The sequence below is a fragment of the Saccharopolyspora sp. NPDC047091 genome, assembly GCF_040643635.1.
GTDB lineage: Bacteria > Actinomycetota > Actinomycetes > Mycobacteriales > Pseudonocardiaceae > Saccharopolyspora_C.
Window position 1 is genome coordinate 1 of record NZ_JBEYUS010000047.1, and the last position, 50,814, is coordinate 50,814.

General features: G+C 70.0%; 48 protein-coding genes, 2 tRNA genes and 2 pseudogenes. 41 read left to right on the forward strand and 11 right to left on the reverse strand.

Features of this window, described 5'->3' with window-relative positions:
• Positions 1 to 328 precede the first annotated feature (328 nt).
• The 17 genes and pseudogenes from hemW (at position 329) to ABZ805_RS19645 (ending at position 15,913) form a co-directional block, all read left to right on the forward strand.
• Positions 329 to 1,555 carry a radical SAM family heme chaperone HemW gene (gene hemW, locus ABZ805_RS19565; protein WP_358442053.1) on the forward strand — a complete coding sequence of 409 codons (1,227 nt, stop codon included), beginning with the start codon at positions 329 to 331 and terminating at the stop codon, positions 1,553 to 1,555.
• Between the two features lie 139 nt (positions 1,556 to 1,694).
• Complete coding sequence (gene hrcA / locus ABZ805_RS19570; RefSeq protein WP_358442055.1) at positions 1,695 to 2,717, forward strand: heat-inducible transcriptional repressor HrcA; 1,023 nt, start codon at positions 1,695 to 1,697, stop codon at positions 2,715 to 2,717.
• 63 nt (positions 2,718 to 2,780) lie between these two features.
• The gene (gene dnaJ, locus ABZ805_RS19575; RefSeq protein WP_358442058.1) at positions 2,781 to 3,956 is read left to right on the forward strand and encodes a molecular chaperone DnaJ; all 1,176 of its coding nucleotides are present in this window, start codon (positions 2,781 to 2,783) and stop codon (positions 3,954 to 3,956) included.
• Between the two features lie 422 nt (positions 3,957 to 4,378).
• Positions 4,379 to 4,750, forward strand: a complete 372-nt coding sequence (locus ABZ805_RS19580) for a histidine triad nucleotide-binding protein (RefSeq protein ID WP_358442061.1) — start codon at positions 4,379 to 4,381, stop codon at positions 4,748 to 4,750.
• A 302-nt stretch (positions 4,751 to 5,052) separates the two neighbouring features.
• The gene (locus tag ABZ805_RS19585; protein WP_358442170.1) at positions 5,053 to 6,093 is read left to right on the forward strand and encodes a PhoH family protein; all 1,041 of its coding nucleotides are present in this window, start codon (positions 5,053 to 5,055) and stop codon (positions 6,091 to 6,093) included.
• The gene (ybeY, locus tag ABZ805_RS19590; protein ID WP_358442063.1) at positions 6,090 to 6,647 is read left to right on the forward strand and encodes an rRNA maturation RNase YbeY; all 558 of its coding nucleotides are present in this window, start codon (positions 6,090 to 6,092) and stop codon (positions 6,645 to 6,647) included. The genes ABZ805_RS19585 and ybeY overlap by 4 nt, the downstream gene beginning before the upstream one ends.
• Before the next feature lie 14 nt (positions 6,648 to 6,661).
• The gene (locus ABZ805_RS19595; protein ID WP_358442066.1) at positions 6,662 to 7,987 is read left to right on the forward strand and encodes a hemolysin family protein; all 1,326 of its coding nucleotides are present in this window, start codon (positions 6,662 to 6,664) and stop codon (positions 7,985 to 7,987) included.
• Entirely contained in the window at positions 7,980 to 8,333 is a 354-nt protein-coding gene (locus ABZ805_RS19600; protein ID WP_358442068.1) for a cytidine deaminase, read from the forward strand. The genes ABZ805_RS19595 and ABZ805_RS19600 overlap by 8 nt, the downstream gene beginning before the upstream one ends.
• 88 nt (positions 8,334 to 8,421) lie before the next feature.
• Positions 8,422 to 9,339, forward strand: a complete 918-nt coding sequence (era, locus tag ABZ805_RS19605; protein ID WP_358442070.1) for a GTPase Era — start codon at positions 8,422 to 8,424, stop codon at positions 9,337 to 9,339.
• A gap of 145 nt (positions 9,340 to 9,484) precedes the next feature.
• Complete coding sequence (locus ABZ805_RS19610) at positions 9,485 to 10,315, forward strand: RDD family protein (RefSeq protein ID WP_358442073.1); 831 nt, start codon at positions 9,485 to 9,487, stop codon at positions 10,313 to 10,315.
• Positions 10,316 to 10,322: 7 nt separating this feature from the next.
• A complete protein-coding gene (locus ABZ805_RS19615) occupies positions 10,323 to 10,742 on the forward strand; it encodes a DUF2752 domain-containing protein (RefSeq protein WP_358442076.1) in 420 nt (139 codons plus the stop codon).
• A 76-nt stretch (positions 10,743 to 10,818) separates the two neighbouring features.
• Positions 10,819 to 11,592 (forward strand): annotated as a pseudogene (gene recO / locus ABZ805_RS19620) (DNA repair protein RecO); the annotation flags it as partial.
• 251 nt (positions 11,593 to 11,843) lie between these two features.
• Entirely contained in the window at positions 11,844 to 12,443 is a 600-nt protein-coding gene (locus ABZ805_RS19625) for a GNAT family N-acetyltransferase (RefSeq protein WP_358442079.1), read from the forward strand.
• A 54-nt stretch (positions 12,444 to 12,497) separates the two neighbouring features.
• Positions 12,498 to 13,346 (forward strand): isoprenyl transferase, encoded by an 849-nt coding sequence (locus ABZ805_RS19630; RefSeq protein WP_358442081.1) that lies wholly within the window; start codon positions 12,498 to 12,500, stop codon positions 13,344 to 13,346.
• Positions 13,343 to 13,780: a hypothetical protein gene (locus tag ABZ805_RS19635; protein ID WP_224959436.1), complete on the forward strand. Its 438-nt coding sequence runs from the start codon at positions 13,343 to 13,345 to the stop codon at positions 13,778 to 13,780. The genes ABZ805_RS19630 and ABZ805_RS19635 overlap by 4 nt, the downstream gene beginning before the upstream one ends.
• Positions 13,781 to 14,186: 406 nt before the next feature.
• A complete protein-coding gene (locus ABZ805_RS19640) occupies positions 14,187 to 15,143 on the forward strand; it encodes a permease (RefSeq protein ID WP_358442173.1) in 957 nt (318 codons plus the stop codon).
• On the forward strand, positions 15,143 to 15,913 hold the full coding sequence (locus ABZ805_RS19645) for a TIGR03943 family protein (RefSeq protein WP_358442084.1): 771 nt from the start codon (positions 15,143 to 15,145) through the stop codon (positions 15,911 to 15,913). The genes ABZ805_RS19640 and ABZ805_RS19645 overlap by 1 nt, the downstream gene beginning before the upstream one ends.
• 7 nt (positions 15,914 to 15,920) lie before the next feature.
• On the opposite strand, the gene ABZ805_RS19650 is transcribed toward ABZ805_RS19645, so the two are convergent.
• Both ABZ805_RS19650 and ABZ805_RS19655 read right to left on the reverse strand, forming a co-directional pair.
• On the reverse strand, positions 15,921 to 16,343 hold the full coding sequence (locus ABZ805_RS19650; RefSeq protein WP_358442087.1) for a Fur family transcriptional regulator: 423 nt from the start codon (positions 16,341 to 16,343) through the stop codon (positions 15,921 to 15,923).
• The gene (locus ABZ805_RS19655; protein WP_358442090.1) at positions 16,340 to 16,843 is read right to left on the reverse strand and encodes a metalloregulator ArsR/SmtB family transcription factor; all 504 of its coding nucleotides are present in this window, start codon (positions 16,841 to 16,843) and stop codon (positions 16,340 to 16,342) included. Before ABZ805_RS19655 ends, ABZ805_RS19650 begins: the two co-directional genes overlap by 4 nt.
• 532 nt (positions 16,844 to 17,375) lie before the next feature.
• Between ABZ805_RS19655 and ABZ805_RS19660 the strand changes: the two genes are divergently transcribed.
• The 6 genes from ABZ805_RS19660 (at position 17,376) to ABZ805_RS19685 (ending at position 23,012) form a co-directional block, all read left to right on the forward strand.
• The gene (locus tag ABZ805_RS19660; RefSeq protein WP_358442093.1) at positions 17,376 to 18,761 is read left to right on the forward strand and encodes a glycine--tRNA ligase; all 1,386 of its coding nucleotides are present in this window, start codon (positions 17,376 to 17,378) and stop codon (positions 18,759 to 18,761) included.
• A gap of 23 nt (positions 18,762 to 18,784) precedes the next feature.
• Positions 18,785 to 19,441, forward strand: a complete 657-nt coding sequence (locus tag ABZ805_RS19665; RefSeq protein WP_358442096.1) for a YdcF family protein — start codon at positions 18,785 to 18,787, stop codon at positions 19,439 to 19,441.
• Between the two features lie 78 nt (positions 19,442 to 19,519).
• The gene (locus ABZ805_RS19670) at positions 19,520 to 20,788 is read left to right on the forward strand and encodes a deoxyguanosinetriphosphate triphosphohydrolase (RefSeq protein WP_358442175.1); all 1,269 of its coding nucleotides are present in this window, start codon (positions 19,520 to 19,522) and stop codon (positions 20,786 to 20,788) included.
• A gap of 150 nt (positions 20,789 to 20,938) precedes the next feature.
• Entirely contained in the window at positions 20,939 to 21,124 is a 186-nt protein-coding gene (locus ABZ805_RS19675) for a hypothetical protein (protein ID WP_224959429.1), read from the forward strand.
• Positions 21,125 to 21,222: 98 nt separating this feature from the next.
• Positions 21,223 to 22,320 (forward strand): serpin family protein, encoded by a 1,098-nt coding sequence (locus ABZ805_RS19680; protein ID WP_358442099.1) that lies wholly within the window; start codon positions 21,223 to 21,225, stop codon positions 22,318 to 22,320.
• A gap of 125 nt (positions 22,321 to 22,445) precedes the next feature.
• Complete coding sequence (locus tag ABZ805_RS19685) at positions 22,446 to 23,012, forward strand: carboxymuconolactone decarboxylase family protein (RefSeq protein ID WP_358442102.1); 567 nt, start codon at positions 22,446 to 22,448, stop codon at positions 23,010 to 23,012.
• A gap of 78 nt (positions 23,013 to 23,090) precedes the next feature.
• Here the strand turns inward: ABZ805_RS19685 and sigJ are convergent, their stop codons facing one another.
• The gene (sigJ, locus tag ABZ805_RS19690) at positions 23,091 to 24,008 is read right to left on the reverse strand and encodes an RNA polymerase sigma factor SigJ (RefSeq protein WP_358442105.1); all 918 of its coding nucleotides are present in this window, start codon (positions 24,006 to 24,008) and stop codon (positions 23,091 to 23,093) included.
• A gap of 65 nt (positions 24,009 to 24,073) precedes the next feature.
• Between sigJ and dnaG the strand changes: the two genes are divergently transcribed.
• From dnaG to ABZ805_RS19715, 5 genes are all read left to right on the forward strand, one after another.
• On the forward strand, positions 24,074 to 25,966 hold the full coding sequence (dnaG, locus tag ABZ805_RS19695) for a DNA primase (protein ID WP_358442108.1): 1,893 nt from the start codon (positions 24,074 to 24,076) through the stop codon (positions 25,964 to 25,966).
• The gene (locus ABZ805_RS19700; protein ID WP_358442110.1) at positions 25,966 to 26,490 is read left to right on the forward strand and encodes a hypothetical protein; all 525 of its coding nucleotides are present in this window, start codon (positions 25,966 to 25,968) and stop codon (positions 26,488 to 26,490) included. Before dnaG ends, ABZ805_RS19700 begins: the two co-directional genes overlap by 1 nt.
• A gap of 64 nt (positions 26,491 to 26,554) precedes the next feature.
• Positions 26,555 to 27,307 (forward strand): trans-aconitate 2-methyltransferase, encoded by a 753-nt coding sequence (locus tag ABZ805_RS19705; RefSeq protein WP_358442113.1) that lies wholly within the window; start codon positions 26,555 to 26,557, stop codon positions 27,305 to 27,307.
• Between the two features lie 108 nt (positions 27,308 to 27,415).
• Positions 27,416 to 27,488: transfer RNA gene (locus ABZ805_RS19710), tRNA-Asn, on the forward strand.
• Between the two features lie 509 nt (positions 27,489 to 27,997).
• Positions 27,998 to 28,756 carry a serine protease gene (locus ABZ805_RS19715; RefSeq protein ID WP_358442116.1) on the forward strand — a complete coding sequence of 253 codons (759 nt, stop codon included), beginning with the start codon at positions 27,998 to 28,000 and terminating at the stop codon, positions 28,754 to 28,756.
• A 37-nt stretch (positions 28,757 to 28,793) separates the two neighbouring features.
• Here the strand turns inward: ABZ805_RS19715 and ABZ805_RS19720 are convergent, their stop codons facing one another.
• Positions 28,794 to 29,624, reverse strand: a complete 831-nt coding sequence (locus ABZ805_RS19720; protein WP_358442119.1) for an EamA family transporter — start codon at positions 29,622 to 29,624, stop codon at positions 28,794 to 28,796.
• A 106-nt stretch (positions 29,625 to 29,730) separates the two neighbouring features.
• On the opposite strand from ABZ805_RS19720, the gene ABZ805_RS19725 reads away from it, so the two are divergent.
• The gene (locus ABZ805_RS19725; protein WP_358442122.1) at positions 29,731 to 30,294 is read left to right on the forward strand and encodes an XRE family transcriptional regulator; all 564 of its coding nucleotides are present in this window, start codon (positions 29,731 to 29,733) and stop codon (positions 30,292 to 30,294) included.
• A 3-nt stretch (positions 30,295 to 30,297) separates the two neighbouring features.
• Here the strand turns inward: ABZ805_RS19725 and ABZ805_RS19730 are convergent, their stop codons facing one another.
• Entirely contained in the window at positions 30,298 to 31,251 is a 954-nt protein-coding gene (locus ABZ805_RS19730; RefSeq protein ID WP_358442125.1) for a DJ-1/PfpI family protein, read from the reverse strand.
• 98 nt (positions 31,252 to 31,349) lie between these two features.
• On the opposite strand from ABZ805_RS19730, the gene ABZ805_RS19735 reads away from it, so the two are divergent.
• Entirely contained in the window at positions 31,350 to 31,988 is a 639-nt protein-coding gene (locus ABZ805_RS19735) for an HD domain-containing protein (RefSeq protein ID WP_358442128.1), read from the forward strand.
• A gap of 85 nt (positions 31,989 to 32,073) precedes the next feature.
• Here the strand turns inward: ABZ805_RS19735 and argG are convergent, their stop codons facing one another.
• Positions 32,074 to 33,501, reverse strand: a complete 1,428-nt coding sequence (gene argG / locus ABZ805_RS19740) for an argininosuccinate synthase (protein WP_358442130.1) — start codon at positions 33,499 to 33,501, stop codon at positions 32,074 to 32,076.
• Positions 33,502 to 33,736: 235 nt separating this feature from the next.
• Here argG and ABZ805_RS19745 point away from each other — a divergent pair, with 235 nt between their 5' ends.
• On the forward strand, positions 33,737 to 34,096 hold the full coding sequence (locus ABZ805_RS19745) for an EthD domain-containing protein (protein ID WP_358442132.1): 360 nt from the start codon (positions 33,737 to 33,739) through the stop codon (positions 34,094 to 34,096).
• 92 nt (positions 34,097 to 34,188) lie between these two features.
• Here ABZ805_RS19745 and ABZ805_RS19750 read toward each other — a convergent pair whose 3' ends face one another.
• The 3 genes from ABZ805_RS19750 to ABZ805_RS19760 form a co-directional block, all read right to left on the reverse strand.
• The gene (locus ABZ805_RS19750) at positions 34,189 to 34,788 is read right to left on the reverse strand and encodes a helix-turn-helix domain-containing protein (RefSeq protein ID WP_358442135.1); all 600 of its coding nucleotides are present in this window, start codon (positions 34,786 to 34,788) and stop codon (positions 34,189 to 34,191) included.
• Between the two features lie 25 nt (positions 34,789 to 34,813).
• Positions 34,814 to 35,824, reverse strand: a complete 1,011-nt coding sequence (locus tag ABZ805_RS19755) for a PHB depolymerase family esterase (protein WP_358442138.1) — start codon at positions 35,822 to 35,824, stop codon at positions 34,814 to 34,816.
• 129 nt (positions 35,825 to 35,953) lie between these two features.
• A complete protein-coding gene (locus ABZ805_RS19760; protein ID WP_358442141.1) occupies positions 35,954 to 36,508 on the reverse strand; it encodes a TetR family transcriptional regulator in 555 nt (184 codons plus the stop codon).
• Positions 36,509 to 36,593: 85 nt separating this feature from the next.
• On the opposite strand from ABZ805_RS19760, the gene ABZ805_RS19765 reads away from it, so the two are divergent.
• From ABZ805_RS19765 to ABZ805_RS19810, 10 genes are all read left to right on the forward strand, one after another.
• Entirely contained in the window at positions 36,594 to 37,487 is an 894-nt protein-coding gene (locus ABZ805_RS19765; protein WP_358442178.1) for an SDR family oxidoreductase, read from the forward strand.
• A 577-nt stretch (positions 37,488 to 38,064) separates the two neighbouring features.
• Positions 38,065 to 38,268, forward strand: coding sequence for a hypothetical protein (locus tag ABZ805_RS19770; RefSeq protein ID WP_358442144.1), 204 nt, complete (start codon positions 38,065 to 38,067; stop codon positions 38,266 to 38,268).
• A gap of 170 nt (positions 38,269 to 38,438) precedes the next feature.
• Positions 38,439 to 38,512: transfer RNA gene (locus ABZ805_RS19775), tRNA-Ile, on the forward strand.
• A gap of 304 nt (positions 38,513 to 38,816) precedes the next feature.
• Positions 38,817 to 39,233 carry a hypothetical protein gene (locus ABZ805_RS19780; protein ID WP_358442147.1) on the forward strand — a complete coding sequence of 139 codons (417 nt, stop codon included), beginning with the start codon at positions 38,817 to 38,819 and terminating at the stop codon, positions 39,231 to 39,233.
• Between the two features lie 524 nt (positions 39,234 to 39,757).
• Positions 39,758 to 42,208: a type I restriction-modification system subunit M gene (locus ABZ805_RS19785; RefSeq protein WP_358442150.1), complete on the forward strand. Its 2,451-nt coding sequence runs from the start codon at positions 39,758 to 39,760 to the stop codon at positions 42,206 to 42,208.
• Complete coding sequence (locus ABZ805_RS19790) at positions 42,205 to 43,416, forward strand: restriction endonuclease subunit S (RefSeq protein WP_358442153.1); 1,212 nt, start codon at positions 42,205 to 42,207, stop codon at positions 43,414 to 43,416. Before ABZ805_RS19785 ends, ABZ805_RS19790 begins: the two co-directional genes overlap by 4 nt.
• Complete coding sequence (locus ABZ805_RS19795) at positions 43,413 to 44,147, forward strand: TIGR02391 family protein (protein WP_358442156.1); 735 nt, start codon at positions 43,413 to 43,415, stop codon at positions 44,145 to 44,147. The genes ABZ805_RS19790 and ABZ805_RS19795 overlap by 4 nt, the downstream gene beginning before the upstream one ends.
• Positions 44,144 to 47,254 (forward strand): HsdR family type I site-specific deoxyribonuclease, encoded by a 3,111-nt coding sequence (locus tag ABZ805_RS19800; RefSeq protein WP_358442159.1) that lies wholly within the window; start codon positions 44,144 to 44,146, stop codon positions 47,252 to 47,254. The genes ABZ805_RS19795 and ABZ805_RS19800 overlap by 4 nt, the downstream gene beginning before the upstream one ends.
• The gene (locus ABZ805_RS19805) at positions 47,241 to 47,981 is read left to right on the forward strand and encodes a SprT family zinc-dependent metalloprotease (protein WP_358442161.1); all 741 of its coding nucleotides are present in this window, start codon (positions 47,241 to 47,243) and stop codon (positions 47,979 to 47,981) included. The genes ABZ805_RS19800 and ABZ805_RS19805 overlap by 14 nt, the downstream gene beginning before the upstream one ends.
• 793 nt (positions 47,982 to 48,774) lie before the next feature.
• Positions 48,775 to 49,620: a hypothetical protein gene (locus ABZ805_RS19810; protein WP_358442164.1), complete on the forward strand. Its 846-nt coding sequence runs from the start codon at positions 48,775 to 48,777 to the stop codon at positions 49,618 to 49,620.
• A gap of 127 nt (positions 49,621 to 49,747) precedes the next feature.
• Here the strand turns inward: ABZ805_RS19810 and ABZ805_RS19815 are convergent, their stop codons facing one another.
• Both ABZ805_RS19815 and ABZ805_RS19820 read right to left on the reverse strand, forming a co-directional pair.
• Complete coding sequence (locus ABZ805_RS19815; protein ID WP_358442167.1) at positions 49,748 to 50,347, reverse strand: FMN reductase; 600 nt, start codon at positions 50,345 to 50,347, stop codon at positions 49,748 to 49,750.
• Positions 50,344 to 50,814: pseudogene (locus ABZ805_RS19820) on the reverse strand (5,10-methylene tetrahydromethanopterin reductase); the annotation flags it as partial. The gene ABZ805_RS19815 and the pseudogene ABZ805_RS19820, both read right to left, overlap by 4 nt.

The following is a 50,814-nucleotide window of genomic DNA, read 5'->3' on the forward strand; positions in this document are numbered from 1 at the left end:
CGGGTGGCGGAACCTCAGCGGCGTCCTCGCTGCGGGATCGATTTCACCGGTGGCTCCGCCACAGGAGAAATCGCTGTCCTCGCGAGGAGGCCGCTGAGGACCCGCGGGTGGTCCTGTTGCTCGGGTGGTCGGCGGCTCATCGGCTTCGCCGCTGACGAGAAACGGATACGACCACAGCTGAGGACCCGCAGGTGGTCGCGCTGCGTGGGTGGCCGGTTGCTCAGCGGCTTCGCCGCTGACGAGAAGAAAAGGCGGTCGGGGCTCGGCTGGGGTCGGGGTGGGGTGCGGGCGCGGTTCGGGAGACTGCGCTGTTTGGGAGACTGGGGGAGTGCCTTCGCAGCTTCCGCCGGGTGAGCCGGCTCCGTCGGACGGGTCACTGCCCGCCAGCGCCCTGAGCGGGCTCGGTGAGCGGCCGTTCGGCGTGTACGTGCACGTTCCGTTCTGCGCCACCCGCTGCGGCTACTGCGACTTCAACACCTACACCGCCGACGAGCTCGGGCCCGCCGGTGGCTTCGGGGACTGGCTGGACGCGCTGCGCGCCGAACTCGACCTCGGCGCCCGGGCGCTCGCCGCGGGCGGCGGGACGGTGCCCGCCGCGCAGACCGTGTTCGTCGGTGGCGGCACCCCCTCGCTGCTCGGCGCCGAACGGCTCGCGGCCGTGCTGACCGCCATCCGGAACTCCTTCGGCCTCACCGCCGACGCGGAGGTCACCACCGAGTCCAACCCCGAGTCGACCTCGCCCGAGTTCTTCGCCGACCTCCGCGCCGGCGGCTACGACCGGGTGTCGCTGGGCATGCAGTCCGCCGCCGCGCACGTGCTGCGCGTCCTGGAGCGCAACCACACGCCCGGCCGCGCGGCCGCCGCCGCGCAGGAGGCGCGGGCCGCCGGGTTCGAGCACGTCAACCTCGACCTCATCTACGGCACGCCCGGCGAGAGCGACGACGACCTGCGCGCCTCGCTGGCCGCCGTCCTCGACGCCGGGGTCGACCACGTCTCCGCCTACTCGCTCATCGTCGAGGACGGCACCGCGATGGCCCGCAAGGTCCGCCGCGGCGAACTGCCGATGCCCGACGAGGACGTGCTCGCGGACCGCTACGAGATCATCGACTCCACCCTGTCCGGCGCCGGGCTCGGCTGGTACGAGGTGTCCAACTGGGCCACCGGCGAGTCCGCGCGCTGCGCGCACAACCTCGGCTACTGGCGGGGCGGCGACTGGTGGGGCGCCGGGCCCGGCGCGCACAGCCACGTCGGCGGCGTGCGCTGGTGGAACGTCAAGCACCCCGGCCGCTACTCGGCGCTGCTCGCCGACGGCCGCTCGCCCGCGCACGCCCGCGAGCTGCTCGACGACGAGGACCGGCGCATCGAACGGATCATGCTGGAACTGCGCGTCGCCGAAGGCGTCCCCACCGCCGCGCTCACCTCCGACGGCGTGCTCGCCGCGAAGGAGGCCGTCGCCGACGGGCTGCTGCGGGCCGACGCGCTCGACGCCGGGCGCTGCGCGCTCACCGACCGCGGCAGGCTGCTCGCCGACGCCGTCGTCCAGCGCCTGCTGTGACCGTTCTCCCACCCCCGCTGCCCGGCGGATGCGGCCGCACCCGGCTCGCGGCGTCGGAACATCGGTTCGAGGACCGTAAACTCGACGGTGACGAGCACCGCGAGCGGTGCGCGGCAAGGCCCGATGCGGAGGTGACGAGGTGAACGCCGATCAACGGCGGTTCGAGGTCCTGCGGGCGATCGTGGCCGACTACGTGTCGACCAACGAACCGGTCGGGTCCAAGGCGCTGGTCGACCGGCACAACCTGGGCGTTTCCAGCGCCACCGTGCGCAACGACATGGCCGCCCTCGAGGAGGAGGGCCTCATCGTCCAGCCGCACACCAGCGCCGGACGGGTGCCCACCGACGCCGGGTACCGGCTGTTCGTGGACCGGCTGCACGAGATCAAACCGCTCACCGCGGCCGAGCGGCGGGCCATCGGGGGCTTCCTCGAAGGCGCCCTCGACCTCGACGACGTGATGCGCCGCAGCGTGCGGCTGCTCGCGCAGCTCACCCAGCAGGTCGCCGTCGTGCAGTACCCGACGCTGACCCGCTCCACGGTGCGCCACGTCGAGGTCGTCACCATCACCCCCGCCCGGCTGATGCTGGTGCTCATCACCGACACCGGCCGGGTGGACCAGCGGATGGTCGACCTCGGCGACGTGATCAGCGACGACGACGTGGCGCGGATGCGCAACGTGCTGAACTCGGCGATGACCGAGAAGCGGCTCGCGGACGCCTCGGCGGCCGTGGCCGAACTGCCGGACCAGTCACCGCCCGAACTGCGCGACGCCATGACCCGCGTCGCCAGCGTGCTCATCGAATCGCTCGTGGAGCACCCCGAGGAACGCATGGTGCTCGGCGGCACCCCCAACCTGACCCGCAACGTCACCGACTTCCCCAACTCGCTGCGCCAAGTGCTCGAAGCGCTCGAGGAGCAGGTCGTGGTGCTGAAGCTGCTCGCGGCGGCCCGCGACTCGCGGACCGTCACGGTGCGCATCGGGATGGAGAACGAAGCCGCCGAAATGCAGACCACCTCGGTGGTGTCCACCGGCTACGGGACGCATGGGATGGTGCTGGGTGGCATGGGTGTCGTCGGCCCCACCCGGATGGACTATCCGGGAACCATGGCGGCGGTGCGTGCCGTTGCCGCTTACGTGGGTGAGATCCTGGCAGGCCGTTGACGCCTGACCGGGTGATGGATCACCCGTCGAACTCGCAGACCGAGCAGAGGAAGATCGCACAAGGTGGCCAGGGACTATTACGGGACCCTCGGGGTGGCCAAGGACGCTACGCCGGAGCAGATCAAGCGCGCGTACCGCAAGCTCGCCAGGGAATTGCACCCCGACGTGAACCAGGAAGCCGGTGCCCAGGAGCGGTTCCGCGAGGTGACGACCGCCTACGAGGTGCTGTCCGACCCGAAGAAGCGCCAGGTCGTGGACCTCGGCGGCGACCCGCTCTCGCAGGGCGGCGGCGACGGCGGCATGGGCGGCGACCCGTTCGCCGGCTTCGGCGGTCTCGGCGACATCATGGACGCCTTCTTCGGCGGCTCCGGTGGCGGTGGTGGCGGCGGGCGCGGCCCGCGCAGCCGGGTCCAGCCCGGCTCCGACGCGCTGCTGCGGCTCGAGCTGACCCTCGAGGAGTGCGCCAGCGGCGTGAACCGGGACATCACCGTGGACACCGCGGTGCTGTGCGACTCCTGCGACGGTGGCGGCTCCCGCGCGGGCAGCGCCCCCTCGACCTGCGACACCTGTGGTGGCCGCGGCGAGGTGCAGTCCGTGCAGCGGTCGTTCCTCGGCCAGGTCATGACCTCCCGCCCCTGCCCGGTGTGCCGCGGCTTCGGCGAGGTCATCACCGACCCGTGCCAGCAGTGCGGCGGCGACGGCCGGGTGCGGGAACGCCGCACCATCACCGTCAAGATCCCCGCCGGCGTCGGCGACGGGATGCGGGTGCGGCTCGCCGGTGAAGGCGAGGTCGGACCCGGCGGCGGCCCGGCGGGCGACCTGTTCGTCGAAGTCGAAGAGCTGCCGCACGAGCGGTTCATCCGCGACGGCGCCGACCTGCACTGCAACGTCGAAGTGCCGATGACCGCGGCCGCGCTGGGCACCGTGCTCACCCTCGAGACCCTCGACGGCACCGAGGAGCTCACCGTCGAACCCGGCACCCAGCCCGGCACCGAGCACGTGCTCACCGGCCGCGGGCTGCCGAAGCTGCGCTCCAACGGGCGGGTCAGCGGGCACGGCGACCTGCACGTGCACCTCGACGTCCAGGTACCGACGCGGCTCGACGAGGAGCAGGTCGAGCTGCTCCGCCAGCTCGCGACGCTGCGCGGCGAGGAGCAGCCGGAGCCGACGGTGACCGCGAACGGGAACGGGCAGCGCCAGGGCCTGTTCTCCCGCTTCAAGTCCTTCGGCCACAAGTGACGCCGCCGCGGGCCGCCGAGTCCGGATCGTGATGTCCCGCGGGCGGTCCGCCGCCCGCGGAACATCGGTGCTGGTCACGGCGGTTCGTGGGGCATTCACCGACTGCGCCTCCCCGACGAAATGTGTCACCGGATCGGAGTAGGAGCCACGTGTTCGCGCGTTTTCTAGCGCGGGCGGATGACGCGGGGTTACGGTGACGTTCACGCCTGAGGGTCACGGGTCGACCGCCTCAGGTAGCTCGCGGAGCGAGCCCAACCGGGCGCTCGCCGGACAACCCCCCCTCGGTCCGGCGAGGCCGCGCCGTAGCCGGGCTACCCCCAGCCCCACTACGGCGCGGCATCCGGTCGGGGGGCTCCCCGTGTGCGGCACCGGGGCAGGGGCGTTCGCCCGGGCCGCCGCGCGCGGCGGATAACCTTCCCGGCATGACCGACAGCGACCTGGATTCCCTGTTCCTGCGCATCATCGCCGGTGAGATCCCCGCGGACGTCGTGCACGACTCCGAGCGGGTCATCGCGATCCGCGACATCAACCCGCAGGCCCCCACGCACGTGCTCGTGGTGCCGAAGACCCGCTACCGCAACGCCGCCGAGCTGGCCACCGCCGAGCCGGACCTGCTGGCCGAGCTGGTGCGGGTCGCGGGCGAGATCGCGGAGCGCGAGGGCATCGCCGAATCCGGGTACCGGCTGCTGTTCAACACCAACGAGGACGCGGGGCAGACCATCTTCCACGTGCACCTGCACCTGCTGGGCGGCGAACCCCTCGGCGGCCTCACCGGTGGACCGCTCAAGGGCTGAGACACCGCCGGGCGGCAGCCGGATCAGCGGCGCGACCGCGTCGCCGATTGCTCTACCATCGATGGTGGGAAAGAAGACCGACTTCGCGCGCCGAGCGCAGAAAGCAGGCCCGAACACACGTGGCCGGAATCGCAGCGGGTGGATCCGCCCAGTCCGGACGGCAGCAGTCCACGGACGACCGGCAGGCCCGCGAACCGCAGGACGGGACCGAGCAGGACACGACCGGCCGGAACGGTAGGTCGCCGAACGGCACCGGGCCGGACGGCGCGGAACCCGAGCAGCCGAACCTCTCCGCCCAGCACCTGTCCGCGCAGCACGCGCGCGACCGGTCGGCGCAATCGAAGGTGACCGTCCCGGACAGCGCGGTGCTCGCGCTGGTCGGCACCCGCGACGCGAACCTGCGGGTCGTCGAGGAACTGCTCACCGCCGACGTGCACGTGCGCGGCAACGAGATCACCCTCACCGGCGACCCGGCGGACGTGGCCTTCGGCGAGCGGGTGTTCTCCGAGCTCATCACCGTCGTCGACAAGGGCGGCCAGCTCGGGCCGGACGCCGTGCGCCGGGTAGTGGGCATGCTCTCGGCCGACAGCGGTGAATCGCCCGCCGCGGTGCTCAGCCTGGACATCCTGTCCCGGCGGGGTCGCACCATCCGCCCGAAGACGCTGAACCAGAAGCACTACGTGGACGCGATCGACCAGAACACCGTGGTGTTCGGCATCGGTCCCGCGGGCACCGGCAAGACTTACCTGGCCATGGCCAAGGCCGTGCAGGCGCTGCAGGCCAAGCAGGTCAACCGGATCATCCTGACCAGGCCCGCGGTCGAAGCGGGCGAGCGGCTCGGCTACCTGCCGGGCACGCTCTACGAGAAGATCGACCCGTACCTGCGGCCGCTGTACGACGCGCTGCACGACATGATCGACCCCGAGTCGGTGCCGCGGCTCACCCAGGCGGGCACCATCGAGGTCGCGCCGCTGGCGTACATGCGCGGGCGCACCCTCAACGACGCCTTCATCATCCTCGACGAAGCGCAGAACACCACGCCGGAGCAGATGAAGATGTTCCTGACCCGGCTCGGTTTCGGCTCCCGCGTCGTGGTCACCGGCGACGTCACCCAGGTCGACCTGCCCGGTGGGCAGCGCAGCGGCCTGAAGGTCGTCCGGGAGATCCTCGACGGGGTCGACGACGTGCACTTCGCCGTGCTCGACAGCGGGGACGTGGTCCGTCACCGCTTGGTCACCGACATTGTCAACGCCTACGACCGCTGGCAGGCCGAGCAGGACGCGGACTCCGAGCAGTTCCCGCGCCGTTCCGGCCGCGGCGGTCAGTTCCGGGAACACGCATGAGCATCGAAATCGCCAACGAATCCGGGGCCGAGGTCGACGAGGGCACCATCGTGTCCGTCGCCCGCTACGCGCTGGACCGGATGAGCGTCAGCCAGCTCGCCGAGCTGTCCATCGTGCTGGTCGAGCTGAACGTCATGTCCGACCTGCACGAGCGCTGGATGGACCTGCCCGGCCCCACCGACGTGATGGCCTTCCCGATGGACGAGTACGACTCGTCCCGCCGCCCGGACGCGGCCGGTTCCGGGCCCGCACTGCTCGGCGACATCGTGCTGTGCCCCGCGTTCGCGAAGGACCAGGCCCGCAAGGCCGGGCACGCCCTGATCGACGAGCTGCACCTGCTCACGGTGCACGGTGTGCTGCACCTGCTCGGCTACGACCACGCGGAGCCGGAGGAGGAGCGCGAGATGTTCGGGCTGCAGAACCGGATCCTCGCCGACTACCGGACCGCTCGGGACGAGGCCGAGCGGGCCGCCGCGCAGCACGACGCGGACTCCCGCGTGCTGGGGACCGTGGGACTGGACCCGGGCACCGCGCCCGAGGTCCCCCGCGACTGAGGGGGAACGCGCAGATGAGTTCGGCCGCACTGCTGGTGTGGGCTGTGCTGCTCGTCCTGGGGGCCGGGGTGTTCGCCGCCGCCGACGCGGCGGTCGGCACCGCGTCCCGCGCCAGGGTCGAGGAGCTGCTGCGGGAGAACCGCAGCGGGGCCCGGCAGCTGGCGCTGGTGCTGGAGGACCGCCCGCGGCACGTGAACCTGCTGATCCTGCTGCGGCTGGCCTGCGAGCTGGGCGCGACCGTGCTGGTGGCGGTCGTGGTGCTGCGCGTGGTGGAGTCGGACGCGCTGGCGGCGCTGCTCGCCATCCTGATCATGCTGGTCGTGTCGTACGTGCTGGTCGGCGTCGGCCCGCGCACCATCGGCAGGCAGCACCCGTACGGGGTGGGCCTGCTGGTCGCGGCGCCGGTGCGGGTGCTGGTGCGGGTGCTGAACCCGCTGACCCGGCTGCTGATCCTGATCGGCAACGGCCTCACCCCGGGGCGCGGGTTCCGCGAGGGCCCGTTCTCCTCGGAGGTGGAGCTGCGCGAACTGGTCGACCTGGCCGGGGAACGCGGCGTGGTCGCGGCCGGCGAGCGCGAGATGATCCACTCGGTGTTCGAGTTCGGCGACACCATCGCCCGCGAGGTGATGGTGCCGCGCACCGAGATCGTGTGGATCGAGCGCGCCAAGTCCGCCCGGCAGGCCCTTGCGCTGTGCCTGCGCTCCGGGTTCTCCCGGGTGCCGGTGATCGGCGACAGCGTCGACGACGTGGTGGGCGTGGTGACGTTGCGCGACCTCACCCAGGCCCTCGCCGACGGCGGCGACCTGAACCAGCCGGGGCCGGAGCTGGGCGAGCTGATGCGCCCGGCGAGCTTCGTGCCGGACACCAAGCGGCTCGACGAGCTGCTCAAGGAGATGCAGCTGTCCCGCAGCCACCTGGCCATCGCCGTCGACGAGTACGGCGGCACCGCGGGCCTGCTCACCATCGAGGACGTCATCGAGGAGATCGTCGGCGAGATCACCGACGAGTCCGACCTCGAGGAGCACCGCCCGATCGAGCACTTGGAGGACGGCACCATCCGGGTCTCCTCCCGGCTGCCGGTGGAGGACCTGGGCGCGCTGTGCGGCGTGGAACTGGACGGATCCGAGGTGGAGACCGTCGGCGGCCTGCTCGCGCAACGCCTCGGCCGGGTCCCGCTGCCCGGTGCCGAAGCCGAGATCGAAGGACTCCGGCTGCGCGCCGAAGGCGGCAAGGACCACCGCGGCCGCATCCGCATCAACGCGCTGCTCGTGCGCCGCGCGAACGGCGAGCCCGCATCGCACCGCGGTGCCGACCAGGAAGGAAGCAGCACCCGTGGCTGAGCAAGCGCCCCCGCAGGAACTGGACGCCGAAGACGCCAAGATCGTGACGCTGGCCCGGTCGGCCCGCGCGCGCACCGGCGCCGCCGAAGGCGCCGCGGTCCGCGACACCGACGGCCGCACCTACGCCGCCTGCACCGTCGAGCTGCCCTCGCTGCGGCTGACCGCGCTGCAGGTGGCGGTGGCCACCGCGGCCGCCAGCGGCGCCGAGGGCCTGGAGGCGGCCGCGGTCGTCACCGACGCCGCCGAGGTTTCCGCCGAGTCCGCCGCCGCCGTCCACGACCTCACCGCCGGTGCCCCGGTGCTGCGCGCCGACGCCGCGGGCGAGGTGCGGGGCGTGCTGCGCTGAGCCCGGCCCGCACCTGGTGAACGGCCCACCTGCGCGCTCCGCCGGGGCGGGTGGGCCGCTCACCTCGGCGTTCGGCGACAATGGGCGGGTGAGCAGCACTCCAGATGCCCCCGCCGAACACCGCTCCGGGTTCGCGTGCTTCGTCGGCCGCCCCAACGCCGGCAAGTCCACGCTGACCAACGCGCTGGTCGGTTCGAAGGTGGCGATCACCTCCAGCAAGCCCCAGACCACCCGGCACGCGATCCGCGGCATCGTGCACCGGCCCGACGCCCAGCTGATCATCGTGGACACGCCCGGCCTGCACCGGCCGCGCACCCTGCTCGGCCAGCGGCTCAACGACCTCGTCTACGAGACCTGGTCCGAAGTGGACGTCGTCGGGTTCTGCGTGCCCGCCGACCAGAAGGTCGGGCCCGGTGACAAGTTCATCGCCGAGCAGCTCAAGAAGGTCGCCCGCCGCACCCCGGTGCTCGGCATCATCACCAAGACCGACCTGGCCACCAAGCAGCAGGTCGCCGAGCAGCTGCTCGCCCTGCAGCAGGTGATGGACTTCGCCGACCTGGTGCCGGTGTCCGCGGTGGACTCCTACCAGATGGACACCCTCGGCGACCTGCTGGTGAGCCACCTGCCGGAGGGGCCGCAGCTGTACCCCGACGGCGAGCTCACCGACGAGCCGGAGGAGACGCTGATCGCGGAGATGATCCGCGAAGCCGCGCTGGAGGGCGTGCGCGACGAGCTCCCGCACTCGCTGGCCGTCCGCATCGAGGAGATGAACCAGCGCGAGGACCGCGACGACCTGGTCGACGTGCACGCGATCGTCTACGTGGAGCGGCAGAGCCAGAAGTCGATCGTGATCGGCCGCAAGGGCGAGCGGTTGCGCGAGGTCGGTTCGCAGGCGCGCCAGCACATCCAGAAGTTGCTGGGCAGCAAGATCTACCTGGACCTGCACGTCAAGGTCGCCAAGGACTGGCAGCGCGACCCGAAGCAGCTGCGCAGGCTGGGGTTCTGATCCCGCCACCGCGCGCGGCGCTTGACTTCGCAACGGACTGCGCAAGATTTCCCGGATCGGCCACGACGGCGAGTTGCGCTCGGGTAATTTCCAGTCCGGCCTCCTCAGAGCGCTGTCAGTGCCACCCGATCGAAGGAATCTCTCCGTGACCAACCCGTATGGCGGGCCCCCGTCCGGCCCGCAGCCGCAGCAGCCCTACGGGCAACAGCCGTACCCGCAGTCGGGTGGCCAGCCCCAGCAGCCCTATCCGCAGTCCGGCCCGATGCCGCAGCAGCCCGCGCCCTACGGCCAGCAGCCGTACGGCCAGCCGGGCTACGGGCAGCAGCCCCAGCAGCCGTACGGGCAGCCGGGCTACGGCTACGGGCACCCCGGTCCGTTCGCGGAGTGGGGGACCCGGGTGCTGGGGTACCTGATCGACGGGGCGCTCGTCGGCGTGCCCTACCTGATCGTCTACGGGATCACCTTCATGAGCATCATGGGTTCCGCTTCGTCGATCACCACCGAAGCCGAAGCGATCTCCATGATCAGCACCGTTTACACGGTTCTCGGGATCTTCGGGTTGATCGCGATGGCGTTCAACATCTGGAACCTCTGCTACAAGCGCGGGACCACCGGGCAGACCATCGGGCAGAAGATCGTCAAGATCAAGACCGTCAGCGAGGAGACCGGTCAGCCCCTCGGTTTCGGCGGCGCGTTCCTGCGCCAGCTCTGCCACATCCTGGACGGGCTGCCCTGCTCGATCGGCTTCCTCGCCCCGCTGTGGGAGCAGAAGAACCAGACCTGGGCCGACAAGATCATCAAGTCGGTCGTGGTTCCGGCCGAGCCGGCGCAGCCCGGTGGCTACCCGCAGCAGCCCGGCTACCCGGCGCAGCCGCAGCCCGGTTACCCGCAGCAGGGCGGCTACCCCCAGCAGGGCGGTTACCCGGGACAGCAGCAGCCCGGTTACCCGCAGCAGCAGCCCCCGCAGCAGTGGTGATGATCGAGTGAGCGGGCTGCTCCGAGCGGCCACCTCCCCGCTTCGTCGTGCGCCCCGGACGACCCGCCTCGCCGCGGGCGCCGGGGCGCTCGGCTTGGTGCTGAGCACCGGTCTCGTCCCGCTGCCCTGCCCACTGCTGTTCCTCACCGGCTTCGACTGCCCGTTCTGCGGCGGCAGCCGGATGCTCGGCGCGCTGCTGCACGGCGATCTCGCGCGCGCCGCCGACCTCAACCTCTTCGCCCTCGTGGTCGTGCTGCCGGTGGCGGTGCTGTTCCTGATCGCCTCGGCGCGCCAGGAGGTCCGCGGCGCCCCGTCGCCCTGGCTGGTCGGTCGTCCCGGCCGGTGGGCGGCCAACGCGGTGCTGGGCGTCGCCGTGGTGTGGGGCGTGCTGCGCAACCTCCCCGGTTTCGAGGCGCTGCGGGCCTGATCCCGCGAACACCCGGCGTTCCGGCCGGACGCTCACCCGGAGCAGCCGGGTCGCCCGGTAGTGGGACGATGGCGGGGTGAGCCTCTACCGGGATACCGGCGTCGTGCTGCGGGTCCACAAGCTGGGTGAGGCCGACCGGATCATCACCCTGCTCACCCGCCGCTTCGGCAAGGTGCGCGCCGTCGCCAAGGGCGTGCGCCGCACCACCTCGCGCTTCGGAGCCCGCGTCGAACCGTTCTGCCACGTGGACGTGCAGCTGCACACCGGGCGCACCCTCGACGTGATCACCCAGGTGCAGACTCTGGACGCGTTCGGCGTGCACATCGTGGACGACTACCAGCGCTACACCGCGGGCTGCGCCGTGCTGGAGACCGTGGACCGGCTCGCCGCGGAGGAAGGCGAACCGGTGCTGCGGCTGTACCTGCTGGTCACCGGCGCGCTGCGGGCTCTGTCCGGGCGGGAGCGGGACCCGTCGCTGGTGCTCGACGCGTTCCTGCTGCGCGCCATGTCCTACGCGGGCTGGGCCCCCGCGCTCAGCGAGTGCGCGCGCTGCGGCGAGTCGGGCCCGCACGCCGCGTTCAACGTGCAGGGCGGCGGCGCGATGTGCGTGCACTGCCGCCCCACCGGCTCGGCGCGTCCCGCGCAGCAGACGCTGCCGCTGCTCGAAGCGCTGATGCACGGCGACTGGCCGGCCGCGGAACGGACCGTCGAGCCGGTGCGCCGGGAGGGCAGCGGGCTCGTCGCCGCGCACCTGCAGTGGCACCTGGAGCGGCAGTTGCGCTCGTTGCCGCTGGTGGAGCGCCAGGAGCACCGCCCGGCGGTGCCGGAGCTCATCCGCGAGCGCGCGGCGGTGGTGGAGGAGGGACCGGCTGCCGGGGACCCCGCCGCCGAGGGATCCGCCGCTGAGGGGTCGGCTCCGGCGGAACCGGGCGCGGCGCGACCGGCCGCAGCGCACGCCGCCGCTGCTGAGTCGGCCGCCGCCGAACGGGCCGCAGCGCACTCGGCCGCAGCGCAATCGCCCGCTGCCGACTCGGCCGCGGCGGAACCCGTCGACCGGGCGACCGCGACACCGGGAACGGCGGACGGGGCCACCGGTTGATCGTGCGCAGCTGGCGCCCCCGGGACGCCGAAGCGGTGCACCGGATCTGCGTGGCCACAGGCGACGGCGGCGAACCCGTGCACCAGATCCTGCAGGACCCGGACCTGGTCGCCTACGTCTTCGCCGATCCGTACCTGCTGCTGCACCCCGAGCTGGCCTTCGTGGTGGAAGGCCGCGGCGCCGTGCTCGGCTACGTCGTCGCCGCGCTGCACACCGAGGAGTTCTACGCGCGCTGGCAGCTGGAGTGGGGACCGCGGTTCGCGGCCAGCCACCCGTCCTCGCGGGTGGTGGACGCCCGCAACGCGGACAGCCAGCTGCGCGCGTTCCTGCACCGGCCGCGGCTGATGCTGCCCGAGCAGCTGGACCGCTTCCCCTCGCACCTGCACATCAACCTGGTCGCGGGGGCCCGCGGGCAGGGCATGGGCAAGCGGCTGATGCACGCGGTGTTCCAGCAGCTGGCGCGCGCCGGATCGCCGGGCGTGCAGCTCGGGGTGAACCCGGGCAACACCCGGGCGCAAGCGTTCTACCAGCGAACCGGGATGGTCCGGCTGCCGTCGGACGCCCGGCTCGAAGTCCGCTACGGGACACCACTGAACGGGTGACATGCGAGTCCGGGAGAATGGACGACCGGCCGCAGAGCAAAGGAGAAGGCACACATGCTGCGACGCCGTGGACGCGGTAGCGACGACCCGAGCGTGCAGGCGCCCGCGCCGCACGCTTCCGGAGCGACCCCGCCCGCCCTGCCGCCGGAACTGGTCCCGCGGCACGTGGCCATCGTGATGGACGGCAACGGCCGCTGGGCCAACGAACGCGGGCTGCCCCGCGTCGAAGGGCACAAGCGGGGCGAGCAGGTCGTGCTGGAGCTGGCCAGGGGCGCGATCGAGATCGGCGTGAAGTGGCTGTCGCTGTACGCCTTCTCCACCGAGAACTGGAAGCGCAGCCCGGAGGAGGTCAAGTTCCTCATGGGCTTCAACCGCGACGTCATCGCCCGCCGCGTCGACGAGCTGGACGAGCTCGGCGTGCGGGTGCGCTGGGCCGGCCGCAAGCCCCGGCTGTGGCGCAGCGTCGTGAACACGCTCCAGGCCGCGGAAGAGCGCACTCGTGGCAACGAAGTCATGAACTTGACCATGTGCGTGAACTATGGTGGCCGGGCCGAGGTGGGTGACGCGGCTCGCGAGATCGCCCGGCTGGCCGCCGCAGGCAAGATCAATCCAGAGAAGGTGGACGAGCGGACCGTGTCCCGGCACCTCTACCAATCGGAGATGCCCGACGTCGACCTGTTCATCCGGCCGTCCGGGGAGCAACGCACTTCCAACTTCCTGCTCTGGCAGTCCGCATACGCCGAATTGGTGTTCCAAGACACCCTGTTCCCCGACGTGGATCGTCGCCACCTGTGGCGCGCGTGCGAGCAGTACGCACGCCGCGACCGGCGCTTCGGCGGCGCCGTCGATCGTGCCGCGCAGGACGAGAGCACCACTGAAACCGCCCAGGAGGGCATCTCATGACCCAGGAGGCCGCCACTACCGCGGAATTGTTGACCGCGGCGAAAGAGGCGCTGGAGACCTACCACGAGGTGAACGTCGACGACGACGGCGCGTTGACCCTGCGGCACGGCGACGTGCCGTGCGCGGTGCAGGCGATGCAGCTCGCCGAGGGCCTGACCGTGCTGAGCCTGACCTGCGTCGTGGCGTGGGACCTGCCGCTGGACGAGAAGCTGGCGCAGTCGGCCGCGGAACGCGCGGGGCAGGGCCTGTTCGGCACGCTCGGCGTGGTCCGCACCGAGCGCGGCATGGACGTGACGCTGCGGTACGCGTTCCCCGCCGAGGGCATGGAGCAGCAGCCGCTGGGCACGCTGCTGATGCTGGTCGTGTCCACCGCGTCGCAGCTGCGCGGTGAGCTGCTCACCGAGGTCGAAGAGGACACCCCGGCCGCCGACTGATCTTCCGCCGCCGAGCCCGGTCCGAGGGGGCTCTGCGGCTCGTCGCGAACGCCCCACCTGGAACTTCGCCGGTTCCGGGTGGGGCTTCGTGCTGCGCGGGGAGGGTGTGTCCGACACGCGGGCGGCGAGTCGGCCTCGCGCGGGCCGGCCGCCGCCGGATACGGCCGAGGTCGGGTTCCCGGGGGTGAAACCGGGCCGCCGAGATCACGCGGCGTCGCCGATCCACCGACCGGACCGGGTGATCCGGAACCCACTTGAGTGGGACGCGATGGTCCCGGGACCGAGCCAGGTGCGATCGATCGCCCGGCGCGGCTGGCACGATGAGCCGGTGACCACGACCCTCCGCCCGGGCAGCGATCCCGGTCGTTCGAGCGGTGATCCGGTGCGGCGCCGCCGGGTCACCTCGATGGAAGTGCTGTGCGCGCTGCTGCTGCTCGCGCTGCTGTTCCAGTCGCAGCTCAGCGCGCTGCTGGACGCGCCGGGACTGCGGACCGGATCGACCGTCTTCGTCGCGGTGTGCGTGCAGGCGCTGCCGTTCCTGGTGCTCGGCGTGCTGATCAGCGGGGCGATCGCCGCGTTCGTGCCACCGAGCGCGCTGCGCCGGATGCTGCCCAGGCACCCCGGCGCCGCCGTGCCGGTCGCCGGGCTGGCCGGGGTCGCGCTGCCCGGGTGCGAGTGCGCCTCGGTGCCGGTGGCCCGCCGGTTGATGCAGCAGGGCATCGCCCCCGCCGCGGCGCTGGCGTTCCTGCTCGCCGCACCGGCGGTGAACCCGATCGTGCTGGTCTCGACCGCGGTCGCGTTCCCCGGCGAACCGATGATGGTGCTCGCCCGGTTCCTCGGTTCGCTGCTGACCGCCTGCGCGATGGGCTGGCTGTGGCTGCGCGTCGGCAAGGCCGAGTGGATCGCCGACCGCGCGCTGCGGCGGGCCGAGCAGCGCGCACCGGGTGGCGCGGGCCGGTGGGCGCTGTTCGCCGAGACGGCCCGGCACGACCTGGTCGAAGCGGGCGGGTTCCTGGTGCTCGGCGGGCTCACCTCCGCGGTGTTCAACGTGCTGGTCCCCGCGGAGTGGATGAGTTCGCTGGGCGTGCAGCTGGTGCTCGGCGTGCTGGTCATGGCGGTGCTCGCGGTGGTGCTGGCGCTGTGCAGCGAGGCCGACGCGTTCGTGGCCGCCGCGATGGCCGGGATGCCGCTGATCCCGAAGCTGGTGTTCCTGGTCGTCGGTCCCGCGGTGGACATCAAGCTCATCGCTCTGCAAGCGGGCACCTTCGGGCGGTCCTTCGCCCTCCGGTTCGCACCGCTGACGTTCGTGGTCGCCATCGCCGCCGCGGTGCTGGTCGGCCTGCTGCTCCTGGGAGGCGCGTGATGCGGCGCGAAACGCAGAACCTGCTGCTGGTGCTGCTCGGCGGCGCCCTGCTCAAGATCGCCCTGACCGGGACCTACCTGCGCTACGTCAAACCGGCGCTGTTCCCGTGGCTGCTCGGCACCGGGGTGGTGATGGTCGTGCTGGCCGCGGTCGCCATCGTGGGCGACATCCGGGCGGCGCGGGCCAGAGCACGGGCGGACGACCCGTTCGCCGTCCCGCCCGAACCGCACGAGCACGCCGGACACGAGCACCGCGGCCGGAGCCCGTGGATGCTGCTGCTCCCGGTGTTCGCGATCTTCCTGGTGGCCCCGCCGGCCCTGGGCGCCGACTCCATCGGCCGCGGCCAGCAGACCGCGGCCCCGGAACGGCCCACCGGCGCGAGCGCCCTGTTCGAGGAGCTGCCACCGGGACCGGCACCGCAACTGACCGTCTCGGAGTTCATCACCCGGGTGGTGTGGGACGGCAGCGGCGCGCTGGAGCAGCGGGCCGTGCGGCTGCGCGGTTTCGTGGTGCACCCGGAGGACGGGCCGGCGCGGACCCAGCTCGCGCGGATGCGGATCAGCTGCTGCGCGGCCGACGCGTCCCCGGTGCTGATCGACCTGGCCGGTCCCGCCGCGGACGCGCTCGCGACCACGCCGCAGGACACCTGGATCGAGGTGACCGGCACGCTGCGGGCGGGCAGCGCGACCGAGGCCAACGGCCAGGTCCCGACGTTCGACATCACCGAGGTGCACGGCACCCCGGCTCCCGACGATCCCTACGAGTACTGACCGGAGGTCACTCGGCGGCGGCGCACTCCGGGCACACGCCGATGATCTCCACGGTGTGACCCACGTTGGAGAAGCCGTGCTCGCTCGCGATCCGCTCCGCCCACGCCTCCACCGGCGGGTCCGCGACCTCCACGGTCCGGCCGCAGTGCCTGCACACCAGGTGGTGGTGGTGCTCGGCGGAGCAGCGCCGGTAGATCGCCTCGCCCGAATCGGTGCGCAGCACGTCGATCTCGCCCGCATCGGCGAGGGTCTGCAGGGTGCGGTAGACGGTGGTCAGGCCGATGCCCTCGCCACGGCGGCGCAGCTGCTCGTGCAGGTCCTGCGCCGACCGGAAGTCGTCGACCTCGCTGAGCAGGCGGGACACCGCCGCCCGTTGCTTGGTAGCCCGCAGGCCCGGCACGCCGGCCGCGGAGCGCTCACCGGTGGTCACGCTGTCTCCGTTTCCTCGTTCTCGGGTGCCGGCCGTGCACCCCGCCCGCGCGGACGGGTCCCGGAGATCTCCTCCGCGTGCGTGGCGGCGTCCACGACGATGTGCGCCAGGTGCTCGTCGACGAGGCGGTACACCACCTCGCGCCCGTGCCGCTCCCCGTGCACGACGCCGGCGGACTTCAGCACCCGCAGGTGCTGGCTGATCAGCGGCTGGGTGACGCCGAGCGCCTCCACCAGCTCGTGCACGCACCGCTCGGCCGTGCGCAGCTGCAGCACGATCGCGATGCGCACCGGCGCGGCCAGCGCCCGCAGCAGCTCACCCGCCTCGACGAGGGTCTGCTGGTCGTGGACCGGAACCGGGCCCGGCGCCGCGCGCTCCGGCGAGTGCACGTGCTCTTCGGCGCGATCCGGGTGGCCGCTCGCCGTCCCGGCCACCGGCGCGACCTCGACCGGATCGGAGCCGGTCGATCCGGCGAGGGGATCGGGACTGACGGCGGGCATGGTGTCCTTTCCGGCGTGCCTGGCGGGCCCGCCGAACCGGCGCGCGGTCGACGGTGCTGCTGCGGAGGGCCCGAGCGCCGCGTGGACGCGGCGGTGCCCTCCACCACGCCATCCTACGGGGCGGGCGAAACGGGGAGGCACCTCGCGGGAGCGGCCCGGACCCGGCGCGATCATGCCAGCGCAGCACCCACCGGCCACACCGGACGGGTGACCGGGTGGGGCGCGATCCGGGTGGGGCCGCCGGTGCGGGCGACCTCATCGGTACGCTGGGAAACCCCAGGAACGGGACGCGTGCGTCAGGTGCGGCCTGCGCAGCATCGGAGATCGTCGGAAGCCGGACTCCGATGCCGGGAGGACCTCACCGACCCCGGGAGGTGCAGGCCCCGGAGCCCCCGACCGGAAGCGGTGGCGGGGACCGGTGCAGCGCCGGGCCCCGATCGCAGCTGAAGCCCCCGCCGAGCCCCCGACCCGCGCGGTCGACCTCGGCCCGAAGCAATCGTCGAGCCCCTCGACCTGAGATTCCGGAGTGACCGTGCCCGCCGATCAGATCGACACGATCGTCAACCTGTGCAAGCGCCGTGGCTTCGTCTTCCCGTCCGGGGAGATCTACGGCGGTACGAAGTCGGCGTGGGACTACGGGCCGCTCGGCGTCGAGCTCAAGGACAACATCAAGCGCCAGTGGTGGAAGTCCATGGTGCAGGGCCGCGACGACGTCGTCGGCCTCGACTCCTCGGTGATCCTGCCGCGCGACGTGTGGGTCGCCTCCGGTCACGTCGGTGCCTTCCACGACCCGCTGGTCGAGTGCACCTCGTGCCACCACCGGTTCCGCGGCGACCACCTGGTCGAGGAGTTCGCCGAGCGCACCGGCAAGGAGATCGCCGAGGGCGACCTGTCCCAGATCCCCTGCCCGAACTGCGGCAACCGCGGCCAGTTCACCGAGCCGCGCGAGTTCAACATGATGCTCAAGACGTTCCTCGGCCCGGTCGAGAGCGACGAGGGCATGCACTACCTGCGCCCCGAGACCGCGCAGGGCATCTTCGTGAACTTCGCGAACGTGATGACGACCGCGCGCAAGAAGCCGCCGTTCGGCATCGGCCAGATCGGCAAGTCGTTCCGCAACGAGATCACGCCCGGCAACTTCGTGTTCCGCACCCGCGAGTTCGAGCAGATGGAGATGGAGTTCTTCGTCGAGCCGGGCGAGGACGAGGAGTGGCACCAGTACTGGATCGACGCGCGCACCGACTGGTACGTGGACCTCGGCGTGGACCGGGACAACCTGCGGCTCTACGAGCACCCGAAGGACAAGCTGTCGCACTACTCGAAGCGCACCGTCGACATCGAGTACCGCTTCCGCTTCGCGGGCAGCGAGTGGGGTGAGCTGGAGGGCGTCGCCAACCGCACCGACTTCGACCTCACCACGCACTCGAACCACTCGGGCGTGGACCTGTCGTACTTCGACCAGGCCAGCAACTCCCGCTACCGTCCCTACGTGATCGAGCCGGCGGCGGGCGTGGGGCGTCCGATGATGGCCTTCCTGGTCGACGCCTACCACGAGGACGAGGCGCCGAATGCCAAGGGCGGCGTGGACAAGCGCACCGTGCTGAAGCTGGACCGCAGGCTGGCGCCGGTGAAGGCCGCGGTGCTGCCGCTGTCCCGCAACGCCGAGCTGTCCCCGAAGGCCAAGGACCTGGCCGCGCAGCTGCGCCGGAACTGGAACATCGAGTTCGACGACGCCGGTGCGATCGGCCGCCGCTACCGCAGGCACGACGAGATCGGCACCCCGTTCTGCGTGACGGTGGACTTCGACTCGCTGTCCGACCACGCGGTGACCGTTCGCGAGCGCGACACCATGTCCCAGGAGCGGGTGGCGATGGACAAGCTGGAGGAGTACCTCGCCGTCCGCCTCATCGGCTGCTGAGCGGCCTCTACTGGAACGAGCCCATGTCTGAGACCGGTACCGCCCCCCGAGGTTCCCGCACCGGCAGGGTGCTGCGCCGCACCGCGCTCGGTGCGGTGCTGATGGTGCTGCTGCTGTTGGGCGGTACCGGTTTCCGCGTGTGGCAGGTGGCGCGCAGCGACGACCGCCGCCCGGTGGACATGATCGTGGTGCTGGGCGCCGCCCAGTACCACGGCAAGCCCACCCCGGTGCTGCGCGCGCGGCTGGAGCAGGCCTTGGAGCTCTACAACGAGGGCCTGACCGAGCACGTGGTGACCGTCGGCGGCAGCCAGGTCGGCGACGAGTACACGGAGGCGGAGACGGGCAGGCTCTGGCTGGCCAAGCAGGGCGTGCCCGAGAACAAGATCACCGACGTGGAGACCGGGGCGGACACCCTCGGCAGCATGAAGGCGGTCGCGACCCTGGCGCGGGAGCGGGGCTGGAGCTCGGCGTTGATCGTCAGCGACCCGTGGCACTCGATGCGCGCCCGCACGATGGCCGGTGATTTCGGGCTGGATGCGTGGGCGTCGCCGACCCGGTCCGGGCCGATGGTGCAGACGCGGGCGACGCAGTTCCACTACATCTTCCGGGAGACCGGCGGCCTGCTGTACTACCGGCTGACGCACGCCCCGGCCGAGGTCCTCAGCGACCGCTTGGGCTGATCCGCGGTTCACCGCCCGTTGCCGCCGCGTTCGCGCTGGCCGGGCGGGATGAGGCCGTAGGCTGGCGCGGTGAGCGACTTGTGCCCCGGCTACGACGAGCACGACCTGGCCCGGTCGTCCCCCGAGGCGCCGAAGGCGGCCTTCCCGGGCGCGTACCGGGAGGCGCGCAGCCCGTTCGCCCGGGACCGCGCGCGGGTGCTGCACTCGGCGGCGCTGCGCAGGCTGGCGGGCAAGACGCAGGTGATGGGCCCGGAAGAGGGTGACGTGCCGCGCACCCGGTTGACGCATTCGCTGGAGGTCGCGCAGATCGGCCGCGGCATCGCGGTCACATTGGGCGCGGACCCGGACCTGGTGGACACGGCGGGGCTGGCGCACGACATCGGCCATCCGCCGTTCGGGCACAACGGTGAGCAGGCGTTGGACGAGCTCGCCGACGCGTGCGGCGGGTTCGAGGGCAACGCCCAGACCTTGCGGATCCTGACCAGGCTGGAGCCGAAGCTGCCGGGGGAGCCGGGCGAGGGCAGCGGCCTGAACCTGACCCGCGCCTGCCTGGACGCGGCGACGAAGTACCCGTGGCCGCGGCGGCCGGGGCAGGTGAAGTTCGGCGCCTACTCGGACGATCTCGCGGTGTTCGGCTGGATGCGCCAAGGCGCGGTGGGGGAGCGCCGCTGCCTGGAGGCGCAGGTCATGGACTGGGCCGACGACGTGGCCTATTCGGTGCACGACGTGGAGGACGGGGTGCACTCGGGCCGCATCTCGCTGCACGAGCTGTCCCGGCCGGAGGAGCGTGCGGAGATCGTGCGGCTGGCCGCGAAGCACTTCTGGGCGGACGGCGACGCGGGTGAGCTGGACGCGGCGGCGGGCGGGCTGGCGGTGCTGCCCGCGGTGGCGGCGGTGGCGGACTACGACGGGACCCTGTCGGCGCAGGTGGCGTTGAAGCGGTTGACCAGCGAGCTGGTCGGCCGGTTCACCTCGGCGGCGGTGACCGGCACGGTGGAGGCGTTCGGCGCGGGGCCGTTGACCCGGTACGCGGCGGACGTGGTGGTGCCGCGCGAGGTGGCGGCCGAGGTGGCGGTGCTCAAGGCGGTGGCGGTGCACTTCGTGCTCAGCGATCCGCGCCGGTTGCGCGAGCAGGAGCGGCAGCGGGAGCTGCTGGCGGACTTGGTGGCGGCGCTGGCGGCGCGGGCTCCGGAGTCGCTGGACCCGGCGTTGGCCCCGGTGTGGTCGGCGGCGGCGGACGACGCGCAGCGGCTGCGGGTGGTGCTGGACCAGGTCGCTTCGCTGACGGATGCGCAGGCGGTGGCCTGGCATGCACGCCATGTACTCAGGGGTACTAAGACTCTGTGAAATAGGTCCGATCGGGGGGTGGATACCCCCGGTTGTCCGGCATAGTGTTCACGCAGAGTGTCGGCCGTTCGGGACCCCCGACCCGAACGGCCGACTGCTGTGCAGGTGGCGCGAACCCCGACCCGTCCCCGCGCCGCAGGGAGAGCCTCGATGCCGAACCGGCACTACATCCAGAAGCTCGTCGTCGACGGCGAGCCGTACGTGAACACCGACAACCTCGCGGACTGGGTGAACGACCTGCGCTGGCGCGACCCCGAAGCCCGCCGCGCCGCCGAGTACATCGCGCAGGAACTGCGCCTGATGGGCCTGTCGGACATCGAGGAATCGGTCAGCTGAAAGTCGCCAGGAACGGCCCGGACCGCGATCGGAGTGGCAGACTCGGCGGGGGAGATCTTCCCGGAACCGCCGCCGCGCCGAACGGAGTCCACCCGGCCGTGACCGAGCACCTCGACTTCAGCCTGGCCCTGCACCACCGGCTCGCCCCCGCCGCGGACCGATCGTTCACCTGGTCGCCGTACTCGGTGGCCAGCGCGCTGGGCCTGGCCGCCGCGGCCGCGGCGGGCGACACCCGGGACGAACTCCTCAGCGCGCTGCGCGCCACCGATCCGGCGGCCGTGCGAGCGGCCCTGAGCCCGGCCGCGGAACTGCCCGCGACCGGTTCCGCCGAGCCACCGGTGCTGGCGGTGGCGAACACGCTGTGGGCGCACGACGGTCTGCCGGTGCGCGAGGAGTTCCTGCGCACCCTGGAGCAGTGGCCCGGCAGCGCCGTGCGCACCGCCCCGTTCCGCGCGGACCCGGACGGCGCCCGGCGGCTGATCAACGCCGACGTGGCGGAGACGACCCGCGATCTCATCCCGGAACTGCTCGACCCGGGCACCGTCGACCCGGACACGGTCGCCGCCCTGGTCAACGCGCTGTACCTGAAGGTGTCCTGGCGGGAGGCCTTCGACGCGAAGCGGACCGCCGAGCAGCCGTTCCACGCCCCCGGCGGGCAGCGGTCGGTGCCGACGATGACCACCACCCGCAGCCTCGGCCACGCCGCGGTGGGCGGCTGGCAGGCGATCACGCTGCCCGCGGCGGGCGGTGCGGAGGCCGTGGTGCTGCTGCCCGACGAGGACCTCACCACCGCGGAACCGGCGTTGGGCGCGGCGGAGCTGGACGCGCTGCTGGCGGCGCGCCGCGACCGGCGGGTGGAGCTGTTCCTGCCGCGCTTCGACGTCACCGCGGAAGCGGAGCTCACCGAACCGCTCGGCGCGCTCGGGGTGCGGACCGCGTTCACCCCGGGTGCGGACTTCAGCGCGCTCACCGAGGCGCCGCTGAAGATCTCCGCGATCGTGCACCAGGCGGTGCTGCGCGTGGACGAATCCGGCCTGGAGGGCGCGGCGGCGACCGCGGCGATGATGCGGCTGACCGCGATCGTCCGCGAGCCGGACCCGATCCGGGTGCGGGTGGACCGCCCGTTCCTGTTCCTGGTGCGCCACCGCGAATCCGGCGCCGTCTACTTCCTGGCCCGCGTCACCGACCCGTCCTGATCCGAGGTGGACCGGTCCGTTCGCCCGGCGCGGACGGGCCGCCCACCTGTCACGTTCGGGGACGGTCCCCCGTCCCGGTGGTGAGCCGCCCGCATCCGGCGGGCCGCGAACCTCCGGGAGTGACCATGCCGCGGATCGAACGCCTGCCCGCTCGGCGGGCCGGCCTGCTGACGAAGCTCGCCTACCGCTACGCCCGCCGCCGTTTCGGGGCGGTGCCGGACCCGATGGCGGTCCTCGCGCACCACCGGGGACTGCTGCTGGCGTCCTGCGCCGCGGAACTGGCGGTGGACCGCGCGGCCCGAGCGCTGCCCGCGAGCCTGCGGGAGCTGGCCGTGTTCCGGACCGCGACCCGGATCGGCTGCTCGTGGTGCGTGGACTTCGGCACGATGCTGCAGCGGAACGCAGGCCTGGACGTGGCGCGGCTGCGGGAGATCGACGAGTACCGCACCTCGCCGCGGTTCTCCGAACTGGACGGGCTGGTCATCGAGTACGCGGACGCGATGACCGAGCTGCCGGTGCGGGTGACCGACGCGCAGGTCGCGGAGCTGGACCGCAGGCTCGGCCACCGCGGCCTGCTGGAGCTGACCTACCTGATCGCGCTGGAGAACCAGCGCACCCGGCTCAACCACGCGCTCGACCTCACCGCGCAGGGCTTCACCTCCGGCGAGGCGTGCCGGGTGCCGATGCCGTGACGCGCGGGCCGCGCCCCTCGTCGGGCGGCCGCGTCCCCGTTCGACGGCCGCGTCCCCGTTCGGCGGGCGCGGCTTTCGTCACGAACCGAACGCGGCCGGGTCGAGGTGCGCGAGCTTGGCCGGGCTCACCAGGTCGTGCAGCTCCGCGATCCGGTCGCCGTCCACGGTGAACACCAGCACCCGCCGCGCCGAGGTGCGCCCGGTCGGATCGGCCGGATCACCCGGCACGAACACGCCGAGATCACCGTTGACCAGCACCGGGAACGACCCGGCCAGCGACGCGATGCCGTACTTGGCGACCAGGCCCAGCAGGAACCGGGAGATCTTGTCCGCGCCCACGACGGGCCGCCGCGCGGTGGCCGCCTCGCCGCCGCCGTCGCCGTAGAGCGCGGCCCGCGGGTGCAGCAGCCGGGTCAGCTCCGCCACGTCGCCGCTGGTCACCGCGGCCATGAACCGCTCGACGACCTCCTGCTGGCGGGGTAGCGGCGCGGGCGGCGGGGTGCCGTCGGCGAGGGACCGGCGCGCCCGGGACGCGTACTGGCGGGCGGTGGCGGCCGGGCAGCCCAGCAGGTCGGCGATCTCGCCGAACGGCACCTGGAAGCCGTCGTGCAGCACGAACGCGAACCGCTGCTCGGCGGGCAGGTCGTGCAGCAACCGCAGCGCGGCCATCCGCAGTTCCTCACGGCCCGCCACCACGTCCTGCGGATCGGGCGCGCCCAGCGGGCTCACCACCGGTTCGGGCAGCCACGGCCCGACGTACCGCTCCCGCCGGTGCGCGGCGGACCGCACCTTGTCCAGGCAGAGCCTGCCGACGACGGTGCTCAGCCAGGCGCCGAGGTCGCGGATCTCACCGGGCTCGCGGGCCAGCCGCAGCCAGGCCTCCTGCACCGCGTCCTCGGCGTCGGCGAGCCCGCCGGTGAGCCGGTAGGCGAGCGCGACCAGCCGCGCTCGGTGGGCGTCGAACTCGGCGGCGAGTTCCGGACCGGCGTTGGTCATGCGCCGATTGTGCTCCCTGCGGGGACACCCGTCGGTGTGTCGTGCGCGACGCCTAGACTGGCCGGGTGGCTGGAAGGATCCGAGATAGCGATGTCGCCGAGGTACGTGACCGCATCCGGATCGACGAGGTCGTCGGCGAATACGTGGCGCTGCGCAACGCCGGCGGCGGTGCTCTGAAGGGCTTGTGCCCGTTCCACGACGAGAAGACCCCGTCGTTCAACGTGCGCCCGAGCCACGGCACCTTCCACTGCTTCGGCTGCGGTGAGGGCGGCGACGTCATCGCCTTCCTCATGAAGTCCGAGCACCTGGGTTTCGTCGAATCCGTGGAGCGGCTGGCCGACCGGGCCGGGCTGCAGCTCACCTACGAGGGCGGGACGCCGGGCCCGAAGCGGGACCGCGGCACCCGCGCGCGGATGGTGGAGGCGCACCGCCTCGCCGCCGAGTTCTACGCCGAGCACCTGCGCTCGGCGGAGGCGCTGCCGGGCCGCGAGTACCTCGCCGAGCGCGGTTTCGACGAGGCCGCCGCGATCCGCTTCGGCTGCGGTTTCGCCCCGTCCGGCTGGGACAAGCTGACCAAGCACCTGCTGGGCAAGGGCTTCGAGCTCGACGAGCTGTACAAGTGCGGCCTGTCGAAGGAGGGCAGGCGCGGCCCGCTGGACCGGTTCCACCGCAGGCTGCTGTGGCCGTTGAAGGACCTGGCCGGCGACGTGGTCGGTTTCGGCGCGCGCCGCATCCACGACGACGACCCGATCGAGGCGAAGTACGTCAACACCTCGGCCACCCCGATCTTCAACAAGTCGCAGGTGCTGTTCGGCATCGACCTGGCCAAGCGGGAGATCGCGAAGCGGCACCAAGCGGTGGTCGTCGAGGGCTACACCGACGTGATGGCGATGCACCTGGCGGGCGTGCCGACGGCGATCGCGTCCTGCGGGACGGCGTTCGGTGACGACCACATCTCGGTGCTGCGGCGGCTGATGATGGACGACAACGCGTTCCGCGGCGAGGTCATCTTCACCTTCGACGGGGACGCGGCCGGGCAGAAGGCGGCGCTGAAGGCGTTCGACGGCGAGCAGCAGTTCGCGACCCAGACCTACGTGGCGATCACCCCGGACGGCATGGACCCGTGCGAGCTGCGCCAGGCCTCCGGGGACACCGCGGTGCGGGACCTGGTGGCGCGGCGCAAACCGCTGTTCGAGTTCGCGATCCGCAGCCTGCTCACCGAGTACGACCTGGATTCGGTGGACGGCCGGGTGGAGGCGCTCAAGCGCACCGTCCCGCTCGTGGCGCAGATCAAGGACGTGGAGCGCCGCGACGGCTACGCGGTGCAGCTGTCCGGCTGGGTCGGCTGGAACGACGAGAACCAGATCGTGCGCCGGGTCCGCGAGTCCGCGGGCGCACCGGCGAAACCGCAGCGCCGCCGCGTGCAGCGCAATCCCGACCAGGGTTCGCTGGGCATGGACGTGGAGCTGCCGCCGCGGCCGCGCCGGGACGATCCGCGCTGGTGCCAGCGGGAGACGTTGAAGCTGGCGTTGCAGGTGCCCGCGCTGTCCGGCCCGGTCTACGACTCGTTGCCGGAGGAGGCGTTCACCGAACCGGTCTACGCCGAACTGCACCAGGCGATCGTGGCCGCGGGCGGCACCATGTCCGGCCTGTCCGGGGCGGGGCTGGTGGACGCGGTGGGCCGCGAGTGCCAGGACGAGGTGACGCGGCGGCTGCTCACGCTGCTGGCGGTGGAGGCGCTGGACACGAAGTCCGAGGAGGACCCGCGCTACGTGGCGGGGGTGATCGCCCGGCTGCAGGAGATCATGGTGGGGCGCCAGATCGCGGACATCAAGTCGCGGGTGCAGCGCACCTCGCCGACGGAGAACCCGGACGAGTACAACTCGCTGTTCGGCGACATGCTGGCGCTGGAGCAGTACCGGCAGTCGTTGCTGCACCAGGCTTCGGGCGCGTTGTGATGACCTGGCTGCGCCGGTTCGCCGCCCGGTTGTCCGGTACCGCCGAGGTGCCCGCCGACTTCGCCGGTGCGCTCCGCGACGACGAGCGGGTGCTGGCGGTGGCGCGCGCAGCGGACGGGCCGCTGGTCGCCACGCACCTCGGGTTGTGGTTGCCGGAGGGCCGGCTGCTGGGCTGGCACCTGGTGAGCAAGGCGACCTGGCGGGACGGCGTGCTGATCGTGGTCGAGGCGGTGGAGTCCGGGGCGGCCGGAGACGCGGTGCTGCTGCGCGACCTGCGCCCGCTGCGCCTGCGGCTCGCCGAACCGGGGACGCTGCCGGAGATCGTGCACACCCGGGTGACCGAGTCGATCCGCAGCACCGAGCACCGCGAGCTGCCCGGCGGCGGGGCGCGGTTCGTGCAGCGGAAGGTGCCGGGCCGCAACGGGCTGGTGCTGCAGGTGCGCGCCGACCCGGGCACCGACGAGCGCTCGCTGGCCCCGGTGGCGGCCGAGGTGGCGGAGCGGCTGCACCGGACGTCGCGCTGAGCCCTGCCGCCTCCGCGGTGCGCGACCCTGGACAGCTTCACAGTACGGTCGTACTGTTTCCGGTGTGTGGGATCCGCAGAAGTACCTGTCGTTCAGCGAACAGCGCGATCGCCCCGCGCACGACCTGCTGGCCCGCGTGCCGCAGCGGTCCGCCCGCCGCGTCGTCGACCTCGGCTGCGGCGCCGGGAACCTGACCCGGCTGCTCACCGACCGCTGGCCCGGCGCCGCGGTGGAGGCCACCGACTCCTCGCCGCAGATGGTCGAGGCCGCGCGCGGCAACGGCGTCGACGCCCGGCTCCAGGACGTGCGGGACTGGCGGCCCGAGTCGGACACCGACGTGGTGCTGTGCAACGCGGTGCTGCAATGGGTGCCCGAGCACGTCGAGCTGCTGCGCGGCTGGCTGCCCGCGCTGCCCGCGGGCGCCTCGTTCGCCTTCCAGGTGCCCGGGAACTTCGAGTCCCCGTCCTACCGCGCCATCCGCGAGGTGCTCGCCGAGCAGGGGTTGGACGTCGACGGGCTGCTGCGCACCGATTCGGTGCTCGCCCCCGCCGAGTACGCCGACGTGCTCGCCGACCTCGGCGCCGAGGTCGACGCCTGGGAGACCAGCTACGCGCACCGCCTCAGCGGACCCGACCCGGTGCTGGAGTGGGTGACCGGCACGGCGCTGCGCCCGGTGCGCGCCGCGCTGGCCGAACCGGACTGGCAGCGGTTCCGCGCCGCGCTCGCCGAGCGGCTGCGCACCGACTACCCCGCGCGTCCCGACGGCACCACCTGGTTCCCGTTCCGGCGGATCTTCGCCATCGCCCACCGGCCCTGAGCGCTCGACCTGCGATGTTCTTGAACGGAGGGGGGTGTGAACGGGCTCGGGACGATGCGCTAGAGTAGTTCCCGTCAGCGCGAAAGAGAGCTGATGGAAATCGAATATTCCTCCGTAGCTCAATTGGCAGAGCATTCGGCTGTTAACCGAAGGGTTACTGGTTCGAGTCCAGTCGGAGGAGCTTCCCGGATGAAGCCCCAGGTCACAGGCCTGGGGCTTCATCCGTTTTCCGTCTTGGGCCGCGAATCCGCACTGCGATGCGTGATCGACGATGCCGCTGCCTTCACTCGAAGGTGTGCACCCGATGAGCGGCGCCACGCCGAACCAACCTCGGCACGCCGGCGCTGATCCCGTGGATCACCGCCGGGTGCGCAGCGGTGCGGGAGTGATCTCGGATGGGTGCCGACGAGTTCCGCGGCCGGGTCGCCGTCGTGACCGGCGCGGCCCGCGGGCAGGGCCGCTCGCACGCGGTGCGGCTGGTGCCGGCTCGTCTCCGGCGAGGCCCGCTACGTCACCGGCATCGCGCTGCCCGTCGACGCCGGGTTCGGCGTGCGCTGAGCGGCTAGACCTTCCGGGCAGCGCGATCTTGCCCGAAAGTACGACCTCGTCGTGGACTCCGAGGTGATCTCGCGGCCGCCGCCGATCCCTAGGTTCGCAGGTGACCGGACACCGATCACCCAGGAGGAAGACATGGTCAAGCCCGGCAAGGCGGCGCTGCTCGGCACGGCGGGGGCGATCGCGCTGACCGCGGCGTTCACCCCCGCGGCCTCGGCGATCATCGGCGGGCACGACGCCACGGCGGACTACCCGTTCATGGTGAGCGTGCAGAAGGACGGGCACCACTACTGCGGCGCCTCGCTGATCAAGCCCGACTGGATCGTCACCGCCGGGCACTGCACGGTGAACCTCGAACCGCAGCAGCTCTCGGTGCAGATCGGCGACCACGACCGCACGAAGGGGGAGACGGCGAAGGTCACCGAGGTGATCGCGCACCCCGACTTCTCCTACGAGCCGTTCCACGACGACGTGGCCGTGCTGAAGCTCGACCACCCGGTGCGGGCGCAGCCGATCGGGCTGGCCGCCGACGCCGGTCCGGCGGGCACCCCCACCCGCATCCTCGGCTGGGGCATGACCTGCGAGGACGGCAGCGAATGCCCGGACGTGCCGACCGTGCTGCAGGAGCTGGACACCGAGCTCGTCGCGGACGACCGGTGCAGCGAGAACTACGACCCGGCGAACGAGCTGTGCACCGACAGCCCCACCGAGGGAGCGCAGGCCTGCATCCTCGACTCCGGCGGTCCGCAGCTGAAGGGCAGGCCGGGGCAGTGGGAGCTGATCGGGGCGACCAGCCGCGACGGCGACGCCGACCCGAACTGCGCCAGCGGACCCGGTATCTACACCGACCTCACCGCGCACCGCGACTGGATCGAGCGCACCACCGCGGGCTGAGCCGTCGGCGGGCCGGTCGTGCCGCGGCCGGCCCGCGTCAGGTCGCGGCGAGGAGGCCGACCGCGACGGCCGCGGTGCCCAGGCCGAGCAGCTGGCCGGGGTGGACGCGTTCGGCGAGGACGCCGCGGGCCAGCAGCACCGTGCTCGCCGGGTACAGCGCGACGATCACGGCGACGACGGTGAGGTTCCCGCTGCGCGCGGCGAGCAGGAACAGCAGGTTCGCCACCGAGTCGAGCGCGCCGGCGGCCGCGGAGACGGCGAAGGCGGGGCGCTGGGGTCCGAGCCTGCGGTGCAGCAGCCCGGCCGCGGTCAGCGTGATCACCGAGGAGGCGGTGCGGCCCACGATCAGCGGCGCCACTCCGCTGTCGGCGGGCGCCTGGTGCAGGAACACGAGCTGCAGCGCGATCGCGGTGCCCGCCCCGGACGCGAGCAGCAGCGCTCCGCGGGAGGGGCGGGCCGTGCCGGGCCCGGCGCTGACCAGCACCACGGCGACCAGCGCGAGCGCGAGACCGGCGACGCCCGCGAGCGCGAGGCGTTCGCCCTGCAGCAGGCCCACCGCGACCGGCAGCCCGGCGGAGACCAGCGCGGTGATCGGCGAGAGCACGTTCATCGGTCCGATCGCCAGCGTCCGGTACAGCAGGGCGAACGCGGCGGCGGACACGACGCCCGAGGCGGCGCCCCAGCCGAGCGCGCCGGGGCTGAACGTGGCGCCGAGCAGCGGCCACAGCGCGAGTTCGACGGCGAGGCTGGCCGGGGCGGCGATCAGCACGGTGCGCAGCACGTGGGCGCCGCGGGCGCCGAAGCCGCCGAGGAAGTCGGCGCACCCGTAGGCGAGCGAGCTGCCGAGGGCCAGCAGGAGAGCGAGCACAGCACATCCCTTACGGTTCAGCGGAACGACCGCACCGTACAGCGAACAGGCCGGTTGACGTCAATGAAACGACCTGTGAGTTCAATCAAACGACCGAGGTGATGAGATGCCCGAACCGGACGCCGCGTTGCGCACGGTCGCGCAGAACGTCCGGGCCGCCCGCACCCGCGCCGGCCTGTCCCTGGAGGAGCTCGGCCGCCGCGCGCAGGTCAGCAAGGGCGCGCTGGTGAGCCTGGAACGCGCGCAGGGGAACCCGAACCTGGGCACCCTGGTGCGCCTCGCCGACACCCTCGGCGTCCCGGTGTCCGACCTGGTCCAGGGCGCCGCGTCGAGCAGCGTGCGCGTGGTGGACGCCGCCTCCGTCGAACCGCTGTGGACCGGGGAGCGGGGCGGCGAGGCCCGGCTCGTGCTCACCGCGCCCGGCCCCGCGCCCACCGAGATCTGGCGCTGGCGGCTGGAACCCGGCGAGGACTACCCCAGCCACCCGCACCAGGCGGGGGTAGTGGAGACCGTCACCGTGCTGTCCGGCTTGCTCGTGCTGGTCGTCGACGGCGCCGAGCACGAGGTCCCGGCCGGGAGCACCGCGACCTTCGGCGGCGACGTCCCGCACGGCTACCGCGGCGCGGGCGAGGAGACCTGCGAACTGGTCATGACCGTCGTGCTGCCCTGATCATCAGCCGCGGGTGGAACCGAAGCGCCTGCGGTAGTCGGTCGGCGTGGTGCCCAGGTGCCGGGTGAACGCGCGGCGCAGCGCCTCGTCCGAACCCAGCCCGCTGCCCCGGGCCGCCGAGGTGACGGTGTGCCCGTCCAGCAGCAGCCGCTGCGCCCGGTCCAGCCGGACCCGTTCGACCCAGCGCGCGGGCGTCGTCCCCAGCTCCGCGCGGAACAACCGGGTCAGGTGGCGGGTGCTGCTCGCCGCGGCCCGCGCCATCACCACCGGGCGGTGGTCCCCCGCCGGGTCGGCGAGCACCGCGTCGAGCACCGCGCGCAGCTGCGCGGCCCGCGCCGGAGGCGGGGCGGTCGCCGTCGAGTACTGCGACTGGCCGCCCGGCCGGTGCAGGAACACGACCATCTCCCGCGCGATGTGCCGGGCGATCTCCACCCCGTGGTCGTCCTCCACCAGCGCCAGCGCCAGGTCGATGCCCGCGCTGATGCCCGCGGAGGTGACGTAGCGCCCATCGCGCACGTGGATGGCGTCCGGTTCGACGCGCACCGCGGGGTGCCGCCGCGCCAGCACGTCCGCGTCCCGCCAGTGGGTGGTGGCCCGGCGCCCGTCGAGCAGTCCCAGCTCGGCCAGCAGGAACGCACCGGTGCACACCGACGCCACCCGCGGTGCGTCCGCGGTGAGGACGCGCGCCGCCGCCAGCAGTTCGTCGTCCGCCGGGTCCGCGACGAGCCGTTCCCCGCCGGTGATCACCGCGGTGTCCACCGGTCCGGCGTCGACGGCCGCGGTGGTCGGGCCCAGCTCGGGGCCGCTCGCGGTGCGGACCGGGCCGCCGCGCGCCGAGACCAGCACCACCTCGTACCGGTGGCCGAGCAGCCCCGCCTGGTGCAGCACCTCGGCCGGTCCGCTGAAGTCGAGCAGGGTCATCCCGTCGAACACCAGGAACGCGACGCGGTGGGTCATGTCCGGATCCGTGGTGTTCCGGTCTGTGCGGACATGGCGCCACGGTAGCCGCCGGGCGAACCTGGACCGGCCGGGCACCGAGACGAGAGGCGGCACCGATGGGCGAGAACATCGCGGGCGTGGAGATTCCGGACAGCGCGCTGGCCCGGTCGGCCACCGAGCTGGTGCGGGACGTGGCCACGCCGCTGGTCTACGACCACTCGCGGCGGGTGTTCCTGTGGGGCGCGCTGCGCGGGCGGCGGGACGGGCTGAGGTTCGACCCGGAACTGCTCTACGTCGGCGCGATGTTCCACGACCTCGGGCTCACCGAGCGGTTCCGCCGCGACGACCAGCGCTTCGAGATCGACGGCGCCGACGAGGCCCGCCGCTTCCTCGCGGAGCACGGCGTCGACGGGGAGCGGGCGGACCGGGTGTGGACGGCGATCGCGCTGCACACCACCCCGGAGATCCCGCTGCACATGGCGCCGGAGATCGCGCTGGTCACCCGCGGGGTGGAGCTGGACGTGCTCGGTCTCGGCTACCACGAGGTGGACGAGCGGCAGCGCGCCGAAGTCGTCGGCGCGCACCCGCGCCCGGACTTCAAGAACGGCATCCTCGCCGCGTTCACCGACGGCATCCGGCACCGCCCGGAGACGACCTTCGGCAACGTCAAGGCCGATGTGCTGGCCCACTTCGTGCCGGGTTTCGCGCGCGGCGACTTCGTCGAGGTGATCGAGAACTCGCCGTGGCCGGAATGAGGTCCTGCCCGCGCGGAGAACCGGTGCACGCACGCGGAGGGCCGGTGCGACACCAGGTCGCACCGGCCCTCGTGAGCGGTGCAGGTCAGTCCGTGCCGACCTCGATGGCCGCGTGGTCCAGCGCGTCGGCCTCGACGCCGCCGTCCTCGCCGTCGGCCCGCGCGGCGATCGCGCTGGCCCCGCCCGGCGCCAGCTCGCCGACGAGCTCGCCCCACGCGGTGAGCGCGCCGTGCCCGCCGCCCTCGTACAGCTCCAGCATGCTGCGCGAGTCGGCGATGTCCAGGTTGCGCATGGACAGCTGGCCGATGCGGTCGTTCGGCACGAACGCCTGGTCCTTGCTGCGCTCCATGGACAGCTTGTCCGGGTGGTAGCTCAGGTTCGGGCCCTCGGTGTTGAGCACCGTGTGGTCCCAGCCGCGGCGCAGCCGCACCGTGACGCTGCCGGTGACCGGGTAGCCGATCCAGCGCTGCATGGACTCCCGCAGCATCAGCGCCTGCGGGTCGAACCAGCGGCCTTCGTAGAGCAGCCTGCCGAGGCGGCGGCCCTCGGTGTGGTACATGGCCACCGAGTCCTCGTTGTGCACCGCGTTGAGCAGCCGCTCGTAGGTGATGTGCAGCAGCGCCATGCCCGGCGCCTCGTACACGCCGCGGCTCTTGGCCTCGATGATCCGGTTCTCGATCTGGTCGGACATGCCGAGCCCGTGCCTGCCGCCGATGGCGTTGGCCTCGTGCACCAGGTCCACGTCCGAGTCGAAGGACTTGCCGTTGATCCGCACCGGGCGGCCGTGCCGGAACTCGACGGTGACGTCCTCGGCGGGGATCTCCACGTCGGAGTCCCAGAACCGCACGCCCATGATCGGCTCGACGATCTCCAGGGGCGTGTCGAGGAATTCGAGCTTCTTCGCCTCGTGGGTGGCACCCCAGATGTTGGCGTCGGTGGAGTACGCCTTCTCCGCGGAGTCGCGGTACGGCAGCTCCCGCTCGACCAGCCACGCGGACATCTCGTCCCGGCCGCCGAGCTCGCCGACGAAGGCCTCGTCCAGCCACGGCTTGTAGATGCGCAGGTCCGGGTTGGCCAGCAGGCCGTACCGGTAGAAGCGCTCGATGTCGTTGCCCTTGTAGGTGGAGCCGTCGCCCCAGATGGACACGTCGTCCTCGCGCATCGCGCGCACCAGCAGCGTGCCCACCACCGCGCGGCCCAGCGGCGTGGTGTTGAAGTAGGCCTGCCCGCCGGAGCGGATGTGGAAGGCGCCGCAGGCCAGTGCGGCGAAGCCCTCCTCGACCAGTGCGGCGCGGCAGTCGATCAGCCGGGCGCGCTCGGCCCCGTAGACGCGGCCGCGCTCCGGCACGTCCGACAGGTCCGGCTCGTCGTACTGGCCGATGTCTGCGGTGTAGGTGTACGGCAGGGCGCCGCGCTCGCGCATCCACGCCACCGCGACCGAGGTGTCCAGCCCGCCGGAGAAGGCGATGCCGACGCGCTCACCCACTGGAAGATTATTCAGGACCTTCGACATGTATTCATCGTAACAGGCCGTCTCCCCGGGCTCGAAGGGCAGGGCTTCCCCAGTGCGTGGAGTGCGCGCACGGCCATGTCCGGCTCTCCTGGGCCGACGAGGGCATGACGCATAAATATGCAATTTCGAGGTCGAGGCTGCGCGCGGACGGAGCAGGGTGCGGTGCACCGGGTGGCGGGGTGCACCACCCGGAAGGCGCGTTGACCCCGCCCGTCGGCGAACTAGGGTGGATCTCGTGGTGATCCTCGTGAGCCTGCTGCGCCGCCTGCCCGAGCTCTCCCACGAGCAGTTCGTCGAGCACCACCGGGAGCGGCACGCCCCGCTGGTCGCCGCCACGCCCGCCGCCGTCCGGTACGTGCGCCGCTACGTGGTGGAGCACCCGCGGCCGCTCGGGGTACCCGGCGTCCCGGAGTCGACGCTGGACGCGGTGGTGCGGCAGTGGTTCGACTCGGCGGAGGACCTGGCGGCGCTGACGGCCTCGGCCGATTACCGGGACCTGATCCGGCCGGACGAGCAGCGCTTCATCGACATGTCCCGCAGCGAGTTCTACTTCACCCGCGAGCAGGTCTTCCTCGGGGAGCGGCTGCCCGGGTGATCCCCGGGAACTCGGCTCGGTCGCGTCCTCCCGCGCGGAGCCGGGGTGCGGTCGGCCGCCGTGCTGCCGGAGTCGGCGCGCCCGGTGCGAGTTCAGGGCAGACCGAGGCCTGCGGTGATGAAGTCCCGGTAGTGCGCCACGACCCGGTCGCGGGGGATCTCGGGGTGGGCGAACCACCAGCGGCCGAGCTGCTCGCCCACGCCGCTGATCGCGTGCGCGAAGGCGGTCGCCCGCTCCTCGTCGAAGGACGCGAAGTGGCCGATCATGTCCGCGATCCGCCGCACCGTGCCCAGCCGCAGCGCGGCGACGTCCGCCGCGAGATCTTCGGACAGCGCGCCACCGCGCAGGAACAGCACCTTCCACCGCTGCGGATCGCGTTCCAGGAGTTCGAAGAACAGCGCACCGGCGCGTTCGATCACGGCCGCCGCGTCCGCCCCCGCCTCGATCATGATCTCGGGTTCGCGGATGCGGGCTTCCAACTCGGCGCGGGCCCGTCGGACGCAGGCCAGGAAGATCTCCTCCTTGGACGCGAAGTGCGAGTAGACCATCGGCCTGGTCACGCCTGCGGCGCGCGCGACGTCCTCCACCGAGGTGCGTTCCAGGCCGTGTTCGGCGAACAGCGCTTCGGCGGTGTCCAGCAGCTGGGCCGCCCGCGCCTCGCGGGAGAGCCGGGTGCGGCGCGGGGCGGTCATGCCGGTTTCCCGCCTCGGGTCGCGCTCATCGCGTTCCTCCGTTCATCGGCCGGGCGGCGGCGAAGTCCCAGATCAGGCGTGCCATGTCCGGCCCGGCCCGGTCGGTGAACAGCCCGCTGGCCGCCGGTCCGGACCAGGCGTGCCCCATGCCGGAGGTCAGGTACGACTCGATCACCGGGAGGCCGCCGCCCGCCGCCGCGTAGGTCGAGCGGGTGTACGGGTGCAGACCCGGAGGATTCTGCCGGACCACCGACTCGGGTTTCGCGTCGACGTCGCCGCCGGTGGCCAGTTCGATCACTCGCGCCCAGTGCTCGACGAGCCGGTCCGCCACGAGCGGTGGCACCACGTCGTCCTGATCGCCCTGGAAGACCAGCAGCGGGACCGGGCGGGCGCGCGGGCCCATCTGGGCGTAGGCCTGCCCGGCGGTGTAGGTCGGCGGCACCTCGGCGGGGTGCTCGGGGTCGACCTGGTCCAGCCCGTACTCGCCGCCCGCGACCGAGGTGGCCGTGGCGAACACGTCGGGGTAGGTGGCGGCCAGGATCACGGCGGCGCCCGCGCCCGACGACGCTCCCGTCACGTGCACCTGGCGGGGGTCTGCGTGGTACTCGGACACGACCTCGCGGGCGATTCCGGCGAGCAGTTCGGGCTCGCCGCGGCCGCGGTGCTGGTCGGCGGGATCGGTGGAGTTCCAGCAGTTCAGCTTGTTCTGGAACGGGCTCTGGGTCGGGTAGACCACGATGAACCCGGCCTCGTCGGCGAGCTGGTCGAACCGGGTGGTGGCCTTCATCGAGTTCCACCCGAAGCCGGTCATCGCGCAGCCGTGCACGGCCATCACCACCGGCGGGCGGGAGTCCTCGCGGTAGTCCGGCGGCAGGTGCACCTGGTACATCAGCCGGCCCTGGTCGCTGGAGTAGGTGCCGAGCCGGTCGCGGGGACCGGCGGAGCCGGGCAGCCCGAACTGGAACCCCAGCGACAGCAGCACGACGACCGCCAGCGCGATGCCGCCGAACAGGGCGAACCTGCGGAATCTGGACACGGGGACCTCCGGCCGCCCTAACTTTACAAGTTGTCAAGTTGAACTATACGCAATGACAACTAGCGGTGGGGGCGGGCAGGGTCCGTCGCCGGGCGGCCGGTGCGGCCGTCCGGAAGTGGGGAGGGTGGATCAGAACAGGCCGCGCAGCCCGGCCGCGGCCTCCTCGGCGCAGGCGATGAGGTCGGGGGCGTCCTCGTCGATCCAGCGCGCGAAGGCGATCTGGAAGACGGTCACGGCGCAGTGGGCGGCGAGTGCCGCGGTGTCGTCGGCGGTGCCCCGCTCGCGCAGCGAGTCGGTGGCGGCGCGGGTCATGCCCGCGAGCTTGAGCAGTTCGCGCTCCTGCAGGCTCGGGGTCCGCGCGATGATCTGCGCGCGCCGCGCCGCCTGCTCGCGCCGGTCGGTGAGGAGCCCGGCCGCGGCCCGGGCGCCCGCGATCGCCACGTCGATCGGCGCCACATCGGCCGGGGCGGCCGCGATCGCCTCCTGGAAGGCGTGCTCCATCGCCTGTTCCCCGTCGAAGAGGACTTCGCGCTTGTCGGGGAAGTGCCGGAAGAAGGTGCGTTCGGTGACGCCGGCGCGTTCGGCGATGTCGCCCGCGGTGGTCCGCTCGAAGCCGCGTTCGGCGAACAGCTCCACGGCGGCGCGCGTCATCCGGTCCCGTGCGCCCGGTTCCCAGCGGCTCATGTCCGAGGAGTGTAGTGATGGCAGGGGCTGACATCACGTGCTACTGTCGATGACAGTCACTGACATCAAGGAAGAGGAGCACGCCATGCGCGTCTTCGTCACCGGTGCCTCCGGCTGGATCGGCACCGCCGTCACCGCGGAACTGCTCGCGAACGACCACGAGGTCCTCGGCCTGGCCCGCTCCGACCGATCCGCCGCCGCCGTCGCGGCCGCGGGAGCCGAAGTGGTCCGCGGCGACCTCGACGACCCGGAAGGCCTCGCCGCCGCTGCCGCGAAGGCCGACGCCGTGGTGCACCTGGCCTTCAAGCACGACTTCACCGATCTCGCGGGCGCCGCGCGCGCCGAGGACGTCGCGGTCCGGGCGATGCTCGACGTGCTCACCGGGACGGACCGGCCGTTCCTGATCGCCGCCGGGCTGGCGGGTTTGGCGGCGAGCGGGCTGCCCACCGAGCTGGACCCCTCGCCGCACGAGGGCGTCGACTCGGCGCGTGGGGGCAGCGAGAACCTGGCGCTGTCCTACGCGGACCGCGGCGTCCGCGCGGGGGCGCTGCGCTTCGCGCCGACCGTGCACGGGACGGGCGACCACGGGTTCACCGCCCAGCTGGTGAAGGTCGCGCGGGAACGCGGGGTCGCCGGATACGTCGGCGACGGCTCGAACCGGTGGGCCGCGGTGCACCGCTCGGACGCCGCCCGGCTCGTCCGGCTCGCGCTGGACGGTGCGCCCGCGGGAGAGCGGCTGCACGTGGTCGCCGAGGAAGGGCTGCCCGCCAAGGACATCGCCACCGCCCTCGGCGAGCGCCTCGGCCTGCCGGTCGCGTCGATCGATCCGCAGGACGCCGCGGAGCACTTCGGCTGGATCGCCGGTTTCTTCGGCGTGGACGCCGCGGCGTCGAACACCCGCACCCGCGAGCTGCTCGGCTGGGAGCCGGCCGGGCCGACGTTGTTCGCGGACATCGCGGCGGGCGCGTACGACGGCTGAGCGTCGCCGACGAGGCGAAATGTCCTGCGGTGACGGGAAAAACCGGTTCCCGTCCGGCTCGCGCGGAAGGGGGAGCCTGAATCGGTCCGGTCCGCGGCTGCTGCTATGCTGGCAGCACGGTCCGAGGGCCGATCGGGGCAGGTCGAAACAAGGTGCGTGGCGCATGAGCAGATGTGGGCATCGCTACCGGATCGACGCTCCCCGGCCGGAAATCAGATCGGTCGGCCTGCCGAAGGCCTGCTGAATCGCGAAGGGGCGCCGAATCGGTGCCCCTTTTCCGTGATCACAGAACCGGGACCACCCTTTCGGGTGAGGAAGTCTCAGATCGATCAGAGTCGGATAACGATTGTGCCGAACTCTGCGATCTGATTCGTGCAGCGACGCGACACCCCGCTTTCCCCTGAGGTTTTCCCGCAGGTCACAGCGGGTATGAACGATCTGGATCGGCCCGTGGTCCCGGCCACGTGGCAGGAACCAAATCGATTCATGATGCGTGAGGACCAACGAAACTCCCACTGCTCTCCGTCCTCGGAGCAGTGGTGCAAGAACGGGGACGACAAGGACGGGGGAAGTCGGGATGTCCGCTCCAGGAATCGGCAAGGAAAACCACTTCGCGCTGCCCGATCTGGCCACGGTGGCACAGCTGCCGAAGCCGATCAGGGCGCTGGTGTACCTGGTCATGCTGTCGCTGCTGACGGTGGCCGGGATCAGCGCGCTGCTGGCCAGCATCGTGGTCATCGGCCAGCTGACCGGCGCGTTCAACGTCGCATCGTTCATGTGACGCCGCCACGAGCACGGGCCGGCACCTGCGGGTGCCGGCCCTTTCTGCTGCCATGCCCCCGGAATCCCGTCCAGCGGCCCGGTTTCGCCCGGTCGAGCGGACAACCCAACGCGCTTCACACCGCCCAGCCTCGCTACGATCACCCAGCGGAGCGTTTCATCACGCCTTCGGGGGCAGTAGCTCAGTTGGTCAGAGCAGCGGACTCATAATCCGTCAGCCGTGGGTTCAAGTCCCACCTGCCCCACTCTTGAGCAGGCAAGACGGCCTATTTTGGCGAGCGCGTGTTCTCCTGGGTGCGGTTTTGGGTGCGAGTAGCCTCGCAGCCATGACGCACGCACCCAGGGAAGACCGTTCTCGGGGACGCAGCGAAGAGCGCGCCCGGACACTCCGAGTGATCGTCTACGCTGGCATCGATCCGGTAACCGGCAAGCGCGTCTACCTCCGCGAGACCATCCAAGGCACGGACAAGGCTGCGCACAAGCGCGCCGACAAGGCCCTGAAGAAGCTCCTGGCTCAGGCCGACAAGCAGCCAGACCGGGACGTCGTCGGTGAAGTTCTCGTTCGCGCTCGAAGAGTGGATGCGCACGAACGAGATCGAGGAGAGCACCAGCAACACCTACCGCGGTTACATCAATCGAACGATCGTTCCCACGCTGGGCGAGCAACCGGTCAACAAGATCTCGGCCCGTATGCTGGAGTCCTTCTACTCGGATCTGCGCCGCTGCCGGGCGCGGTGCGACGGCGAGCCGTACGTCGAACACCGGAAGCCCGCCGAGCACGACTGCCAGAAGGCGAAGTGCCCACTGTACGCGTGCAGCCCGATGGCTCAGTCGACGGTCCGGCAGATTCACGCGATCGTCAGCGGCACCCTCGACGCGGCCGAACGCTGGGAGTGGATCGACTCCAACCCAGCCCGAACTCCGATCCTGGCTCGCCGCTGCACACGGCGAGTCGCTCGCGGCTGATAACCGGATGCACGACACCTTCCGGGCCTTCGATACAGCCGCAGAGCTGCTACCGGTCGATTGCACACCATCTGCGAGTCCGTATGTCGCGCTCGACTCTGTCCACGTCTCCCGTTGGCGCGGCCACGCGTTTGCGCGACTCGGTGCCCGTGGAGCGGTCGGCATGCTGTCTCAAGCGCTCACACGGCTCGACCGCACCTTCACTCGTGCAGAAACGTCCCTATTTGTCGATCTTGTGGTGGCGTTAGCCACAGAGGGCGAGAGCCGCTCACTCCGGCAGCATGCCGACCACGCGCGAACGCTCGCTGCATCGATCAGGTCGGTCAACAACGGCGAGTGGCCGTCCTCCGCCCGGCAGCCAGATAGCCGCAGACGTTGTTGGCGCGCCTTCGCGCGGGTCGCCCACAAGCGTCGGTCGTCCTCGATAGAGTCGGAACGTTCGGAGGTGCCGCTGGCGTCACCTCCACAACGGCACGATGGAGGCAGCGCCACGTGGGCGCGCACGAGGGCTTGGAGTAGTGGCGTTGGCGCTGAAGAAGTCAGACCTGTACAGCTCCCTGTGGAGCAGTGCTGACGAGCTGCGTGGCAGCATGGACGCGAGCCAGTACAAGGACTACGTCCTGACGCTGCTGTTCGTGAAGTACGTGTCAGACAAGGCCAAGGCTGATCAGTACGCACTCATTGAGGTGCCGGAGGATGGTTCCTTCGACTACCTGACGACCCTCAAGGGCCGGCCAGACGTCGGCGAGAAGGTCAACGTTGCCATCCGCAAGCTTGCGGAGGCGAACGACCTCCAAGGCGTCATCAACAACGCTGACTTCGACGACCCGACCAAGCTCGGTTCTGGCAAGGATCTCCAGGACAAGGTGTCGAACCTGATCGGCATCTTCCAGGACATGGATTTTTCGGGCTCGAAGGCTGAGGGCGACGATCTTCTCGGCGACGCCTACGAGTACCTGATGCGTCACTTCGCCACGCAGTCGGGCAAGAGCAAGGGGCAGTTCTATACGCCTGCCGAAGTCTCTCGGGTCATGGCACAGCTGCTCCAGATCCCGGCTGGCACACCGAAGTCGACCACCGTGTACGACCCGACGTGCGGCTCTGGGTCGCTGCTCATCAAGGTGGCGGGCGCCGCCCCGAACGGCCTGACGATCTACGGCCAGGAGAACGACAACGCGACGTGGGCTTTGGCTCGCATGAACATGATCTTGCACGGAAACGAGACCCACGAGATCGTGCAGGGCAACACTCTGACCGACCCGAAATTCCGCCAGAACGACCGACTGGCCACGTTCGACTACCTGGTCGCCAATCCGCCCTTCTCCGTGAAGACCTGGAAGAACGGTGTCGAGAATGACTACGGCCGTTTCGACGGCTTCGCCACGCCGCCGGACAAGAACGGCGACTACGCGTTCCTGCTCCACATGGTCAAGTCGCTCAAGTCCACCGGCAAGGGCGTTGTCGTCTTGCCGCACGGTGTGCTCTTCCGGGGCAACGTTGAGGGGCAGATCCGCCAGGAGCTGATCAAGCGCGGTCTGATCAAGGCGATCATCGGCCTGCCAGCCAACCTCTTCTACGGCACCGGTATCCCTGCCTGTCTCATCGTGCTCGACAAGAAAGACGCCGCAGGCCGAACTGGCATCTTCATGATCGACGCCTCCAAGGGCTTCGAGAAGGACGGCTCCAAGAACCGCCTTCGCCCGCGCGACATGCACAAGATCGTCGACGCCTTCGTCAACCAGAAGGAGATCGAGCGGTTCTCGCGCTTCGTGCCGCTGAGCGAGATCACCGACCCGAAGAACGACTACAACCTCAATATCCCGCGCTACATCGACAGCTCGGAGCCTGAGGACACCCAAGACCTGCACGCTCATATGCAGGGCGGGGTCCCGAACCGTGACCTCGACGCACTGCAGCCGTATTGGGATGCCTTCCCGAGTTTGCGCGGCGAACTGTTCACGCCGCTGCGCGACGGCTACTCGCAGCTGGCCGTCGACAAGGCTGATATACAGGCGACCATTATTGGCTCGAGCGAGTACCAGTCCTTCGCGGCGGAGACGGCAGACGCCGTTGCCAAGTGGTGGGCTGCGCACCGCAAGCTGCTGGTCGACATCACCAGCACGACCCGACCGAACGACCTGATCGAAGGCGTGTCCGAGGCTCTCCTGGAAGCCTTCCGTGTACGACCGCTCATCGACGAGTACGCCGTGTACGAGCAGCTCATGAGCTACTGGAACGCCTCAATGCACGACGACGTCGCTCTCATCGTCGGTGAAGGCTGGGACGTTGCTGCCAAGCCGCGTGCCGCTCGCACCTGGAAGGACAAGAACAACAAGACCAAGTACGAGGACTCCCACTTTGTGTTCGGGACCGGCGCGAATGCCAAGCGTTGGGTCATGGACCTTATCCCGCCGGAGTACGTCATCGCTCGGTTCTTCCCTGAGGAGAAGGTGAAGCTCGACGACCTGGTTGTCGAGCATGAGGCTGCTGAGCAGGTCATCGACGAATATCTCGCGGAGCACGTCGTTGAGGATGGCCTGCTCTGGGATGCGGCAGACGAAGAGGGCAAAGTCTCAGCCAAGATCGCTAAAGATCGCATCAAGGACGCGAAGGCCGAGGAAGCCGAGGCCGATGAGATCGAGGCGCTCAACCATGTCATCAGGCTGTTCGCCGCTGAGGCTGCCGCTAAGAAAGCCGTCAAGGACGCCACTATAAAGCTCCACGAGCAGGCGCTCGCGCACTACGGCAAACTCACGACCGAGAACATCCAGGCGCTGGTCATCGATGACAAGTGGGGCGGGACGATCCGCAGTCGAATCGGCGCAGAGGTCACAGCACTCGGGCAGGCGCTAATCGGCCGTCTGCGTGTGCTTGCCGACCGCTACGAGTCAACTGTGGACGAACTGGATGACGCTATGGATGTGCTCAGCGCTAAGGTTGCCCAGCACCTTGTCGACATGGGGGTCAAGGCGTGAACACAATAGAACTTGGGAAGATCACTACCTGGCTATCTGGTGGGACACCGTCCCGAGTCATCGAGAGCTATTGGAACGGTGACATCCCATGGATCTCGGCGTTCACACTGAAGCAGACTCGGCTGAGTGACTCGGACCAGCACTTGACGAGAGCCGGAGTGGCTGCAGGCAGCAAGCTTGCGCCGGAAGGCGCGACGCTTATCCTGGTGCGCGGTATGGCCCTTCACCGCGAAGTACGCGTCGGAACTGCCACTCGACCACTTGCCTTCAATCAGGATGTGAAGGCGCTTATCCCGTCTTCTGGGGTAGACCCGGAGTTTCTGGTCTACTCACTTCAAGCGCGCGCTGACGTTATTCGAGGGCTGGTCAGTTCTGCCGGTAGTGGAACTGGAGTACTTGACACCCCTCGGCTGAAGCGTTTGAAGCTGTGGGTTCCATCTAAGGACGAGCAGATCCGGATGCGTGAGGCGATCACGGACGCGGAATCGCAGTGTGGAGCGCTCGAACTGCTGATTGCCAAGAAGCGTGACGTCAAGAGGGCCATGATGGAGGAGATCCTCACCGGTCGGATCCGCCTCCCAGGCTACAGCGAGGCCTGGATTGAACGACCCGTGTCTGACCTGTTGGAGTTCAAGAACGGTCTGAACAAGGCCAGCCAGTTCTTCGGGCATGGAACGCCGATCGTCAACTTCATGGACGTGATGCGAGCGCCCGTGATCACTGCTGACCGGGTCAAAGGACTTGTGAGCTTAAGCCGCGATGAGGTATCTCGATTCTCGGCACGTCGGGGTGACATGTTCTTCACTCGAACGTCTGAGAGCGTTGACGAGATCGGAACTACCGCTGTTCTCGTCGACGATGTCCGGGATGCTGTTTTCAGCGGATTTGTCCTCCGTGGCCGCCCAATCGCACCCGTCAATACAACATTTCTCGCCTACCAGTTCCAACTGCCATCCGTACGTCGGCAGGTTGTTGCGACGGCGTCCTACACGACTCGAGCGCTGACGAACGGCGGCTCTCTTGGAAGGGTCCGTGTGCACCTGCCAAGCTCAGATGAGCAAGCAGCGATTGTCGCTGTCCTGGCAGATGCAGACGCGGAGCTCGCTGCCCTCGAGCGGCGGCTCGAATCCGCTCGCGCCGTCAAGACTGGCATGATGCGGGAACTATTCACTGGCCGCACGCGCTTGCCCGCGGAGGCTGCCTCATGAACACTGAGTGGGCGATCGCGGAACTAGACACGGTCATCAAAATTACGGTGATGCGCAACGGAAGTAGCTCGTCTGACGGCGCGGTGTTCATCACCACGGCCGATTACACCGCATTTCCTGATGCGGAGGTCACCAAGCAAGCGCCGGTAGTCGAACGAATCCTTGACCGCGTCATCCCGCGATGGCGTTCTGAAGTCCCGGACTCCTTGGCAAACAACCGCTGGAGTCGCCACCGCGAGGCTGCGATCCATGCTCGCGAGCAGCTCATGCGGCAGCAAGAGATCGACGAGAACCTGGGTGAGAATGCTCCCAAACTCTCGGCTGCAGAGCTCCACCCGTGGACCTGGAGTGGCGCGTCGTCTCTTTGGCGGTCGGGCCATTTTCGCGAAGCCGTCGGATGCACAATTAAGAAACTGAATTCCGAGAAACAGAACAAGCTCGGTCGCCGCGATGTGAGCGAGACGGACCTCTTCAAACAAGCCTTCTCGATGGACGAGCCGAAGGCCGGCATGGCACGATTCCGCTGCATGAAGGACGACGGCAGCCATACCTACCAGTCGGTACCACGCGCGGCGATATCGTTCGCCGAGGGCATCTTTGCGAGCATCAGGAATCCCCTTACCCATGAGCCAGATCAGGAGCTGGCCGAGCACGAAGCGCTGGAATACCTCGCTGCACTGAGCGTGCTCGCGCGCTGGGTGGACACCGCCGAAGTGGAGGCTGCGTCATGAGTGATGTCGGGCAGAAGGAGCGCGAGGCGCAGAACCGAGTCGTCAAGCTGTTCGTCGACCAGCTTGGCTACGACTATGGCGGCAACCGCGAGGACTACGATAGCTCCAACGTCGACGAGGCACTGCTGCGCCAGAACCTCCTTGCCCGTGGCATCGACGAGGTGCTGGGCGGACGCGCTGTTCAGCAACTCCTGACCGCCGTTTCCTTGGCTGGGGGTCAGTCCCTCTATGAGGCCAACCGCAAGGTCTACGACCTGCTCCGCTACGGCGTGAAAGTCAAGCGCGATGTCGGAGAGAACTACGAGACGGTCTGGCTGATCGACTGGAACAACCCGACGGCGAATCACTTCGTCGTGGCCGAGGAAGTCACCATCAAGGGCGAGCACACCAAGCGTCCCGACCTGGTGCTCTACGTCAACGGCATCGCCCTCGGTGTCATAGAGCTGAAGCGCTCCTACGTGACCGTCAGCGAAGGCATTCGCCAGAACATCGGTAACCAGAAGCAGCACTTCGTGCGCCCGTTCTTCACGACGGTGCAGCTGCTTTTTGCTGGTAACGACGTCGAGGGCCTGCGCTATGGCGTGATCGAGACACCGGAGAAGTACTGGCTGGAGTGGAAGGAGTCAGACGACAGCCTGATCGGGGCCGGCATCGCCAACCCGCTCGATCGCGCCCTAACGCAGATGGCGACTAAAGGCCGCTTCCTCGAGCTGATCCACGACTTCATCCTCTTCGACTCGGGTATCAAGAAGGCCGCTCGCCACAACCAGTTCTTCGGCGTGAAAGCCGCTCAGGGGCGCGTGCGTTCCCGTGAGGGCGGCATCATCTGGCACACGCAGGGATCAGGCAAGAGCCTGACGATGGTCTGGCTGGCGAAGTGGATCCGTGAGCATCAGGCCGATTCCCGGGTGCTGATTATTACCGATCGCACCGAGCTGGACGAGCAGATAGAGAAGGTGTTCGGCGGCGTCAAGGAGAAGATCTACCGCACGACGTCGGGCTCTGACTTGATCACCAAACTGAACCAGAGCACACCGTGGCTCATGTGCTCACTGGTCCACAAGTTCCGTGGGGGAGACGACGACAAGGAGTGCGACGAGACTGGCGGAGAGTTCATCCGTGAGCTGCAAGCCAAGATCCCGGCTGGTTTCCGTGCGCAGGGCAATCTGTTCGTGTTTGTTGACGAAGCGCACCGCACGCAGAGCGGCAAGATGCACCGCGCGATGAAGGAGCTGCTGCCCGAGGCGATGTTCATCGGCTTCACCGGCACCCCGCTACTCAAGGCAGACAAGACGACCAGCATCGAGACCTTCGGCAGCTTCATCCACACCTACAAGTTCGACGAAGCCGTGCGCGATGGCGTCGTGCTCGATTTGCGCTACGAAGCGCGCAACGTTGACCAGGAGCTCAAGGGCGCCCCACAGATCGACAAGTGGTTCGACCTCAAGACCAAGGGACTCACCGACCTCAGCAGGGCTCGCCTCAAGAAGCGGTGGGGAAGCATGCAGAAGGTCGTTTCGGCGAAGTCGCGCGCCGAGATGATTGTGCAGGACGTCCTCATGGACTTCGAGCGGGAGCCGCGTCTCATCTCTGGTCGTGGTAACGCCATGCTGGTCGGCGAAAGCGTCTACCAAGCGTGCAAGTTCTATGAGTTGTTCGTCCAGTCCGGCTTCAAGGGCAAAGTCGCCATCGTTACGAGCTACGTGCCGAACGCGACGGCGATCTCGAAGGAGGATGCTGGCGAAGGCGACAACGAGGAGCTGCGTAAGTACGACATTTACCGGCAAATGCTCGCCGACTACTTCAACGAGCCCGCGGACCAGGCAGTCCTCCGCGTCGAGGAGTTCGAGAAGGAGATCAAGCGCCGCTTTATCGAAGAGCCCGGCCAGATGCGCCTGCTCATCGTGGTCGATAAGCTACTGACCGGCTTCGACGCGCCGAGTGCCACTTACCTCTACATCGACAAGACCATGCGCAACCACGGTCTGTTCCAGGCCATTTGCCGCGTTAATCGCTTGGACGGTGAGGACAAGACGTACGGTTACGTCGTCGATTACCGGGACCTGTTCAAGTCTATCGGAAAAGCAATCACCGACTACACCGGCGAGGCGCTGGATGGTTACGCACAGGACGACATCGATGGTCTGCTGAAGGACCGCACGGAGCAGGATCGCAAGGATCTCGACGAAGCCCTGGAACATGTCCGCGCGCTTTGCGAACCGGTCGCACCGCCCAAGGACACTGTTGATTACCAGCACTACTTCGTCTCGACCCTCCCAGGTGACGCGGATCAGATCAAGGCCAGTGAGCCGAAGCGGGTCGAGCTGTATAAGTCAGTTGCTGCCCTGGTACGTGCCTACGGGGTGCTCGCCAACGACATGAATGCTGCCGGGTATAGCGAGACCGAAGCTGCGGCCATCAAGGGTGAGGTCAAGCACTACGTCGCGGTGCGCAACGAGGTCGAAGTCGGCGCAGGCGAGAACATCGACATGAAGCAGTTCGAGGCAGGCATGCGCTCCCTGCTCGACACCTACATCCAAGCCGATCCTGCGGAGCAGGTCGCTACTTTCGACCAGGGTCTTGTACGCCTTATCGCCGAGGAGGGGGTCGGTGCGCTCGGCGCCCTACCACCAGGCATCAGGAAAAGCCCAGAGGCCGTTGCCGAGACCATTCTCAACAACGTGCGCAAGACCATCGTTGACGAGCGAGCCCTCAACCCGAAGTACTACGAGCGCATGTCTGCGCTGCTTGACGCACTCATCAAGCAGCGCAACCAGGAGGCGATCGAGTACGCTGATTTTCTCAACCAGCTCATCGACCTGACCCAGCAGGTCGGCACCGGCGAGTCCACAGTCACCTACCCAGCGTGGGTCAGGACGCCGGCACGTCGGGCGCTCGTCGACTTCGGCTGGCCGGAGAGATCGAACGTTGACGTCTTGTATGTCCACGACGTGATCCAGAACTCGAAGGAGCATGGCTGGGCAGGAAATCCGATGAAGGAGCGCGCCCTAGCGCGGGCACTGATCAAGGCATTGCCGGAAGGCTTCGCCCCTGACGACCTGAAGCGGCTCATCGGACTTCTGAAGGAACACGATGAGTACCGCTAACGCCTACCTGACCGTCGCAGGACTCGACGTCGACGTCGTCTACAAGGACATCAAGAACCTGCACATCTCGGTCTACCCGCCCGTGGGCCGAGTGCGCGTCGCAGCACCGAAACACGCAGACCTGGACATGATCCGCCTGGCGATCGTCCAGCGCTTGCCGTGGATCAAGCGGCAGCGAGACCAGCTGCAGAACGCCGATCGCCAGACCAAGCGTGAGATGGAGTCAGGCGAGACGCATTACGTCTGGGGCCAGCGATATCTCCTGGACGTCTCACGTCGAAGCGGCCACTACAGCGTCGAAGCCAAGGGGCAAACCCTCTGGGTTGTCACTCCACCGGAGGCTGATGCCGATGCTCGCCGAGCAACGCTTGATCGCTGGTATCGCCGCCAACTGAAGGCAGCCGTACCAGCACTTCTCGACAAGTGGCAGCCGGTAATCGGTGTTGAGGAAGTCAAGGTGGTTGTCCGCCGCATGAGGACGAAGTGGGGGACGTGCATCTCTCATTCTGGTGCCATATGGCTCAACCCGGAGCTTGCCAAGAAAAACCCCCGCTGCCTTGAGTATATCGTCGTTCACGAATTGGTCCACTTCCACCAGTGCAGCCACGGTCCTCGCTTCGTCGAGCTAATGGAACACTACCTGCCCGACTGGCGAGCACGTCGTGATCAGCTGAATGAGGAACCGCTCGCTGCTGAGGAATGGTCTAACGCCGAAAATGGCGTGTAATAGATGCGACTCGCTGGTCCTCGTCATCACGAGTCACAGTTATCTCCAAGAGCTTAGCGGTGCCCTCCTTTAGTGAACTGACGATCCCATTTTTCCGCTGTTTTTATTGCCTTTCTGGAGAGGTCAAAGTCATCGCGACCTCGATTTTTGTAGCTAATCCCTCGGTTGGCCGCGGGCGGCTGAGCTGGTGTCTTCACTGCAAGGCATGTGTTCTGCTTCATGTAATTTAATGCTGGAAATTCAGCATGAGGACAACAACCATTGCAATGGCAAGTAGCGCGAGATGAATCCAAAGCGGATCGCTGGGTGCGGGACTGGGTGCGAACTCCCGCGAGAGATGCCCGCTGCGGCCCTCGGATGTACTCGTCACGCCCGATTAGCCCCTGTTTTACAACGGAGCGGTAACAGCTGGCCGACTCATAATCCGTCAGCCGTGGGTTCAAGTCCCACCTGCCCCACCACCTGACCAGCGGCGGAGCTCGAACCAAGATCGGCCTGGTCGACCTGGGCATGAGATCCCGAGCGCGGAGCGCGCGAGCGGCGGCGGACGACGGCGCGGCCGCATCGCGAGGCCAGGGCACTCCGCGTGATCGTGCACGCCGGAATCCACCGATCGGTCTGCCCGGGCACCTGACCCGTGGCCGGGTCGGTTTTCGCCTGCATTCGGGGGAATTGCGGGCTCATTCGACGTTCCAGCGAACCTGCGACGCGGTGGGGCGTCCTTCGGACGTGGAGATTCACGAGTCGCCGGGCGAGGGGGCGCGGCGGCCGTGCTCTGGTCTGAGGGGGACCCATGGGGTGGGACGTGCGGCGGAGCAGCTGGATCGCGGGGGTGGTGGTCGTGGTCCTGAGCGTGGTCGGCGGGATCGTGGGGCTGGCGAACTCCGATCAGTGGTCGTCGTCGTGCAGCGGTGGTGTGTCGCGGGGTTCCGCGGCGGACGACGTGGCCCGGTCGGTCCGGGAGAACCTGCCGTCGTTCTCCGAAGGCACCTCGGTGTCGGTCGAAGTGGTGGATCTGGACGCGTGCGCGGAGATCGCGCGGCTCGACGCCGACAGCGGCTTCCCGACGGCGTCCGTGGTGAAGCTGCTGATCGCGATCGACGCGGTGGAGCGCTCCGGCGGCGACACCGCCGACGGTGAGATCGAGCGGATGCTGTCGGCCAGCGATGACGATGTGGCGAGCCGGTTGTGGACCGCCAACGGTGGTCCGGACATCGTCCGTCGCGTGGCGGCGAAGCTGGAGCTGACCGACACCGCGCCGCCGCGATCGTCCGGGCGGTGGGGGAGCACCCGGATGAGCGCGAGCGATGTCGCACGGGTCTACCGGTACTTGGCGGTGGAGGCCGACGCGGACACGCGGACGCTGCTGCTGGACGCGATGGGGCAGGCCTCCGGCGTCGCGGAGGACGGATTTCCGCAGCACTTCGGCATTCCCGGAGGTCTGCCCGGACACCGCTGGGCGATCAAACAGGGGTGGGGGTCGACCGAGACCGACACCGTGCTGCACACCACCGGATTGGTCCGCGGGGACCACGATTTCGTCGTCGTGCTGCTGAGCACCTGGCCGCGGGACACCGACTGGGCGGTCGCCAGATCGGCGCTGACCGAGGCGGTCCGTTCGCTCGACGGGATCGTCTGATGCCGGCCAGGTCTCGATCCGGGGCGAGGGCGTCGAGGTGACCCACCGGAGCCGGAGCTGACGATGGCTCGATCCGTCAGGTTCGAGTCCCGCCAGCACGTCCTGGCGGGGGCCGGTGGGGTTCTGCTCAGCTCGCCGCGCCGCCGCGGAGGAGTTCTTCGAACGGGACCGGATTCGCGAACGGGTCGGTGTCCGCGCGCTCCGGCCGTCGGCGCACCGCGGCGACGAGTTCGCGGGCGGCGCGGGTGATGCGCTGCCCGAGTTCGGTGCCGCCGCCCCAATCGGAGGCTGCCGCGTAGACGCCGGTGGGCACGACGTGCGCGCGGAAGTAGGACAGCAGCGGGCGCAGCGCGTGTTCCAGGACCAGTGAATGCCGTTCGGTGCCGCCGGTCGCGCCGAGCAGCACGGGTGTGTCCCGCAGCGACTCGGGTTCGACGACGTCCAGGAACGACTTGAACAGGCCGCTGTAGGAGGCGCTGAACGTCGGGGTGACCAGGATCAGCCCGTCGGCGGCGTAGAGCCGTTGCAGGACCTCGTCCAGGCGCGCGCCGGGGAATCCGGTGAGCAGGTTGTCGGTGATGTCGTGGGCGTGCTCGCGCAGCTCCACCACCTCGACCTCCGCCTGCTCGCCGAGTTCGCCGCGGGTGGCCGTGACGAGCCGGTCGGCGAGCAGCCGGGTGGAGGAGGGCTGGGAGAGGCCTGCCGAGATCGCCAGGATGCGGGTCATGCTCCGCTCCTTTCGGCGCGCTGGGCGCGCGACTCGTGGGTGGGTGCGTCGGGGGTGTTCGGGCCGCGGTGGGCGGCGAATTCCTTGCGGAGGACGGGGATGACTTCTTCGCCGAGGAGGTCGAGTTGCTCCAGGACCGTCTTCAGCGGCAGGCCGGCGTGGTCGATGAGGAACAGCTGGCGCTGGTAGTCGCCGATGTAGTCGCGGAAGCCGAGGGTGCGGTCGATGACCTGCTGCGGGGAACCGACGGTCAGCGGGGTCTGGGCGGAGAAGTCCTCCAGCGACGGGCCGCCGCCGTAGACCGGGGCGTGGTCGAAGTACGGGCGGAATTCGCGGACGGCGTCCTGGGAGTTGCGGCGCAGGAACACCTGTCCGCCGAGACCGACGATCGCTTGTTCGGGGGTGCCGTGGCCGTAGTGGGCGAAGCGTTCCCGGTAGTACTGCACCATCCGGGCGGCGTGCTGCGG

Bases quoted from the DNA above. Each gene is read 5' to 3' on its own strand.
- ABZ805_RS19725 (WP_358442122.1), top strand. From the start codon at position 29,731: ATGCCCGAACCGGACGCCGCGTTGCGCACGGTCGCGCAGAACGTCCGG.
- ABZ805_RS19645 (WP_358442084.1), top strand. From the start codon at position 15,143: ATGCGGCGCGAAACGCAGAACCTGCTGCTGGTGCTGCTCGGCGGCGCC.
- ABZ805_RS19715 (WP_358442116.1), top strand. From the start codon at position 27,998: ATGGTCAAGCCCGGCAAGGCGGCGCTGCTCGGCACGGCGGGGGCGATC.
- ABZ805_RS19655 (WP_358442090.1), bottom strand. From the start codon at position 16,843: ATGCCCGCCGTCAGTCCCGATCCCCTCGCCGGATCGACCGGCTCCGAT.
- sigJ (WP_358442105.1), bottom strand. From the start codon at position 24,008: ATGACCAACGCCGGTCCGGAACTCGCCGCCGAGTTCGACGCCCACCGA.
- ABZ805_RS19640 (WP_358442173.1), top strand. From the start codon at position 14,187: ATGGAAGTGCTGTGCGCGCTGCTGCTGCTCGCGCTGCTGTTCCAGTCG.
- ABZ805_RS19800 (WP_358442159.1), top strand. From the start codon at position 44,144: ATGAGTGATGTCGGGCAGAAGGAGCGCGAGGCGCAGAACCGAGTCGTC.
- ABZ805_RS19665 (WP_358442096.1), top strand. From the start codon at position 18,785: ATGTCTGAGACCGGTACCGCCCCCCGAGGTTCCCGCACCGGCAGGGTG.
- ABZ805_RS19735 (WP_358442128.1), top strand. From the start codon at position 31,350: ATGGGCGAGAACATCGCGGGCGTGGAGATTCCGGACAGCGCGCTGGCC.
- ABZ805_RS19805 (WP_358442161.1), top strand. From the start codon at position 47,241: ATGAGTACCGCTAACGCCTACCTGACCGTCGCAGGACTCGACGTCGAC.
- ABZ805_RS19770 (WP_358442144.1), top strand. From the start codon at position 38,065: ATGTCCGCTCCAGGAATCGGCAAGGAAAACCACTTCGCGCTGCCCGAT.
- ABZ805_RS19730 (WP_358442125.1), bottom strand. From the start codon at position 31,251: ATGACCCACCGCGTCGCGTTCCTGGTGTTCGACGGGATGACCCTGCTC.
- ABZ805_RS19675 (WP_224959429.1), top strand. From the start codon at position 20,939: ATGCCGAACCGGCACTACATCCAGAAGCTCGTCGTCGACGGCGAGCCG.
- ABZ805_RS19810 (WP_358442164.1), top strand. From the start codon at position 48,775: ATGGGGTGGGACGTGCGGCGGAGCAGCTGGATCGCGGGGGTGGTGGTC.
- argG (WP_358442130.1), bottom strand. From the start codon at position 33,501: ATGTCGAAGGTCCTGAATAATCTTCCAGTGGGTGAGCGCGTCGGCATC.
- ABZ805_RS19815 (WP_358442167.1), bottom strand. From the start codon at position 50,347: ATGACCCGCATCCTGGCGATCTCGGCAGGCCTCTCCCAGCCCTCCTCC.
- ABZ805_RS19700 (WP_358442110.1), top strand. From the start codon at position 25,966: ATGACCTGGCTGCGCCGGTTCGCCGCCCGGTTGTCCGGTACCGCCGAG.
- ABZ805_RS19635 (WP_224959436.1), top strand. From the start codon at position 13,343: ATGACCCAGGAGGCCGCCACTACCGCGGAATTGTTGACCGCGGCGAAA.
- ABZ805_RS19750 (WP_358442135.1), bottom strand. From the start codon at position 34,788: ATGACCGCCCCGCGCCGCACCCGGCTCTCCCGCGAGGCGCGGGCGGCC.
- ABZ805_RS19595 (WP_358442066.1), top strand. From the start codon at position 6,662: ATGAGTTCGGCCGCACTGCTGGTGTGGGCTGTGCTGCTCGTCCTGGGG.
- ABZ805_RS19580 (WP_358442061.1), top strand. From the start codon at position 4,379: ATGACCGACAGCGACCTGGATTCCCTGTTCCTGCGCATCATCGCCGGT.
- ABZ805_RS19765 (WP_358442178.1), top strand. From the start codon at position 36,594: ATGCGCGTCTTCGTCACCGGTGCCTCCGGCTGGATCGGCACCGCCGTC.
- ybeY (WP_358442063.1), top strand. From the start codon at position 6,090: ATGAGCATCGAAATCGCCAACGAATCCGGGGCCGAGGTCGACGAGGGC.
- ABZ805_RS19760 (WP_358442141.1), bottom strand. From the start codon at position 36,508: ATGAGCCGCTGGGAACCGGGCGCACGGGACCGGATGACGCGCGCCGCC.
- ABZ805_RS19685 (WP_358442102.1), top strand. From the start codon at position 22,446: ATGCCGCGGATCGAACGCCTGCCCGCTCGGCGGGCCGGCCTGCTGACG.
- ABZ805_RS19795 (WP_358442156.1), top strand. From the start codon at position 43,413: ATGAACACTGAGTGGGCGATCGCGGAACTAGACACGGTCATCAAAATT.
- ABZ805_RS19630 (WP_358442081.1), top strand. From the start codon at position 12,498: ATGCTGCGACGCCGTGGACGCGGTAGCGACGACCCGAGCGTGCAGGCG.